This is a genomic window from Comamonas sp. E6, assembly GCF_001010305.1.
Taxonomy (GTDB): Bacteria; Pseudomonadota; Gammaproteobacteria; order Burkholderiales; family Burkholderiaceae_C; genus Comamonas; species Comamonas thiooxydans.
In genome coordinates this window covers 1-57,671 of sequence record NZ_BBXH01000031.1, presented here as the reverse complement: position 1 = coordinate 57,671, position 57,671 = coordinate 1, and the positions used below count along the sequence as shown (strand labels likewise).

Annotated in this window: 47 protein-coding genes (1 of these 47 running past the window's edge); 35 read left to right on the top strand and 12 right to left on the bottom strand. The window is 61.7% G+C overall.

Going from position 1 to position 57,671, the window contains the following annotated elements; all coding sequences use genetic code 11:
• The 16 genes from CSE6_RS22950 to CSE6_RS22875 all read left to right on the top strand — a co-directional run.
• On the top strand, nt 1-24 hold the 3' portion of the coding sequence (locus tag CSE6_RS22950; protein WP_034392693.1) for a phosphatidate cytidylyltransferase. It extends 834 nt beyond the left edge of the window; 24 of the gene's 858 nt are visible here — the last part of the coding sequence; its start codon lies off the left edge, out of view; the stop codon is at nt 22-24.
• Nucleotides 21-1,199, top strand: a complete 1,179-nt coding sequence (gene ispC / locus CSE6_RS22945) for a 1-deoxy-D-xylulose-5-phosphate reductoisomerase (RefSeq protein ID WP_034392692.1) — start codon at nt 21-23, stop codon at nt 1,197-1,199. Before CSE6_RS22950 ends, ispC begins: the two co-directional genes overlap by 4 nt.
• A gap of 91 nt (nt 1,200-1,290) precedes the next feature.
• The gene (gene rseP / locus CSE6_RS22940; RefSeq protein ID WP_059441580.1) at nt 1,291-2,661 is read left to right on the top strand and encodes an RIP metalloprotease RseP; all 1,371 of its coding nucleotides are present in this window, start codon (nt 1,291-1,293) and stop codon (nt 2,659-2,661) included.
• 43 nt (nt 2,662-2,704) lie between these two features.
• Nucleotides 2,705-5,020, top strand: a complete 2,316-nt coding sequence (bamA, locus tag CSE6_RS22935; protein WP_059441574.1) for an outer membrane protein assembly factor BamA — start codon at nt 2,705-2,707, stop codon at nt 5,018-5,020.
• Nucleotides 5,020-5,526, top strand: a complete 507-nt coding sequence (locus CSE6_RS22930; RefSeq protein ID WP_034358744.1) for an OmpH family outer membrane protein — start codon at nt 5,020-5,022, stop codon at nt 5,524-5,526. Before bamA ends, CSE6_RS22930 begins: the two co-directional genes overlap by 1 nt.
• A gap of 15 nt (nt 5,527-5,541) precedes the next feature.
• Nucleotides 5,542-6,543, top strand: coding sequence for a UDP-3-O-(3-hydroxymyristoyl)glucosamine N-acyltransferase (gene lpxD, locus CSE6_RS22925; protein ID WP_034358742.1), 1,002 nt, complete (start codon nt 5,542-5,544; stop codon nt 6,541-6,543).
• Nucleotides 6,543-6,983: a 3-hydroxyacyl-ACP dehydratase FabZ gene (fabZ, locus tag CSE6_RS22920; protein ID WP_003053425.1), complete on the top strand. Its 441-nt coding sequence runs from the start codon at nt 6,543-6,545 to the stop codon at nt 6,981-6,983. Before lpxD ends, fabZ begins: the two co-directional genes overlap by 1 nt.
• A 15-nt stretch (nt 6,984-6,998) precedes the next feature.
• Entirely contained in the window at nt 6,999-7,787 is a 789-nt protein-coding gene (gene lpxA / locus CSE6_RS22915) for an acyl-ACP--UDP-N-acetylglucosamine O-acyltransferase (protein ID WP_171832531.1), read from the top strand.
• A 50-nt stretch (nt 7,788-7,837) separates the two neighbouring features.
• On the top strand, nt 7,838-9,034 hold the full coding sequence (gene lpxB, locus CSE6_RS22910; RefSeq protein ID WP_034358740.1) for a lipid-A-disaccharide synthase: 1,197 nt from the start codon (nt 7,838-7,840) through the stop codon (nt 9,032-9,034).
• Nucleotides 8,997-9,728, top strand: coding sequence for a ribonuclease HII (gene rnhB / locus CSE6_RS22905; protein WP_034358738.1), 732 nt, complete (start codon nt 8,997-8,999; stop codon nt 9,726-9,728). Before lpxB ends, rnhB begins: the two co-directional genes overlap by 38 nt.
• Before the next feature lie 128 nt (nt 9,729-9,856).
• A complete protein-coding gene (locus CSE6_RS22900) occupies nt 9,857-10,648 on the top strand; it encodes an RNA methyltransferase (protein ID WP_059441573.1) in 792 nt (263 codons plus the stop codon).
• A gap of 172 nt (nt 10,649-10,820) precedes the next feature.
• A complete protein-coding gene (gene carA / locus CSE6_RS22895) occupies nt 10,821-11,993 on the top strand; it encodes a glutamine-hydrolyzing carbamoyl-phosphate synthase small subunit (RefSeq protein ID WP_012839119.1) in 1,173 nt (390 codons plus the stop codon).
• Nucleotides 11,986-15,237, top strand: a complete 3,252-nt coding sequence (carB, locus tag CSE6_RS22890; RefSeq protein ID WP_003067353.1) for a carbamoyl-phosphate synthase large subunit — start codon at nt 11,986-11,988, stop codon at nt 15,235-15,237. Before carA ends, carB begins: the two co-directional genes overlap by 8 nt.
• A gap of 220 nt (nt 15,238-15,457) precedes the next feature.
• Complete coding sequence (gene greA / locus CSE6_RS22885) at nt 15,458-15,934, top strand: transcription elongation factor GreA (RefSeq protein WP_003067350.1); 477 nt, start codon at nt 15,458-15,460, stop codon at nt 15,932-15,934.
• 129 nt (nt 15,935-16,063) lie between these two features.
• Entirely contained in the window at nt 16,064-16,483 is a 420-nt protein-coding gene (locus tag CSE6_RS22880; protein ID WP_054075310.1) for a DUF4149 domain-containing protein, read from the top strand.
• 46 nt (nt 16,484-16,529) lie between these two features.
• On the top strand, nt 16,530-17,414 hold the full coding sequence (locus CSE6_RS22875; protein ID WP_059441579.1) for a Kdo hydroxylase family protein: 885 nt from the start codon (nt 16,530-16,532) through the stop codon (nt 17,412-17,414).
• Between the two features lie 84 nt (nt 17,415-17,498).
• On the opposite strand, the gene CSE6_RS22870 is transcribed toward CSE6_RS22875, so the two are convergent.
• Entirely contained in the window at nt 17,499-18,257 is a 759-nt protein-coding gene (locus CSE6_RS22870; protein ID WP_059441572.1) for a hypothetical protein, read from the bottom strand.
• A 62-nt stretch (nt 18,258-18,319) separates the two neighbouring features.
• On the bottom strand, nt 18,320-18,790 hold the full coding sequence (locus CSE6_RS22865; RefSeq protein ID WP_003067342.1) for a YhbY family RNA-binding protein: 471 nt from the start codon (nt 18,788-18,790) through the stop codon (nt 18,320-18,322).
• Between the two features lie 32 nt (nt 18,791-18,822).
• On the opposite strand from CSE6_RS22865, the gene CSE6_RS22860 reads away from it, so the two are divergent.
• From CSE6_RS22860 to ppk1, 5 genes are all read left to right on the top strand, one after another.
• Entirely contained in the window at nt 18,823-19,485 is a 663-nt protein-coding gene (locus CSE6_RS22860; protein WP_003053442.1) for an RlmE family RNA methyltransferase, read from the top strand.
• Nucleotides 19,486-19,731: 246 nt separating this feature from the next.
• Nucleotides 19,732-21,654, top strand: a complete 1,923-nt coding sequence (ftsH, locus tag CSE6_RS22855; protein WP_003067340.1) for an ATP-dependent zinc metalloprotease FtsH — start codon at nt 19,732-19,734, stop codon at nt 21,652-21,654.
• A 71-nt stretch (nt 21,655-21,725) separates the two neighbouring features.
• Nucleotides 21,726-22,574 carry a dihydropteroate synthase gene (folP, locus tag CSE6_RS22850; RefSeq protein WP_059441571.1) on the top strand — a complete coding sequence of 283 codons (849 nt, stop codon included), beginning with the start codon at nt 21,726-21,728 and terminating at the stop codon, nt 22,572-22,574.
• Nucleotides 22,575-22,610: 36 nt separating this feature from the next.
• Complete coding sequence (gene glmM, locus CSE6_RS22845) at nt 22,611-23,945, top strand: phosphoglucosamine mutase (protein WP_003067335.1); 1,335 nt, start codon at nt 22,611-22,613, stop codon at nt 23,943-23,945.
• Between the two features lie 462 nt (nt 23,946-24,407).
• The gene (gene ppk1, locus CSE6_RS22840; protein WP_012839114.1) at nt 24,408-26,474 is read left to right on the top strand and encodes a polyphosphate kinase 1; all 2,067 of its coding nucleotides are present in this window, start codon (nt 24,408-24,410) and stop codon (nt 26,472-26,474) included.
• 180 nt (nt 26,475-26,654) lie between these two features.
• On the opposite strand, the gene CSE6_RS22835 is transcribed toward ppk1, so the two are convergent.
• Nucleotides 26,655-28,136, bottom strand: coding sequence for a Ppx/GppA phosphatase family protein (locus CSE6_RS22835; protein ID WP_059441570.1), 1,482 nt, complete (start codon nt 28,134-28,136; stop codon nt 26,655-26,657).
• 440 nt (nt 28,137-28,576) lie between these two features.
• On the opposite strand from CSE6_RS22835, the gene pstS reads away from it, so the two are divergent.
• The 7 genes from pstS to phoR all read left to right on the top strand — a co-directional run bounded on the left by pstS (nt 28,577) and on the right by phoR (nt 35,291).
• Nucleotides 28,577-29,608, top strand: coding sequence for a phosphate ABC transporter substrate-binding protein PstS (gene pstS, locus CSE6_RS22830; protein ID WP_003067330.1), 1,032 nt, complete (start codon nt 28,577-28,579; stop codon nt 29,606-29,608).
• A gap of 173 nt (nt 29,609-29,781) precedes the next feature.
• A complete protein-coding gene (pstC, locus tag CSE6_RS22825) occupies nt 29,782-30,720 on the top strand; it encodes a phosphate ABC transporter permease PstC (protein WP_034358718.1) in 939 nt (312 codons plus the stop codon).
• Nucleotides 30,717-31,607: a phosphate ABC transporter permease PstA gene (pstA, locus tag CSE6_RS22820; protein WP_034358716.1), complete on the top strand. Its 891-nt coding sequence runs from the start codon at nt 30,717-30,719 to the stop codon at nt 31,605-31,607. Before pstC ends, pstA begins: the two co-directional genes overlap by 4 nt.
• Before the next feature lie 17 nt (nt 31,608-31,624).
• Nucleotides 31,625-32,401, top strand: coding sequence for a phosphate ABC transporter ATP-binding protein PstB (gene pstB / locus CSE6_RS22815; protein ID WP_003067324.1), 777 nt, complete (start codon nt 31,625-31,627; stop codon nt 32,399-32,401).
• A gap of 10 nt (nt 32,402-32,411) precedes the next feature.
• Nucleotides 32,412-33,113: a phosphate signaling complex protein PhoU gene (phoU, locus tag CSE6_RS22810; RefSeq protein ID WP_003067322.1), complete on the top strand. Its 702-nt coding sequence runs from the start codon at nt 32,412-32,414 to the stop codon at nt 33,111-33,113.
• An 18-nt stretch (nt 33,114-33,131) separates the two neighbouring features.
• Nucleotides 33,132-33,827 (top strand): phosphate regulon transcriptional regulator PhoB, encoded by a 696-nt coding sequence (gene phoB, locus CSE6_RS22805; protein WP_003053455.1) that lies wholly within the window; start codon nt 33,132-33,134, stop codon nt 33,825-33,827.
• A gap of 87 nt (nt 33,828-33,914) precedes the next feature.
• Nucleotides 33,915-35,291, top strand: a complete 1,377-nt coding sequence (gene phoR / locus CSE6_RS22800) for a phosphate regulon sensor histidine kinase PhoR (protein ID WP_034358714.1) — start codon at nt 33,915-33,917, stop codon at nt 35,289-35,291.
• Here the strand turns inward: phoR and CSE6_RS22795 are convergent.
• The 3 genes from CSE6_RS22795 to CSE6_RS22785 all read right to left on the bottom strand — a co-directional run bounded on the left by CSE6_RS22795 (nt 35,288) and on the right by CSE6_RS22785 (nt 38,803).
• Nucleotides 35,288-36,661 carry an MATE family efflux transporter gene (locus CSE6_RS22795; protein WP_059441568.1) on the bottom strand — a complete coding sequence of 458 codons (1,374 nt, stop codon included), beginning with the start codon at nt 36,659-36,661 and terminating at the stop codon, nt 35,288-35,290. The two genes, phoR and CSE6_RS22795, sit on opposite strands and share 4 nt — an antisense overlap.
• Nucleotides 36,658-38,382, bottom strand: a complete 1,725-nt coding sequence (locus CSE6_RS22790; protein ID WP_034392662.1) for a hypothetical protein — start codon at nt 38,380-38,382, stop codon at nt 36,658-36,660. Before CSE6_RS22790 ends, CSE6_RS22795 begins: the two co-directional genes overlap by 4 nt.
• Before the next feature lie 175 nt (nt 38,383-38,557).
• Nucleotides 38,558-38,803 (bottom strand): type B 50S ribosomal protein L31, encoded by a 246-nt coding sequence (locus CSE6_RS22785; RefSeq protein ID WP_003053459.1) that lies wholly within the window; start codon nt 38,801-38,803, stop codon nt 38,558-38,560.
• Nucleotides 38,804-39,159: 356 nt separating this feature from the next.
• Between CSE6_RS22785 and CSE6_RS22780 the strand changes: the two genes are divergently transcribed.
• The 5 genes from CSE6_RS22780 to CSE6_RS22760 all read left to right on the top strand — a co-directional run bounded on the left by CSE6_RS22780 (nt 39,160) and on the right by CSE6_RS22760 (nt 46,312).
• Nucleotides 39,160-40,863 carry an alpha/beta hydrolase gene (locus CSE6_RS22780; protein WP_059441567.1) on the top strand — a complete coding sequence of 568 codons (1,704 nt, stop codon included), beginning with the start codon at nt 39,160-39,162 and terminating at the stop codon, nt 40,861-40,863.
• Between the two features lie 87 nt (nt 40,864-40,950).
• Nucleotides 40,951-41,424, top strand: coding sequence for a phasin family protein (locus CSE6_RS22775; RefSeq protein WP_045840068.1), 474 nt, complete (start codon nt 40,951-40,953; stop codon nt 41,422-41,424).
• 183 nt (nt 41,425-41,607) lie between these two features.
• Nucleotides 41,608-43,926, top strand: a complete 2,319-nt coding sequence (locus CSE6_RS22770; protein ID WP_059441566.1) for a DUF3141 domain-containing protein — start codon at nt 41,608-41,610, stop codon at nt 43,924-43,926.
• Nucleotides 43,923-45,044 carry a bifunctional enoyl-CoA hydratase/phosphate acetyltransferase gene (locus CSE6_RS22765; protein WP_083994800.1) on the top strand — a complete coding sequence of 374 codons (1,122 nt, stop codon included), beginning with the start codon at nt 43,923-43,925 and terminating at the stop codon, nt 45,042-45,044. The genes CSE6_RS22770 and CSE6_RS22765 overlap by 4 nt, the downstream gene beginning before the upstream one ends.
• Before the next feature lie 71 nt (nt 45,045-45,115).
• Nucleotides 45,116-46,312, top strand: a complete 1,197-nt coding sequence (locus CSE6_RS22760; RefSeq protein WP_059441578.1) for an acetate/propionate family kinase — start codon at nt 45,116-45,118, stop codon at nt 46,310-46,312.
• Nucleotides 46,313-46,593: 281 nt separating this feature from the next.
• Here the strand turns inward: CSE6_RS22760 and CSE6_RS22755 are convergent, their stop codons facing one another.
• The 6 genes from CSE6_RS22755 to trxA all read right to left on the bottom strand — a co-directional run bounded on the left by CSE6_RS22755 (nt 46,594) and on the right by trxA (nt 55,328).
• Nucleotides 46,594-47,721, bottom strand: a complete 1,128-nt coding sequence (locus CSE6_RS22755) for an ABC transporter permease (protein WP_034358702.1) — start codon at nt 47,719-47,721, stop codon at nt 46,594-46,596.
• 159 nt (nt 47,722-47,880) lie between these two features.
• Nucleotides 47,881-50,667 carry a ribosome-associated ATPase/putative transporter RbbA gene (gene rbbA / locus CSE6_RS22750; RefSeq protein WP_059441565.1) on the bottom strand — a complete coding sequence of 929 codons (2,787 nt, stop codon included), beginning with the start codon at nt 50,665-50,667 and terminating at the stop codon, nt 47,881-47,883.
• A 20-nt stretch (nt 50,668-50,687) separates the two neighbouring features.
• A complete protein-coding gene (locus CSE6_RS22745; RefSeq protein ID WP_034379307.1) occupies nt 50,688-51,767 on the bottom strand; it encodes an HlyD family secretion protein in 1,080 nt (359 codons plus the stop codon).
• A 10-nt stretch (nt 51,768-51,777) separates the two neighbouring features.
• A complete protein-coding gene (locus tag CSE6_RS22740) occupies nt 51,778-53,220 on the bottom strand; it encodes an efflux transporter outer membrane subunit (RefSeq protein ID WP_059441564.1) in 1,443 nt (480 codons plus the stop codon).
• A gap of 230 nt (nt 53,221-53,450) precedes the next feature.
• Nucleotides 53,451-54,713: a transcription termination factor Rho gene (rho, locus tag CSE6_RS22735; RefSeq protein ID WP_012839098.1), complete on the bottom strand. Its 1,263-nt coding sequence runs from the start codon at nt 54,711-54,713 to the stop codon at nt 53,451-53,453.
• A gap of 285 nt (nt 54,714-54,998) precedes the next feature.
• On the bottom strand, nt 54,999-55,328 hold the full coding sequence (trxA, locus tag CSE6_RS22730; RefSeq protein WP_003053480.1) for a thioredoxin TrxA: 330 nt from the start codon (nt 55,326-55,328) through the stop codon (nt 54,999-55,001).
• 213 nt (nt 55,329-55,541) lie between these two features.
• Between trxA and CSE6_RS22725 the strand changes: the two genes are divergently transcribed.
• Nucleotides 55,542-56,828: a TIGR03862 family flavoprotein gene (locus CSE6_RS22725; RefSeq protein WP_083994799.1), complete on the top strand. Its 1,287-nt coding sequence runs from the start codon at nt 55,542-55,544 to the stop codon at nt 56,826-56,828.
• A gap of 482 nt (nt 56,829-57,310) precedes the next feature.
• Nucleotides 57,311-57,625, top strand: coding sequence for a hypothetical protein (locus tag CSE6_RS22720; protein ID WP_003067300.1), 315 nt, complete (start codon nt 57,311-57,313; stop codon nt 57,623-57,625).
• Nucleotides 57,626-57,671 lie beyond the last annotated feature (46 nt).

The following is a 57,671-nucleotide window of genomic DNA, read 5'->3' as shown; positions in this document are numbered from 1 at the left end:
CTCTCATCCTTTGTGCATCCATGAAGCAGAAAATCACGGTTCTGGGTTCTACCGGTTCCATCGGAACCAATACCCTGGATGTGGTGGCGCGCCACCCTGAACAATACGAAATCTTCGCGCTGAGCGCAGCCACGCAGGTGGATCTGATGCTCAGGCAATGTGCGCAGTTCAAGCCACAGTTCGCTGTGATGGCCAGTGCGCCTCATGCTCGTCAACTGGCCGAGGCAATCAAGCAAAACGGGCTTCAGACACAGGTTCTCCAGGAGCGGGATGCTCTTGAAGTGATTGCGTCGCACCCGGATGTGGATGCCGTCATGGGGGCGATTGTCGGAGCGGCCGGTCTGGCGCCCTGTCTGGCGGCCGCCAGGGCCGGCAAGCGTCTGCTGCTGGCCAACAAGGAGGCCCTGGTGGTGGGCGGCGCGCTGTTCATGGACACGGTCAAGCGTCATGGTGCCACCTTGCTGCCCATCGACAGCGAGCACTCGGCCATCTTCCAGTGCCTGCCCGAAGACAGCAGCACCTGGGCTGATCGCGTCGACTCCTTGCTGTTGACGGCATCGGGCGGTCCGTTCCGCCAGCGCGATCCGGCGACATTGTCCGAAATCACGCCCGAGCAGGCTTGCTCGCATCCCAATTTTTCCATGGGACGCAAGATCTCGGTGGACTCGGCCACCATGATGAACAAGGCGCTGGAGGTGATCGAGGCGCGCTGGCTGTTCGATATGGCGCCCGAGAAAATCAAGGTGGTGATCCATCCCCAGCAGATCGTGCATTCCATGGTGCAGTTCAAGGATGCGTCCGTGCTCGCCCAGCTGGGAACGCCCGATATGCGTGTGCCGATTGCCTGTGGCCTGGCCTGGCCCGAGCGCATCGAGAGCGGCGCACCTGTGCTGGATTTCGCCAAGCTGGCGGCGCTGACCTTCGAGGAGGCGGATGCGCATCGCTTTCCGGGCCTGCATCTGTCCTGGCAGGCGCTGCGCGCGCCCGAGGGTACGACCACGGTGCTCAACGCAGCGAACGAAGTGGCTGTCGCTGCATTCCTGGAGCGTCGCCTGTCGTTTGACCGCATTCATGCCGTCAATCTGCAGACGCTGGAATCCGTGCAACCCGGTGTCGTTGGCAGTCTGGATGAGTTGATGGCGCTCGATGAGCGAGCGCGCGAGCGTGCGGCTGACATAGCCAGGCAGTGGGCGCGCTGATCTGGCGTCGAGTTTGGTGGCTTGAGGGCTTGCGGTTGAACTTGCGGCCTGCTACGCACTCCAAGCATTGATTGGCATTAAGGAGTTTCAGGTGTTGCTGACGGTTGTGGCTTTCATCGTGGCGCTCGGCGTTCTGATTGCGGTGCATGAGTGGGGCCACTATCGCGTTGCCGTGGCCTGTGGCGTCAAGGTGCTGCGTTACTCCGTGGGCTTTGGCAAGCCGCTGTTGCGCTGGGTCGGCAAGAAGTCGGGCACCGAATATGTGATCGCGGCGTTGCCTCTGGGCGGCTATGTGCGCATGCTTGACGAACGTGAGGGTGAGGTCAGACCCGAGGAAAAACATCTGGCCTTCAACAATCAGCCCTTGCGCTCACGTGCAGCGATTGTTGCTGCGGGACCGGTGGCTAATCTGGTGCTGGCCGTGGCGCTGCTGGCGGTGGTCAACTGGGTGGGTACCAACGAGCCGGCAGCCCGGCTTGCGGCTCCTCCGGAAGGCACGTTGCTGCATCAGGCCGGTATTCAAAGTGGCGACTGGGTGCAGCGTGCCTCTGTGGGTGGCAAGGAATGGCAGCCTGTGCGTGCCCTGGGTGATTTGCGCTGGCTGGTGACGACAGCTGCCATTGAAGGTGAAACCTTGCAGCTGGAGGTGGCGGCGCAAGAGCACGGCGTGGCGCGTGTCGTGCCACTCGATCTCGCTTCTTTGCAACAAAAGGAACCGGATGCAGCTTTCTTTGACAAGGTCGGGCTGCAGGGGGCCTGGAGTCGTCCGGTCATAGAAGAGGTTGTTGCGGGTGGCCCTGCAGAAAAGGCGGGTCTGCAAAAAGGCGATGTGCTGCTCAGCATCGATGGCCAGGCAGTTCAGGATGGCGCTCAGGCGCGTGCCGCGATTCGTGCCTCGGGTGCATCGGGTCGAGTCGAGCCGCAGGCCTGGGCGGTGGAGCGTGCGGGCCTGCGTCTGAACCTGCGAGTGCAGCCGGAAATAGTGCCTGGCAAGGATGGACAAGCTGCAACTGCACGTGTGAACGCCTTTATTGGCAGCCAGCCCGAGATGGTGCTGGTGCGCCATGGCTTTCTGGATGGCTTGAGCGCCGGTGTGCACAAGACCTGGGAGCTGTCCTCCATGACGCTGCGCATGATGGGGCGCATGCTGATCGGTCAGGCCTCGCTCAAGAATATAAGCGGTCCTTTGACGATCGCAGACTATGCAGGCAAGTCCGCCAGCATGGGGCTGGTGCAATACCTGTCGTTCCTCGCGCTGATCAGCATCAGCCTGGGCGTTCTCAACCTGCTACCATTGCCCGTTCTGGATGGTGGGCACCTGATGTATTATCTTTGGGAAGGTTTGACGGGGCGCAGTGTCTCTGATGTCTGGGCTGAAAGACTGCAGCGTGCAGGCGTCGCAGTCATATTGCTGATGATGTCAGTCGCCTTTTTCAACGATATCAACCGGCTCTGGGGCTAATTTTTACCGCTACGGTAGGCCGCATTCGCGGCGATTTCCACTCATGAAAAAACATTTCAATCGCTTGGGCGTGCGCTCTGCAACTGCCCTGGCTGCTATGGTTTTAGCTGCGCAAGCGGCATGGGCATTGGAGCCCTTCAAAGTTCAAGATATCCGCGTCGAGGGTTTGCAGCGAGTGGAGCCCGGTACGGTGTTCGCCTCCATGCCTTTGCGCGTGGGCGACGACTACAACGACGAAAAGGGCGCGGCTGCCATTCGTTCGTTGTTTGCTCTGGGTCTGTTCAAGGACGTGCGCCTCGAAGCCAATGGCAATGTGCTGGTGGTGGTTGTGGAAGAGCGCCCAACCATTGCCGAGGTGAACTTTGCCGGCACCAAGGAGTTCGACAAGGACACTCTGCTCAAGGCCATGCGTGACGTGGGCCTGGCCGATGGCCGCCCTTTCGACAAGGCACTGGCTGATCGCGCAGAGCAAGAACTCAAGCGCCAGTACATCAACCGCAGTCTGTATGGCGCTGAAGTGGTGACCACGGTGACGCCTATCGAGCGCAACCGAGTGAACCTGACCTTCACCGTCTCCGAAGGCGAGCCGGCCAAGATCAACGAAATCCACATTGTGGGCAACAAGGCCTTCAAAGAATCGACGCTCAAGGACCTGTTTGACCAGGACACTGGCAACTGGATGAGCTGGTACACCAAGTCTGACCGCTACGCTCGCAACAAGCTCAATGCCGACCTGGAGTCTCTGCGCTCCTACTATCTGCAGCGAGGCTACCTGGAGTTCCGTGTGGAGTCCACCCAGGTCGCCATCTCTCCGGACAAGCAAAGCATCGGCCTGACCGTGAATATTCACGAAGGCAATCAGTATGTGGTCTCTGGCGTGAAGCTCGAAGGCAACTACCTGGACCGTGACGACGAGTTCAAATCGCTGGTCAAGATCAAGCCAGGTGAGCCCTATAACGCCGATCAGGTTTCCGAGACCGTCAAGGCTTTTACCGACTATTACAGCAATTTCGGTTTTGCCTTCGCCAAGGTGGAGGCCGTGCCCGAAATCGATCGCGCCAACAATCGTGTGGCCATCGTGTTGCAAGCACAGCCTTCGCGTCGCGCCTACGTCCGTCGCATCAGTGTCAGCGGCAACAACAAGACCCGCGACGAAGTGATTCGTCGCGAGTTCCGTCAGTTCGAAGCCTCCTGGTATGACGGCCAGAAGATCAAGCTGTCGCGCGACCGTGTGGATCGTCTGGGCTTCTTCACCCAGGTCGACATTGAAACCCAGGAAGTGCCCGGCTCTCCCGATCAGGTCGATCTGATGATCAATGTGGTTGAGAAGCCCACAGGCTCGATCCAGCTGGGCGCAGGTTTTTCCAGCGCTGAAAAGGTCTCGCTGTCCTTCGGCATCAAGCAGGAAAACGTGTTCGGCTCGGGCAACTACCTGGGTCTGGATGTCAACACCAGCAAGTACAACCGCACCATGGTGGTGTCGACAACCAATCCGTACTTCACGGATACCGGTATCTCGCGCACCTATGACCTGTACTACCGCACCATTCGCCCCTACTATGACGATGGCGCCTACAAGATCATCACCAAGGGTGCCAGCGTGCGCTTCGGTGTGCCCTTCAGTGAAGTGGACACCATCTTCTTCGGTGCCGGTGTTGAAGGCAATGAGATCAAGCCTGGTACCTATATGCCGGCAGTCTATAACGAGTATTGCGGTGGTCTGTCTGGCCAGAACATAGGCTGCTCCAAGACCGGTATCCCTCTGACTCTGGGATGGTCTCGTGATAACCGCGACAGTGCACTGGCGCCCAATGCCGGTCGCTATCAGCGTGTGAATCTGGAAGCCTCGTTCATGAGCGATATGCGCTATGCGAAGGCCAACTACCAGATTCAGCAATATATTCCGCTGAACAAGAAGTACACGATTGCCCTGAACGGCGAGCTGGGCTGGGGCAAGGGCCTGGGCGGCAATCCCTATCCCATCTTCAAGAATTTTTACTCGGGTGGTCTGGGCTCGGTGCGTGGCTTTGAGCAGGGCTCTCTGGGGCGTCGTGACACGGTGAATACCAATCTGGCCTTGGGCGGTACGCGCAAGCTGACCTTGAATGGCGAATTCATGGTCCCGTTCCCAGGTGCCGGTAATGACAGAACACTGCGTCTGTTCGGCTTTGTGGACGTGGGTAATGTGTGGGCGGAAGGTGAAAGCATGGATCTGGGAACCTTGCGTGCTTCCACCGGTGTCGGTATTAGTTGGATTTCGCCGCTGGGTCCTCTGCGTTTGGCGTATGCTCAGCCAATCCGTAAGGAAACCGGCGATAGAATCCAGAAACTGCAATTCCAAATCGGAACATCTTTCTAATGAAATCTCTCTCTAGCCATCTTTCTTTGGCTGTGCTGCTTGGCGCCATGGCCGTCTCTGCGCATGCACAGGAATTCAAGGCCGGTTTTGTGAACACGGATCGTATCTTCCGTGAGGCATCCGCTGCCAAGGCTGCCCAAGCCAAGCTTGAGCAGGAGTTTTCTAAGCGTGAAAAGGATTTGGTCGATCAGGGCAATTCCTTGAAGAGCGCCTCGGACAAGTTCGAGCGTGAAGCTACCACTATGTCCGAGAGCCAGCGTGCTTCGCGCCAGCGTCAGCTGGTGGATCAGGATCGTGAATTCCAGCGCAAGCGCCGTGAATTTCAGGAAGATCTGAACGCACGCAAGAACGAAGAACTGGCCACCGTGCTGGATCGTGCGAACAAGGTTGTCAAGCAAGTGGCCGAGACTGAAAAGTACGACGTCATCCTGCAAGAGGCCGTGTATATCAACCCCAAGTTCGATATCACCGACAAGGTCATCAAGGCCCTGAACGGCACAAAGTAATCCCAAGGTACTTTTGTGAGCGTTCTATTGGGACAGATTCTCGATGCGCTCGGAGGAGAACTGGTGGGTGGCGAGCGCGAGATGCCTATCTCGCGCATCGCTCCACTGGACTCTGCGGGCCACGGTGATCTGAGCTTTTTAAGCAATCCCCGCTATCGCCAGCAACTGGCCGCCTCACAGGCGGCCTGTGTCATTGTGGCGCCGACGATGCGTGATGAAGCGGCGCAGCGTGGCGCCTGCATTGTCGCGGCCGATCCTTATGCCTATTTCGCGCGTGCCACCCAGTGGTGGAAGGCGCATCAGCAGGGCGGCAGGCCGCGCGGCATCCATGCGAGTGCGGTGGTGGATGCCACGGCCCAGGTGCATGAAAGTGCCTATGTGGGGCCGCAATGCGTGGTGGAGGCAGGCGCGGTCATCGGTGCCGATACGGTGCTGAAATCGCGCGTCACCATCAGCCAGGGCTGTGTGCTGGGCGAGCGCTGCATTCTGCATCCCGGTGTGGTCATCGGCGCCGACGGCTTCGGCTTCGCGCCCTCGGCGGGCCAATGGGAAAAGATAGAGCAGCTGGGGGCCGTGCGCATCGGCAACGACGTGGAAATCGGTGCCAACACCTGCGTGGATCGTGGGGCACTTGATGACACCGTCATTGAAGATGGCGTCAAGATCGATAATCTGGTGCAGATTGCCCACAATGTGCACATTGGTGCGCATACGGTGATTGCCGGCAATACCGGTATTGCCGGCAGTGCGCGCATCGGCAAGCGCTGCCAGATTGGTGGAGCAGCCAATATTCTGGGGCATTTGACGATTGCGGATGGCACGGTGATTTCGCCGACCTCCATGGTCACTCGCTCCTTGCCCAAGGCAGGTTTTTATACAGGCATCTTTCCGTTGCAAGAGAACGAGCAATGGGAAAAGAACGCTGCAACCTTCAGGCAGTTGTACACGCTCCGGGAGCGGGTCAAGAAGCTTGAACAAGCGCTGGCAGAGGGCCGGCAAAGCAACAACGGAAATTGATGATGGATATTCAAGAAATTCTCAAGCAACTGCCTCACCGCTACCCCTTTCTTCTGGTGGACCGTGTGCTGGAGCTTGAGCGCAACACGCGCATCAAGGCGATCAAGAACGTCACCTTCAACGAGCCGTTCTTCACCGGGCATTTTCCCGGTCGTCCGGTCATGCCCGGCGTGCTGATTCTTGAAGCCCTGGCCCAGGCTGCCGGCCTGCTGGCCTTCGACGCCATGGGCCAGGTGCCCGATGAAAACAATATCTACTACTTCGTGGGCATCGACTCGGCTCGCTTCAAGCGCCCCGTGGTGCCGGGAGACCAGCTGGCCCTGGAGATCACCATCGACCGCGTGCGCGGCGGCATCTGGAAGTTCAATGCCGTCGCCAGCGTGGATGGCGAAGTGGCCGCTGAAGCTCAGCTGATGTGCACCATGCGTCACGTGGGATAAGCGTTGATGGCGGCTGTGAGCTTGATTCATCCCACCGCCGTGGTGGACCCTGCGGCCCAGCTTGACACCTCGGTGTCGGTGGGGCCGTATGCCGTCATCGGCCCCAGGGTGCGCATTGGCGCCGGCAGCAAGGTGGGCGCGCATTGCGTGATCGAAGGCGACACCACCATTGGTGAAGGCAACCACATCTTCCAGTTCGCGTCGCTGGGTGCGCAGCCTCAGGACAAGAAGTACGCGGGCGAGCCCACGCGTCTGGTGATCGGCGATCGCAACACGGTGCGCGAGTTCTGTACCTTCAACACGGGCACCACGCAGGATCGCGGCGAGACGACCATCGGCAATGACAACTGGATCATGGCCTATGTGCATATCGCGCATGACTGCATCATTGGCAACCAGACCACGCTGGCCAACAACACCACGCTGGCAGGCCATGTGCATGTCGGCGACTGGGTGACGATTGGCGGCCTGACCGGTGTGCTGCAGCGCATGCGCATAGGTGCACATGCCATGGTGGGCTTTCAGGCCCATGTGAACAAGGATGTGCCGCCCTTCATGACGGTGGATGGCAATCCGCTGGCCGCTCGCAGCGTGAATCTGATCGGTCTCAAGCGTCGTGGCTTCTCGGATGCGCGCATTGCTGCCGTGCGTGAAATGCACAAGCTGCTGTACCGCCAGGGTCTGACGCTGGAGCATGCCATTGCGGCCATGGATGCGATCAAATCGGCAACGCCTGAAGCCGTGCAGGACGTGGACTTCATGCAGTCCTTTCTGGCATCGGCAAGCAACGGCATTACACGTTGATAGCGACTCGCGCTGTCCCTATCTGAGTTTGAGACGTGAATAGCTCTGAAATGACTAATAAGCAAGCGCAAGCCGCTCCAGATTCCATAGCGCCCAGCATTGCCATGGTGGCAGGCGAGGCCTCGGGCGATCTGCTGGCTTCGCTGTTGCTGGACGGTCTTCGTCAGCGCTGGCCCGATGCGAGCTCCATGGGCATAGGCGGCGACAGAATGCAGGAGCGCGGCTTTGACGCCTGGTGGCAGTCAGAGCGCCTGGCCGTGCATGGTTACAGCTGGGAAGTGCTGGCGCGCGTGGCCGAGTTGCTCGGTATTCGCAAAAAGCTGCGCCAGCGCCTGATTGCGCATCCGCCCTCGGTCTTCGTCGGTGTGGATGCCCCCGACTTCAACCTGGGGCTGGAAACCGGCTTGCGTGAAGCCGGCATCAAGACCGTGCACTTTGTCTGTCCGTCGATCTGGGCCTGGCGTGCCGATCGCGTGGAGAAAATCCGTCGCGCGGCCGACCATGTGCTGTGTATCTTCCCGTTCGAGCCCGAACTGCTGGCCCAGCATGGCATCGAAGCTACCTATGTCGGTCATCCGCTGGCGCAGGTGATTCCGTTGCACCCCGATAGAGCGGCCGCGCGTGCGCGCCTGGGCCTGGCCGAAGAGGGTCTGGTGCTGGCCTTGCTGCCCGGCAGCCGCCGCTCCGAGGTGCGCTACATTGCCTCAGGCTTTTTCAAGGCGGCGGCGCTGGTCCAGAAGGCGTTGCCTCAGACCCGGATCGTGGTGCCGGCCGTGCCTTCGCTGTACGAAGAGGTGCAGCGCATTGCTGCCGAGGCCGGCATGCAGGGCAAATGTCTCATCGTCAAGGGCCGGTCCCACGATGTGCTGGCTGCCTGCGACTGCACGCTGATTGCCAGCGGCACCGCCACGCTGGAGGCGGCGCTCTACAAGCGCCCCATGGTCATCAGCTACAGCATGCATCCCTGGAGCTGGCGCCTGATGAAGCGCAAACAGCTTCAGCCCTGGGTGGGGCTGCCCAATATTCTGTGCGGCGATTTTGTCGTGCCCGAGCTGCTGCAGGATGCGGCAACACCCGAGGCGCTGGCCCAGGCCGCACTGGGCTGGCTCAGAGCCAGCCAGGATTCTCCTGTCACCATTGAAGCGCTGGTTGAGCGCTTCACCGCGCTACATCACGAACTGCGCCGCGATACCGCCGAACTGGCTGCCCATGCGATCCAAAAAATCATTGCCACCCCCGCTGCTTGAGCAAGGCTGCCTGCCCTGGCATCCGCCCGGGCTGGTTGCCGGGGTGGATGAGGCAGGGCGCGGCCCGCTGGCCGGTCCGGTGGTGGCTGCCGCCGTCATCCTGGACGATCTGAAGCCCATTGCCGGGCTTAACGACTCCAAGAAGCTCACGGCCAACCGCCGCGAGGTGCTCTACGACGAAATCCGTGCCAAGGCGCTGTGCTTTTGCATAGCTCAGGCTTCGGTGCAGGAGATCGACGAGATCAACATCCTCAAGGCCACGCTGCTGGCCATGCGTCGTGCGGTGATGGGCCTGCGTCTCAAGCCCGTGCTGGTGCTGGTGGATGGCAACCAGTTGCCGCAGATCGATGTGCAGGCCGAGGCCATCGTCAAGGGGGACTCGCTGGTGCAGGCCATTTCTGCAGCGTCCATTTTGGCCAAGGTCACGCGCGACCGCTGGTGCGAACGCCTGGACACCCAGTATCCGCAGTATGGCTTTGCTGGCCACAAGGGCTATGGCACGGCCGCGCATCTGCAGGCCTTGCGTGCCCATGGTGCGACGGCAGAGCACAGGCGCTCCTTTGCACCCGTGGCCCAGGTGCTGCAAGCCGGCCAGGTGTGTGCAGGCGGCACGGCGCAGCCTGTGCTGTGCGAGACCGGGCTGTCGGGTGTGACGTCCAGCCTGCAGATGTCGCAGGCATCGCTCTACGTCTGATGCGCGCCTGATCGACATTGTCTGCATTCCCGAGTGCGGCGCAGGGCCGCCTCGGGGGTTCTATCTTCTTGTTTCAAGCTCGGCCAGGTGCTTGCATGCCGGGTTTTTGTTTTTTCTCAGAGGTCGACATGGCTGCACGCCCCCAGGTCACGGACATTCATTCGCGAGACAACGCTTTCGTCAAGGAGCTGCGTCGTCTGTCCCAGGACAGCACGGCCTATCGCAAACAGGGGCAGGTCTGGCTTGAAGGCGATCATCTTTGCCGTGCGGCCCTGGTGCGGGGTCTGAAGCCAAAGCTTGCCGTTTTTGCGCAGTCTTTCTGGCCTCAGGCGCCCGAAGAGTGGGTGCTGGCTGCCGGCAAGGTCGTGGTGCTGGCAGATGCCTTGTTCGACGAGATCAGCGCTCTGGAATCTCCTGCCCGCATGGGCTATGTGATGGACTGGGATGCGGGTGTGCAGGTGCAGCCGGGCGTTGCCACCGTGGTGCTGGACCGCGTCCAGGATGCCGGCAATGTGGGCAGCATCCTGCGCAGCGCGTCGGCCTTCGGCTTCACCCAGATCGTGGCGCTCAAGGGCACGGCCGCACTGTGGAGTCAGAAGGTGCTGCGTGCCGGCATGGGTGCTCACTTCGGCCTGCATCTGGTCGAGGCGGCCTCGGTCGAGGATGTGCAAGCCCTGCAAGTGCCCCTGGTAGTGACCAGCTCCCATCAGGGGACATTGATCCATGAGGCCGACCTGCCATGGCCCTGTGCCTGGGCCATGGGTCATGAAGGGCAGGGTGTGGGCGATGCGCTGATGGAGATGGCGCGGCACCGCATCAGCATTGCGCAGCCCGGAGGTGAGGAGTCACTCAATGTGGCTGCTGCGGCCGCGATCTGCCTGCATGCGAGCAGCGTAAGCATGCAACGCCGTAGAGGGTAATCCCGGGGCGCTTCAAAGGGGTGAAGCGGACAGAGCCTATAATGGGCGGCTTTCAAGCATTCCTTCATACGCCTAGCGACGCTTCCTCGCCATTCCCTGTAGACACAAATGTCCCAGCGCACACGCCGGGGCTTCGTTGGGCGTAACCGTAATTAAAAAACCGGAGAACCCAGTGCTTTTGTCTCTCAAGGGAAATTTCCCATCCGCCATTCTGGCGCTCGCAGACGGCACGGTCTTTATTGGCAACTCGATTGGTGCGCAAGGCACCACTGTTGGCGAAGTCGTTTTCAACACCTCGCTGACCGGCTACCAGGAAATCCTCACAGACCCCAGCTATTGCCAGCAGATCGTGACGCTCACGTATCCGCACATCGGCAACTACGGTGTCAATCCTGAAGACGTCGAAGCTGACAAGATCCATGCCGCAGGTCTCATCATCAAGAACCTGCCCCTGCTGGCCAGCAACTTCCGAAGCACCCAGACGCTGTCCGAGTACCTGACCGAAGGTAAGACCGTCGCCATCGCCAACATCGACACCCGCAAGCTCACGCGACTGCTGCGTGACCAAGGCGCGCAGAACGGCGCAATCGTGGGTCTGGCCGCTGGTGAAGAAGTCACCCAGGCCAGGATCGACGAGGCCATCGCCGCCGCCAAGGCCGCCCCCAGCATGAAGGGGCTGGATCTGGCCAAGGTCGTGTCCACCGACAAGTCCTACCCATGGACCGAGGCCGAGTGGACGCTGGGCGAAGGCTACGGCAAGCTCGAATCGCCCAAGTTCAAGGTTGTGGCCTATGACTTCGGCGTGAAGAAGAACATTCTGCGCATGCTGGCCGAGCGCGGCTGCGACGTGACCGTCGTGCCCGCCCAGACTCCAGCCAAGGATGTGTTGGCCCTGAACCCCGACGGCGTGTTCCTGTCCAACGGCCCTGGCGACCCCGCGCCTTGCGACTACGCCATTGCCGCTGTGCAAGAGATCATGGCAGCCAAGATGCCGGTGTTCGGTATCTGCCTGGGCCACCAGATCATGGCTCTGGCCTCCGGAGCCAAGACCTTCAAGATGCAGAACAGCCATCACGGTGCCAACCACCCCGTCAAGGACCTGGACACCGGCCACGTCAGCATCACCAGCCAGAACCACGGTTTCGCGGTGGAGCTGGAGTCGCTGCCCGCCAATGCCCGCGCCACGCACATCAGCCTGTTTGACGGCACGCTGCAAGGTCTGGAGCGCACCGATGTGCCTGCCTTCTGCTTCCAGGGTCACCCCGAAGCATCGCCCGGCCCCAACGATATCGGCTATCTGTTTGACCGCTTCACAGCGCTGATGGAGAAACACAAAAATGCCTAAGCGCAACGACCTAAAAAGCATTCTGATCATTGGCGCCGGTCCCATTGTGATCGGTCAGGCCTGCGAGTTTGACTACTCCGGCGTGCAGGCCTGCAAGGCCCTGCGTGAAGAGGGTTACAAGGTCATCCTGATCAACAGCAACCCTGCCACGATCATGACCGACCCGGCCACCGCCGACGTCACCTACATCGAGCCCATCACCTGGCAGACGGTCGAGAAGATCATCGCCAAGGAACGCCCCGATGCCATCCTGCCAACCATGGGCGGCCAGACCGCGCTGAACTGCGCGCTGGACCTGTGGAAGAACGGCGTGCTGGACAAGTACAAGGTCGAGCTGATCGGCGCCAAGCCCGAAGCCATCGACAAGGCCGAAGACCGTCTGAAGTTCAAGGACGCCATGACCAAGATCGGTCTGGGCTCCGCGCGCTCCGGCATCGCCCACTCCATGGACGAAGCCTGGGCCGTGCAAAAGCAGATGGGCTTCCCCACCGTCATCCGCCCCAGCTTCACGCTGGGCGGCACCGGCGGCGGCATTGCCTACAACCCCGAGGAATTCGAAACCATCTGCAAGCGCGGTCTGGAGGCTTCGCCCACCAACGAGCTGCTGATCGAAGAATCCCTGCTGGGCTGGAAAGAGTACGAGATGGAAGTGGTGCGCGACACCGCCGACAACTGCATCATCGTCTGCTCCATCGAAAACCTGGACCCCATGGGCGTGCACACCGGTGACTCCATCACCGTGGCGCCGGCCCAGACACTGACCGACAAGGAATACCAGATCATGCGTAATGCATCTCTGGCCGTTCTGCGCGAAATCGGTGTGGACACGGGCGGCTCCAACGTGCAGTTCTCGGTGAATCCCAAGGACGGTCGCATGATCGTCATCGAGATGAACCCCCGCGTCTCGCGTTCCTCGGCACTGGCTTCCAAGGCCACGGGCTTCCCCATCGCCAAGATCGCGGCCAAGCTGGCCGTGGGCTTCACGCTGGACGAGCTCAAGAACGAAATCACCGGTGGCAAGACCCCCGCTTCGTTCGAGCCCTCGATCGACTACGTAGTCACCAAGATCCCGCGTTTCGCCTTCGAGAAGTTCCCTGCTGCCGACAACCGCCTGACCACGCAGATGAAGTCCGTGGGCGAAGTGATGGCCATCGGCCGTACCTTCCAGGAATCCTTCCAGAAGGCCTTGCGCGGCCTGGAAGTGGGCGTGGACGGTATGAACGAAAAGACCCAGGACCGCGAAATCCTGGAAAAGGAGCTGGGCGAGCCCGGTCCCGACCGCATCTGGTATGTGGGTGACGCCTTCGCAGCCGGCTGGTCGCTGGACGAGGTGCACAACATCACCAAGATCGACAAGTGGTTCCTGGTGCAGATCGAGGAGATCGTCAAGATCGAACTCGACCTGGACAAGCTCTACGAAGCCAAGGGCGAAGGCGCTCTGGCGGCTCTGGATGCCCAGACTCTGCGCACCCTCAAGCAAAAGGGCTTTTCCGACCGCCGTCTGGCCAAGCTGCTGCACACCAGCGACAAGGCCGTGCGCGAAGCGCGCAAGGCGCTGAAGGTGCGTCCCGTGTTCAAGCGCGTGGACACCTGCGCGGCCGAGTTCGCTTCCAACACCGCATACATGTACTCCACGTATGACGAAGAGTGCGAAGCAGCTCCCACGGACAAGAAGAAGATCATGGTGCTGGGCGGTGGCCCGAACCGTATCGGCCAGGGCATCGAGTTCGACTATTGCTGCGTGCATGCCGCCATGGCCATGCGCGAAGATGGTTACGAAACCATCATGGTCAACTGCAACCCCGAGACCGTGTCCACCGACTACGACACTTCCGATCGCCTGTACTTCGAGCCTCTGACGCTGGAAGACGTGCTGGAAATCGTGGACGTGGAGCAGCCCGAAGGCGTGATCGTGCAGTACGGCGGCCAGACGCCTCTGAAGCTGGCCCTGGGCCTGGAGCGCGAAGGCGTGAAGATCATCGGCACCACGCCCGACATGATCGACGCCGCCGAGGACCGCGAGCGCTTCCAGAAGCTGCTCAACGAACTGGGTCTGCGCCAGCCTCCCAACGCCACTGCGCGTACCGAAGCCGAAGCCCTGGAAAAGGCTGCCGGCCTGGGTTACCCCCTGGTGGTGCGTCCTTCCTATGTGCTGGGCGGCCGTGCGATGGAAATCGTGCACGAGCAGCGTGACCTCGAGCGCTACATGCGCGAAGCCGTGAAGGTCTCCAACGACTCTCCCGTGCTGCTGGACCACTTCCTGTCCAACGCCATCGAGTGCGACGTGGACTGCGTGCGCGACAAGACCGGTGCCGTGTACATCGGCGGCGTGATGGAGCACATCGAGCAAGCCGGCGTTCACTCCGGTGACTCCGCCTGCTCGCTGCCCCCTTACTACCTGAAGGCCGAAACCGTCGCTGAGATCAAGCGCCAGACCGCAGCCATGGCCGAAGGCCTGCATGTGGTGGGCCTGATGAACGTGCAGTTCGCCATCAAGGAAGCGGACGGCCAGGACGTGATCTACGTGCTGGAAGTGAACCCTCGTGCCTCGCGCACCGTGCCCTTCGTCTCCAAGGCCACCGGCGTGCAACTGGCCAAGGTGGCTGCACGCTGCATGGCCGGCGACACGCTGGCCGAGCAGGGCATCACCAAGGAAGTCACACCGCCTTACTTCAGCGTCAAGGAAGCCGTGTTCCCGTTCGTGAAGTTCCCTGGTGTGGACACCATTCTCGGCCCCGAGATGAAGTCCACCGGTGAAGTCATGGGCGTGGGCAAGACCTTTGGCGAAGCCTTTGTGAAGAGCCAGATGGGTGCCGGCGTGCACCTGCCTGCCGAAGGCAAGGTCTTCCTGTCGGTGAAGAACAACGACAAGACCCGTGCCGTGGCCGTGGCCAAGGAACTGGTTGCCATGGGCTACAGCCTGTGCGCTACACGCGGTACAGCTGCAGCGATTGCTGAGGCTGGCCTGGAAGTGCAAGCGGTCAACAAGGTGACTGAAGGCCGTCCTCACATCGTGGACATGATCAAGAACGGCGAAATTGCCCTGGTCATCAACACCGTGGAAGAGCGTCGCAACGCCATCGCCGACTCGCGCCAGATCCGTACCAGCGCGCTGCTGGCACGTGTGACCACCTTCACCACCATCTTCGGCGCGGAAGCGGCCGTGGAAGGCATGAAGGCCATGCGCGGCAATCTGGACGTGCACTCGGTGCAAGAGCTGCATGCCATGCTGACCAAGGCCTGAAAAGCCTGACGCCCGAAGCAGCCCGCAAGGGCTGCCGGGTTTTTACCGCACTTGTGCCGCGGCAAACACGGCATAATCTGCGGTAATGTATTTGAACCGCCGCGCGGCAACGTGCGGCGGTTTGCTTTTGGGGCACAGGCCCCTGTTTGACGTTGTCACTCAGGACTGTGCGAGAGGTGCCGCGCTTGGCGCGGCGTTTGCTGAATTTGGAGACTCGATCATGGCCACCATCCCAATCACCAAGCGCGGAGCAGAAAAGCTCAAAGTGGAACTGCAACGCCTGAAGACTGTGGATCGTCCCGCGGTCATTCAAGCCATTGCAGAGGCCCGTGCTCAGGGTGACCTGAGCGAAAACGCCGAATATGAATCCGCGAAGGAGCAGCAGGGCTTCATCGAAGGCCGCATCCTCGAGGTCGAGGGCAAGCTTTCTGCCGCGCAGGTCATCGATCCGACCGAGCTGGATGCCGGCGGTCGCGTGGTGTTCGGCGCGACCGTGGACCTGGAAGATGAAGACAGCGGCTCGCCCGTGACCTACCAGATCGTGGGCGAGGACGAGGCCGATCTCAAGCACGGCCTGATCAATGTGTCCAGCCCCATTGCCCGTGCCCTGATCGGCAAGGAAGAGGGCGATACCGCCGTGGTGCAGGCACCGGGCGGCGAGCGTCGCTATGAAATCGTGGGCGTAAAGTACGTGTAAGCACCCCCTGAGGCGCTGCGCGCCTTCCCCCTCTCTGCTTCGCGGAGGGGGACAACATCTTCGCTGCGGGGCTGCCCTTGCTTGATGTTTCTGGCCTGGGCGCTGCGCCGCGTTCAAGGATTCGTGACTATGTACGAGCGTTTGCCTGTTTTCCTGGCCGCTTTATGGTGGGGCAGCCTGAGCGCCATCGGCTTTGTGGCCGTGCCGATGCTGTTTGCCCATCTGCCCACGCCGGCTCTGGCGGGCTTTATGGCTGCCAAGCTGTTCGCCGCGCAGACCTGGATTTCCATAGCATGTTGCGCTCTTCTGCTGGTGTTTTCAAAGCGAAAACATGCAGAAAAGATTGAGCAATGGGCGCAAGCAGCTATCGGTTTTGTTATCGCCGGCATGTTGCTGGCGCTGCTGGTGCAGTACGGCGTGTCGCCCAAGATCGTGGCGCGCGAGAACCTCAGGCTCTGGCACAGCGTAGGCACCGGCATGTATGCGCTGCAGTGGCTGTGCGCCGCCATCGTGCTGTGGCGTGTGGCGGGCGCGCGCAAGCCGGCTTGATCCAGTGCAAGCCCGCGCCAGCTGCGGGGAGTACACTGCCGAAGCCATGGAATCTCAAATCGTAAAAATCGACGCGACCGACTGGAGCCAGGTCCAGGGGCGCGATGAATGGACTGCTGCCGTCGAAGCCGGCAAGGTGCTGTATTTTCCGCAGCTGAGCTTTCAGCTGACCGAGCAGGAAAAAGCGCTGCTGCGCCCCGATGTGCGCGATCCCAAGACGCGCAATATCAGCCTCAATGTGGATGGCTCGATCAAGGGTGTGGCAGGCGACGAGGCCACGCAGGCCCAGGTGGCGGGCATGGTCGGACGCTTTCGCGAGCAGGCCACGGCGCTGATCGCAGGCCTGTTTCCCGCCTATATGCCGGTGGTGCGCATGGCACCCACCAGCTACCGACCTTCGCAGGTGGAAACGCGGGCGCAGTCCTGGCGTGCCGACGACAAGCGCATGCATGTGGATGCCTTTCCTTCGCGGCCCAACTATGGCGAGCGCATTCTGCGCGTCTTCACCAATGTCAATCCGGATGGCCAGCCCCGGGTCTGGCGTGTGGGCGAGCCTTTCACCGATGTGGCCAAGCGTTTTGTGCCGCGTGCCAAGCCCTACAGCGCCTGGCAGGCCAAGGCGCTGGAGCTGCTGCATGTGACCAAGTCCTATCGCAGCGAATACGACCATTTGATGCTGCAGCTGCATGACGGCATGAAGGGCGATCCCGACTATCAGAAAAATGCTCCCCAGGAAACCGTGCCTTTCGCGGCAGGTTCCACCTGGGTGTGTTTCTCCGATCAGGCAGTGCATGCCGTCATGTCGGGGCAGTACATGCTGGAGCAGACCTTGTTCCTGCCGCCAGGCAGCGAATACAACCCGGCGGCCAGCCCGCTGTCCATTCTCTCGCGCATGAAGGGGCATTCGCTGGTCGATGCCAAATATCGCTGATCCATCGGTCAGGCGAGCACAAAAAAGGCGTTGAACCTCGCGGTCAACGCCTTTTGTTTTTGAGGCTGCAACTGCAGCCGTCCTTCAGCCCCAGGCCTTCTCGATCCATCTGGCTGGCTCGATATGGCGAAAGCGCTTGTTGCGGCGGCCTTCCAGCGCGTCGGGCGGGTTCACTTCGCCGTGGAAGATCACGATGCGCGCATCGACCGGCGGCACCGGCTCCTTCCAGTAGTTGCTGGGCCAGGTCGGAATGCAGTAGTACTTGAAGCTGGGGCACCAGGCGGCAGGCCAGTAGTCCAGCTTGCCCTGCTTGTGCAGAAAGTGCGACAGATACTCCTGCTCGTTGCGGTACTTGCCGCGCATCTCTTCGGTGTGCGCGCGGAAATGCTCCAGCACATCGGCATGGGCACCCAGCTCGAAGCGGTAGACCGATGAGTTGCCGACAATGCGTTCGCCAAAGCGCCAGAAACGCGGGTAGTCGTGAATGATGCGGAAGTCGCCGGGCAGCGTGAAGAACTCGTCGAGGCTGCCCACAATCACCACGTCCAGGTCCAGGAACAGCGCCTGACCCTTGAGGCCATGCAGGTCGCGCTCGAAGGTGGTGAGCTTCTTCCAGGCGCCGTCACGCTGGCCGGGCGCCAGATGGATGTTCAGGTCGGGGATGGGAAAGCACTCCACTTCGGAGCGAATCCCCTCTGTGCTGTCGGTCAGGCAGACAAAGCGAAAATCTCCGCTGAGATGGCGGCGCACCATGGCATAGAGTCGGTTGACGTACTCCGGGCCGTATTTGGTGCCCCATTTCATGCAAAGAATGTGGCGTTGCTGCTGTGTGGTCTGAACCATGGGTTGGCGGTCTCGGCGAGGAAATAAGGCAATGGGGCGGGCAGACAGGGCGGATCGGCAGATCAGTCCTGACGGCCTTTCTTGACCGACTTCTGCTTGGGCTTGGCGCGCTTGATGGTGCCGCCGGCGGTCAGGCGCTGGTTGCCGAGCACGCGCAGCTGCTTGACTTCGGGCTTCTGGCCGGCGCGGCCGAACTTGAGCACCTTGACGTCGCGAGGACCGGGCATGCGGTCTTCGTCAAAGGCCTTTTCCTTTTCGGGAATAGGGCGCCACAGCACCAGCAGCTTGCCGATGTGCTGGATGGGAGCCGCGTTCAGCTCGTCGCAGAGTTGTTGATAGATCTGCTCGCGGGCTGCACGGTCGTCGCCGAAAACGCGGACCTTGATCAGACCATGGGCATTGAGTGCGGCGTCCACTTCCTTTTGAACGGCAGTGGTCAGACCATCGCCACCGATGAGGACGACGGGGTCCAGATGGTGGGCTTCGGCGCGGTGTTCCCGGCGCTGCGCGGGAGTTAATTCAATTTGGGGCATACCCGTATTATCAAGGCTGCGAGAATTCAGGCATGAAAACGAAAACCAAAAGCAAGAAGGTCAATAAGAATTGGCTGCACGATCACATCAATGACCCCTATGTGAAAGCTGCCCAAAAGGACGGCTATCGTGCGCGCGCGGCCTACAAGCTCAAGGAAATTGACGAGTCGCTCAAGCTGATTCAGCCCGGCCACACCGTGGTGGACCTGGGTTGCGCGCCCGGCGCCTGGAGCCAGTATGTGCGCCGTCGTCTCTCGCCCAGCGGTGCGGCCGTGGGCGAGCTCAACGGCCGCATCATCTCGCTGGACCTGCTGCCCATGGAGCCCATCGAGGGCGTGCATTACATCCAGGGCGACTTTCGTGAAGAGGCGGTGCTGGCGCAGCTTGAAGAGGCCATGGGCGGCGGCAAGGCCGACGTGGTGGTCTCGGACATGGCGCCCAATCTGTCGGGGCATGGTGCCACGGACGGGGCGCGGGTTGCGGTGCTCATCGAGATGGCCGTCGATTTTGCGATCAACAACATGAAGCCCGAGGGCGCGCTGGTGGTCAAGCTTTTCCACGGTAGCGGCTATAACGAGCTGGTGGATCTGTTCAAGCAGACCTTCAAGGTGGTCAAGCCCATCAAGCCCAAGGCATCGCGCGACCGGTCTGCCGAGATTTTCCTGGTGGGGATGGGTCTCAAGCAGGGCTCTTGACGGAGTTGCCGGCTTGCATAGGGGCATTTGACCTCATGCCTTGCTGCAGCAAACCAGTGAAACTGATAGCGCAAAGCCTTGATAAAACACAGGCTTAGGGCCGATTGCCTGCTGGGCCGTACCTTGCCTATGGCCGCTATAGGGGGAAATAGGCGTCTTTGGCGCTTGAAACACCTAAAATGAACCTCAACTAGGTCTGGAGTCCCCTCCGGGCCTTTACGTCTGAATATTCCATTGGAGCCCCGCTTGAACAATCAGTGGTTTTCAAAAGTCGCCGTCTGGCTGGTCATCGCCATGGTGCTGTTTACGGTGTTCAAACAGTTTGACACCCGAGGTGCTGGCGGTGCCTCTCATGTTGGCTACTCGGAATTCCTGGAGCAAGTGCGCAACAACCGTATCAAGAGCGCCACCATTCAGGAAGGTGCTGGCGGTACCGAGGTCGTAGCCACCACCACCGATGACCGCAAGATCCGCACTACGGCCACCTACCTCGATCGCGGCCTGGTGGGCGACCTGATCAACAACAACGTCAAGTTCGACGTCAAGCCACGTGAAGAAGGCTCGCTGCTCATGACGCTGCTCGTGAGCTGGGGCCCCATGCTGCTGTTGATCGGCGTATGGGTGTACTTCATGCGCCAGATGCAGGGTGGCGGCAAGGGCGGCGCCTTCAGCTTCGGCAAGTCCAAGGCGCGCATGCTCGACGAGAACAGCAATACCGTCACCTTTGCCGACGTGGCTGGTGCCGATGAGGCCAAGGAAGAGGTCAAGGAAGTCGTGGACTTCCTCAAGGACCCCAACAAGTTCCAGAAGCTCGGCGGCCGCATTCCCCGCGGTCTGCTGCTGGTCGGCCCTCCCGGTACCGGCAAGACGCTGCTGGCCAAGTCCATCGCGGGCGAAGCCAAGGTGCCTTTCTTCTCGATCTCGGGTTCCGATTTCGTTGAAATGTTCGTCGGCGTGGGTGCGGCCCGCGTGCGCGACATGTTCGAGAACGCCAAGAAGAATGCGCCTTGCATCATCTTCATCGACGAAATCGACGCCGTCGGTCGCCAGCGCGGTGCCGGCATGGGCGGCGGCAACGACGAGCGCGAGCAGACACTGAACCAGATGCTGGTCGAGATGGACGGTTTCGAGACCAACCTCGGCGTGATCGTGGTGGCTGCAACCAATCGTCCCGACATTCTTGACGCAGCTTTGCTGCGCCCCGGTCGCTTCGACCGTCAGGTCTATGTGACGCTGCCCGATATCCGCGGCCGCGAGCAGATCCTGAACGTGCACATGCGCAAGATTCCCGTGGGCCAGGACGTGAACCCCGCCATCATCGCGCGCGGCACGCCCGGCATGTCGGGCGCCGATCTGGCCAACCTCTGCAACGAAGCTGCGCTGATGGCGGCACGCCGCAATGCGCGCACCGTGGAGATGCAGGACTTCGAAAAGGCCAAGGACAAGATCATCATGGGCCCCGAGCGCAAGACCATGGTCATGCCCGAGGAAGAGCGCCGTAACACGGCCTACCATGAAGCCGGCCATGCCTTGATCGGCAAGCTGCTGCCCAAGTGCGATCCCGTGCACAAGGTCACCATCATCCCGCGCGGCCGTGCGCTGGGCGTGACCATGAGCCTGCCCGAGAAGGACCGCTACTCCTATGACAAGGAGTACATGCTCAACCAGATCGCCATGCTGTTTGGTGGCCGTATCGCCGAAGAAGTGTTCATGAACCAGATGACGACTGGTGCCTCGAACGACTTCGAGCGTGCGACCCAGATCGCCCGCGACATGGTGACGCGCTACGGCATGAGCGATGCGCTGGGCACCATGGTCTACTCCGAGCAGGAAGGCGAGCCTTTCCTGGGCCGTACCTTCAGCCGAGGCTCCAATCTGTCCGAATCCACCATGCAGAAGGTGGACGATGAAGTGCGTCGCATCATCGACGAGCAATATGCTTTGGCGCGCAAGCTGATCGAAGACAACAGCGACAAGATGCATGCCATGGCCAAGGCCATGCTGGACTGGGAGACGATCGACGCCGAGCAGCTCAACGACATCATGGCAGGCAAGGAGCCTCGTCCTCCCAAGGACTGGACACCTCGCAACCCCCCCTCATCGGATGGTGGCAATTCCTCGGGAGGCAATCCCGCATCGAATGCCGAGCCTTCGCCTACTACGGCTTGAGCGCCAAGCCTCATATACAAAAGGTCCCTCAGGGGCCTTTTGTTTTTGCACTCTCAGATATCGGAAGATTTATGTCGCAACAGTGGCAAACCTCGCGTTTTCTCTTGCAGCTCGACAAGCCTCAGGTCATGGGCATCGTGAATGTGACGCCGGATTCCTTTTCGGATGGAGGCAGGCATGCCGGTGTGTCCCAGGCCATGGCCCATGCCGAGCTGCTGCTCCAGCAGGGCGCGCATATTCTCGATATAGGTGGCGAGTCGACCCGGCCTGGCTCGCCAGCGGTCAGCCTCGAAGACGAGCTGGCTCGCGTTCTGCCCGTGCTGCGCGAAGCCGTCAAGCTCAACGTGCCTATCTCCATCGATACCTACAAGCCCGAAGTCATGGCTGCGTCTCTGGATCTGGGGGCAGACATCATCAACGACATCTGGGCGCTGCGCCAGCCTGGTGCCTTCGAGGTGGTGAGCAGGCACGCCAGCTGTGGCGTGTGCCTGATGCATATGCACAAGACCCCGCAAGACATGCACCTGGAGCATATGCAGGGCGATGCCGTGGTTCAAGTTCGGGACTTTCTGCTGCAGGTGACTCAGCCTTTGCTCGATGCAGGCGTTGCTCGCTCCCGCATCGCCTGGGATTACGGTATTGGTTTCGGCAAGAGCGTGGTACAAAATTTTGCCTTGCTTGCACATCAGCGTGAGCTGCTGGGCCTAGACTTCCCCTTGCTGGCGGGTTGGTCGCGCAAGGGCTCGCTGGGGCAGGTGACCGGCCTGCCTGTGGATCAGCGCATGGTGCCCAGCGTCGCGGCGGCATTGCTGGCGGTCGAACGTGGGGCCAAAATTGTGCGTGTCCACGATGTGAAGGATACGGTGGCTGCGCTGGCAGTCTGGCAAGCCATGCATGATGCGCAAGCGCTGCAGGCCTGATGACAGAGTATTGAATCTAAAAAGGACAACGAGAATATGGCACGACAGTATTTCGGCACCGACGGGATTCGCGGCACGGTGGGCAAGTCGCCCATCACGCCTGACTTTGCCCTGCGCCTGGCGCATGCCGTGGGGCGCGTGTTGCGTCGCACGCAAGAGCGCCCTCTGGTGCTGATCGGCAAGGACACCCGCATCTCTGGCTACATGCTGGAGAGCGCGCTCGAGTCGGGCTTCAACTCTGCCGGTGTCGATGTCATGTTGCTTGGCCCCTTGCCGACGCCGGGCGTGGCCTATCTGACGCGTGCCCAGCGCGCCAGCCTGGGGGTGGTGATCAGTGCCAGCCACAACCCGTTTTATGACAACGGCATCAAGTTCTTCAGTGCCGAGGGCACCAAGCTGCCTGATTCCTGGGAAGAGGATGTGGAGGCCGCTCTCAAGGAAGACCCCGTCTGGGTGGATTCAGCCTCTTTGGGCAAGGCACGACGTCTGGCCGATGCAGCCGGCCGTTATATCGAGTTCTGCAAAAGCACTTTCGATCACAGCCTGTCGTTGCGGGGCCTGAAGATCGTAGTGGATGCGGCCCATGGCGCGGCCTATCAGATTGCTCCCAAGGTCTTTCACGAGCTGGGTGCCAATGTGGTGGAAATCGGCTGCTCCCCGGACGGCCTGAACATCAACGAGGGAGTTGGCGCGACCCATCCCGAAGCGCTGGTGAGGGCGGTGCGTGCCAACAATGCCGACTATGGCGTGGCGCTGGACGGCGATGCCGACCGTCTGCAGCTGGTCGATGCGCAAGGCCGTCTCTACAACGGCGACGAGCTGCTCTATCTCATGGCGGCCGATCGTCTGGCTCGCGGCGACGTAGTCAGCGGCGTGGCGGGAACCCTGATGACCAATATGGCGGTGGAGCAGGCGCTCAAGGAGCAGGGCGTGGGTTTTGTCCGTGCCAAGGTGGGAGACCGCTATGTTCTGGAGGCGCTCAATGCCAAGGGTTGGCAGCTGGGCGGCGAAAGCTCGGGCCACCTGCTGGCGCTGGACAAGCACACGACCGGTGACGGCCTGGTCAGTGCACTGCAGGTGCTGCAAGCCTGCGTGCGCTCGAAGAAGACCATTGCCCAGTGGCTGGAGTCCGTGAAGCTGTTCCCCCAGGTCATGATCAATGTGCGCTTGCAGCCTGGCCAGGACTGGAAGAGCAACGCCAAGCTGCCAGGTGAGCAGGCAGCGGTTGAAAAGCTGCTGGGCAGCGACGGCCGTGTGCTGATCCGTCCCAGCGGTACCGAGCCCCTGGTGCGAGTCATGGTCGAGGCCAGGAGTGCGGACATGGCCAGCAACTGTGCCGAGCGTCTGGCCGAGGTGGTCAGGGCCAGCTGAAGCTGCGCAAACCCTGATGACTGTCATGAACAACGATGACAGTCATCTTTTGGTCATCTAATTGTCATAAACCATGGGCAGACTGCGGACATGCCCTCAGGGGCGCTTCAAGCTTTCGCAGGCTGCTGCCACATGTCCCAATCCGTATCTGGTTCCGACTCTTTTTTTTCCACTTCCATCACTTCATCTTCAGGGCAGGATCCGGTTGCAGTTTCCCCAGTGACCTCGCAGACCGATAGTCAGGCGCATGAGGCGGGACCCGCATCCCTGGGTCTGGCGCATATCTCGCTTGTGCCTCCCGTCACGACGGCGGTCGTCAACTCCGCGAGCGAACCGGCTGCAGTTGCGCAAGCCGGGGCGGCCGGGCACCATGGTGTGCCCGGTGCCGTTTCTGACGCTGCGACACTGGCCCCTGCAAAAGCGCCGCGCCGACGCCGAGCGGCGTCCAAGAACGAGGTAGCCATGCCGCCTGTGATCGAGCCGACTCTGGAGCTGCTGGACCGCGATCAAAGCATTCTGGTCTTCAATGAGCGCGTGCTGAACTGGGCCGAGCGCGAGGATGTGCCGCTGCTCGAGCGCCTGCGCTATCTGTGCATCGTGTCTTCCAATCTCGACGAGTGGTTCGAGGTGCGCTGTGCACCTCATGTCTCTGCCGCCAAGGTCGGTGATGAACAGGGGCCGTACTCGCGCGCCAGCTTCGAGCGACTGATGACCACGGCCCACGGCCTGGTGGCCAAGCAGTACCAGCTCTATAACCAGTCCATCATTCCCGCGTTCGACAAGCATGCGATTCGCCTGGTTTCTCACGGCGAGCGCAGCGTGGCGCAGCGCAAATGGGTGCGCGAGTACTTCATGCGTGAGGTGCAGCCCCTGCTGATGCCGGTGGGGCTGGATCCGTCGCATCCCTTCCCGCAGGTCGCCAACAAGGCCTTGAATTTCATCGTGCGCCTCAATGGCGTGGATGCCTTCGGGAGGGCCAATGAAGTGGCCATCGTCAAGGTGCCGCGTGCCTTGCCGCGCCTGATCCGTCTGCCCGAGAAGATCTCGGGCAAGCAAAAGCTGTTTGTCAGCATCTCCAGCGTGGTGCGTGCCCATCTGGCCGAGCTGTTCCCGGGGCGCGAAGTGTCGGAGTTCTCGCAGTTCCGTGTCACCCGCCACTCCGATCTGGCCGTGGACGAGGACGATGTGGTGGATCTGCGCATGGCCCTGCGTCAGGGCCTGCACCACCGCCATTACGGCCAGGCCGTGCGTCTGGAGGTGTCCTCGTCCTGCTCTGTGGTGCTCTCTGACCTGCTGCTGGAGCAATACGGCCTGCCGGCCGAGGCGCTGTTCCGCGTCAAGGGGCCGGTGAATCTGGTGCGCCAGATGCAGCTGATCGATCTGGTCGACGACCCGGCCCTGCTGTTTCCCAAGTGGAAGCCGGCCTGGCCCACGCAGCTCGTGCCAGGCCGATCCATCCTGGCGCAGATGCGCAAGAGCGACATCATCATCCATCAGCCCTTCGAGAGTTTCGATGGCGTGCTGGAGTTGCTGCGCGAGGCCGTGAACGATCCGCAGGTGCTGGCCATCAAGCAGACCATCTACCGCACGGGCACCGACTCCGAGATCATGAGCCTGCTGGCCGAGGCCGTGAGCCGCGGCAAGGAGGTGCTGGCCGTGCTGGAGCTCAAGGCGCGCTTTGATGAAGAGGCCAATATCAACTGGGCGGAAAAGCTGGAGTCGCTGGGCGTGCAGGTGGTGTATGGCGTGGTCGGCCTCAAGACCCATGCCAAGATGCTGCTCATCACGCGCCGTGAAAAGCGCAACAACCAGCTCAAGCGCTATGCCCATCTGTCCACGGGCAACTACAACGCCCGCAGCGCGCGCCTTTACACCGACATCAGCCAGCTGACCTGCGATGACGAGATCACGGCCGATATGGATGCGGTATTTCGCCACCTGTCCAGCCATAACACCATGCCCAAGCTGCAAAAGCTGGTCATGGCGCCGTTCCATCTGCAAAACCGCATGCTGGAGCTGATCGGCCTGGTGGCCGCCGCAGCGGCGCGGGGCGAGAAGGCTCGCATGGTGCTCAAGATGAATGCGCTGACCGACGAGCCCCTGATTCGCGCCCTGGTCGAGGCCGGCCGCAAGGGCGCACAGATCGATCTCATCGTGCGCGGCTCATGCATGCTGCCGGCGCAGCGCCCGGGCGTGACGGACAATATCCGCGTGCGCTCCATCATCGGCCGTTTTCTGGAGCATTCACGCGTCTTCTACTTTGCCTGGGGCCAGGAAGAAGAGTTGCTGCTGTCCAGTGCCGACTGGATGAATCGCAATATGCTCAGCCGCGTGGAGCTGGCCTGGCCGGTGCTTGACAAGAAGCTGCGCCAGCGCGTGATCGACGAGTGCCTGGTGGCCTATCTGGGCGACGACCGCGATGCCTGGACGCTGGATGCCTCGGGCGTTTACCAAAAGCCCGCGCGTCCGCTGGAGGGCAAGGGCGCCCAACAGGCCCTGATGGTGCGCTATGGTGGCAAGAGCGTTTGAATACTCTGAAAAGAGGAGCGCCTTGCGCCTGATATGCAATGTTTTCAGATATTTTTAGTATTGAAATCAATGTTTGACAGGTGCTTGCAGCTATCTTTTTGAAAGGCTCTGCAGAGCAAAAAAGGGACTGCCTCGCAGTCCCTTTGCCTTTTGCAGGCCGTGGCGGCCTGGCAGTTGATATCAGCGCAGCTGCAGCTTGAGGCTCCAGGGCGTCTTGCTCCAGGCCATGGCTTCCTCTTCGAGCAGGCGGGCGGATTGCGGGTAGGTCAGCATCCAGCCCGAAGGTGTGGAGAGCTTGCATTCCGAACCCGAACGCTTGATTTGCATGCCCTGCATGTCAGGGTCGCGGCGGGTATGGCTCAACTGCACGGCAATGCGCAGTGCCATCAGCGGCAGGGCCAGCTGCGGCTCCTCGATGGCGTCCTCCAGCTTGCGCAGCTTGCCCTGGTGACCCAGCACCAGCTGGCAGATGCGCTGGCGCAGCTCGGGCTCCCAGGTGGCCAGGCCGCAATGCTCGACAATGTAGGCGCCGTGGCGGTGATAGTCGCTCAGAGCCACGCGCATGCCCACCTCGTGCAGTTGCGCGGCAATGGCCAGGGCCTGAGTGCTCAGCGGCGCGGCTTCTGCGGGCAGGATTTGCTGGCACAGCTGGGTGGCAATGCGCTGAACGCGCTGGGCATGGGGTACGTCCACGCCGAAGTCCAGTTGCAGTGCGCCGACTTCCGCGGCCTCCTTGTCGGCAGGGGGCTCATGGTCGAGCAGGTCGTGCAAAGCTCCCTGGCGCAGTGCGCCCTGTGCAACTTCCAGCTCGGTAATGCCCAACAGGTCGACCACGGCCATCATCACGCTGATGCCGCCGGCGACCACCGGGCGGCGATCTTCCTTGAGGCCCGGCATGCGCAGGCGCTCCACATGACCGATGTCCAGCAGCAGCTCGTAGAGGTAGCGCAGCTTGGCGGGCGTGATCACCTGCCCGTCCAGGCCCTGGGCCGTGAGAGCGTCCGCCACGGCGTTGGCCGTGCCGGAGGAGGCATAGGCGCAGTCCCAGGCCGTGCCCGGGTAGGCGAACTGGGCCTGGGTCAGGCATTGCTTGGCGGCGGCAACGGCGGCCTGGAAGTTGGCCTTGTTCAGTGCGCCGTCGCTGAAGAAGCGGCTGCTCCAGGAGACGCTGCCCAGTGCGAACGATGCCACTTGCAGTGGCTGGCTGTGCTGGCCGATGATGATTTCGGTGGAGCGTCCGCCAATGTCGATGACCAGGCGTTTTTGCTGGCTGGGCGGCAGCGAACTGGCCACGCCGCGATAGATCAGCCGGGCTTCCTCCTCGCCGGCAATGACTTCGATGGGAAAGCCCAGCAACTGGCTTCCACGTGTCACGAATTCGTCGGCATTCAGTGCCTCGCGCAGGGTCTGGGTGGCTACAGCGCGGACATGCGAGGCATCAAAGCCCCTGAGGCGTTCGCCAAAGCGAGCCAGGCACTCCCAGCCGCGCTCCATGGCTTCGCGGGAGAGTTCCTGGCGCGAGTTCAGGCCATTGCCCTGGCGCACGGTTTCCTTGAGGTATTCCACACGCTCGATGCGTTGATGCGAGCCGATGCGGCCTATTTCAAGGCGAAAGCTATTGGAACCAAGGTCTACGGCGGCAAGCAGCGATTCAGGAGCCATTTCTGAGCCAATCAATGCGTTGTTGTTATGCGGGTTGGGGCACGGGCAGAGCATGAGCGTGATGGAACAGGCGACACATGCACCGGGCAGTGGAATATGCAATACGGGCCGTCATCGAGCTTGCGGGGCGAGGGGTTCAACCTCTGCCAAGTCAGGTATTTGCAGGTATTTGCCGAGTTGGGCCGCCAGAGTGCGCTCACGCTGTGTGACAGACTATGTCATACATTGCCGACGATCAGACTCCAGCCTTGCGACAAGCTGTTACCCGGGCCGGGTCTGCGGGCCGAGGCTCAGCAGTTTGCGAATGAAATATGACACTCGCATGACCGCTTTGGAGCTCTTTCACTCGGTTGCGCCTTGAAATTTTCATGTCACGACCTTGTCATAAAAGGTTTTTAAAGTTCACTCCATCGAATCTTTCAACCCTAAGAGGTAGTTTCATGAAGTTGTCCTTGATTCACGTTCTGGTGGCTGGTGCTCTGTCTGCAGCGGGTATTGCCAACGCCAGCCAGGAAGCCACAGGTGCCGGTGCGAGCTTCCCGGCTCCTCTGTATTCCAAGTGGGCTGCCGACTATCACAAGGCCACTGGCGTCAAGATTAACTATCAGTCCGTGGGTTCCAGTGCCGGTGTCAAGCAGATCGAAGCCAAGACCGTGGACTTTGGTGCTTCCGATGAACCCCTGAAGGATGACGAACTGGCCAAGAAGGGCCTGGTTCAGTTCCCCACCGTGATCGGCGGCATTGTTCCCGTGGTCAACATCAAGGGCGTGGCTCCCGGCCAGCTGAAGCTGTCGGGCCAGGTGCTGGGCGATATCTACCTGGGCAAGATCTCCAAGTGGAATGACCCCGCCATCACGGCACTGAACCCCGGTGTGGCGCTGCCTGACGCCGCTATCGCTCCCGTGCGCCGCGCTGACGGCTCCGGCACCACCTTCGGCTTCACCAACTACCTCTCCAAGGTCAATGCCGAGTGGAAGGAAAAAGTGGGCGAGGGCAAGGCCGTGAACTGGCCCACCGGTGCCGGCGGCAAGGGTAATGAAGGCGTTGCCGCCTTTGTGGGTCGCCTGCCCAACTCCATCGGTTATGTCGAGTACGCTTATGTGAAGCAGAACAAGCTGACCTACACACAGCTGCAGAACAAGGAAGGCGCTTTTGTCTCTCCTGACGACGAGACCTTCAAGGCGGCTGCTGCTGGCGCTGACTGGGCCAAGAGCTTCTACCAGATCCTGACCAACCAGCCCGGCAAGAACGCCTGGCCCATCACCTCGGCAACCTTCATCCTGATGCACAAGACTCAGGAGAAGCCTGCTCAGGCCGCCACCTCGCTGAAGTTCTTCGACTGGGCTTACAAGCAGGGTGACAAGACTGCCGCAGACCTGGACTATGTGCCCATGCCCGACGCTGTCAAGAACGTGATCTACAAGTCCTGGAACGACATCAAGGACGCTTCGGGCAAGGTTGTTTCCAAGTAATTTCGTGTCATCAGTGAGCAGCGGGCTGCCGTGCCGGACGGTATGTTCGCTGCTTGTTTCAACCCTTTGCGAATAAAGGCGCTCACGTGTCCACTACGTCGCCCTCCAGTTCGCTGGCTGCAGCCCCCACCGATGCCGCCAAGCGACGCTCTCCCTCTCCGCCACGTGCTCCGATGATCTCGGGACGTATGGCGGATCGTTTGTTTGGTGGCCTGGCACGCAGCGCAGCAATTTTGACGCTGGTGCTGCTGCTGGCCATCATGGTTTCGCTGATCTTCGGTGCCTGGCCCGCCATCTCCGAATATGGTCTGAGCTTTCTGACCAGCAGTGTCTGGGACCCCGTGCAGGATCAATACGGCGGTCTGGTCATGATTTACGGCACGCTGGCCACTTCGGCCATCGCGCTCATCATTGCAGTGCCCGTGAGCTTCGGCATTGCCCTGTTTCTGACGGAACTCTCGCCTGCCTGGCTCAAGCGCCCTCTGGGCACTGCCATCGAGTTGCTGGCCGCAGTTCCCTCCATTGTTTACGGCATGTGGGGCCTGATGGTGTTCGGCCCCGTGCTGGCCACCTATGTGCAGCAGCCTCTGCAGAACCTGCTGACCGGTGTGCCCTATCTGGGCGCTTTTGTCTCCGGCCCTCCCGTGGGTATCGGTATTTTGTCGGCCGGCATCATTCTGGCCATCATGATCATCCCCTTCATCGCCTCCGTGATGCGCGATGTGTTCGAAGTCACGCCGGCGCTGCTCAAGGAGTCGGCCTACGGTCTGGGCTCCACGACCTGGGAAGTGGTCTGGAAAGTGGTGCTGCCCTATACCAAGACTGGCGTGCTGGGCGGCGTCATGCTGGGCCTGGGCCGCGCACTGGGCGAGACCATGGCCGTGACCTTTGTGATCGGCAACATGAACCAGCTCAATTCCCTGTCCGTGTTCGAGGCCGCGAACAGCATCACCTCGGCGCTGGCCAATGAGTTTGCCGAAGCGGGCGAGGGCCTGCATCAGGCGTCGCTGATCTATCTGGGTCTGGTGCTGTTCTTCATCACCTTCGTGGTGCTGGCCTGCTCCAAGCTGCTGCTCAACCGTCTGCAGAAGAACGAAGGAGCCCGCTCATGAGCCCGACCTCCACCTCCACCAAAATGCTCGACGCAGCCGATCTGGCTGCGGTGCGTCAGGCCAAGTACAACAAGCGCAAGCGCCTCAATCAGGTCGCGCTGACCCTGTCCATGGCAGCTATGCTGTTTGGCGTGTTCTGGCTGGTCTGGATTCTCTGGGAAACCATTCGCCAGGGCCTGGGTGGTCTGAACTTCGCCCTGTTCTCGCAGATGACGCCTCCCCCCAACGAGGAGGGCGGTATTGCCAATGCCATCTGGGGTTCGCTGATGATGGTGGCGCTGGCCACTTTCGTGGGCACGCCGATCGGCGTGATGGCCGGGGTCTATCTGGCCGAGTACGACAAAAAAGGCTGGCTGGCTTCCACCACCCGCTTCGTCAACGACATTCTGCTGTCGGCCCCCTCCATCGTCATCGGTCTGTTTGTCTATACCGTGGTGGTGGTGCGCTTCAAGAGCTTCTCCGGCATGGCCGGCGTGATCGCGCTGGCGCTGATCGTGATTCCCGTGGTCATCCGCACCACGGAAAACATGCTGGTGCTGGTTCCATCCAGCCTGCGTGAAGCGGCTTATGCGCTGGGTACGCCCAAGTGGAAGGTCATCATCATGGTGACCTTGCGCGCAGCCCGCGCCGGCGTGATCACCGGTGTGCTGCTGGCAGTGGCCCGCATTGCTGGCGAGACCGCTCCGCTGCTGTTCACGGCGCTGAACAACCAGTTCTGGAATGCCGACATGAGCAAGCCCATGGCCAGCCTGCCGGTCACCATCTTCAAATTTGCCATGAGCCCGTATGAGAACTGGCAGCAACTGGCCTGGGCCGGTGTCTTCCTCATCACTGTGGCTGTGCTGGGTCTGAATATCCTGGCGCGTTTCATCACCCGCCAGAAATAATTCGAAAGTTCAAGATCATGACTGCAATCACTGCTCCCGCCAACATCAAGCTGGCCGTGCGCGACCTGAACTTCTACTACGGCAAGTTTCACGCGCTGAAGAACATCAACCTCGATATTCCTGAGAAGAAGGTCACGGCCTTCATCGGCCCCTCGGGCTGCGGCAAGTCCACGCTGCTGCGCACCTTCAACCGCATGTTCGAGCTCTATCCCGAGCAGCGCGCCGAAGGTCAGATCATGCTGGACGGCGACAATCTGCTGACCAGCAAGCAGGATGTGGCACTGATTCGTGCCAAGGTCGGCATGGTGTTCCAGAAGCCCACGCCGTTTCCCATGTCCATCTATGACAACATCGCTTTCGGTGTGAAGCTGTTCGAGAATCTCAACGCCTCGGACATGGACGACCGCGTGGAGTGGGCACTGCGCAAGGCAGCGCTGTGGAATGAAGTCAAGGACAAGCTGCAGCAAAGCGGCTCGGGCCTGTCGGGCGGTCAGCAGCAGCGTCTGTGCATCGCGCGCGGCATTGCCATCAAGCCCGAAGTGCTGCTGCTGGACGAGCCCTGCTCGGCGCTGGACCCCATCTCCACGGCCAAGATCGAGGAGCTGATCGCGGAGCTGAAGAACGACTACACCGTGGTCATCGTGACACACAACATGCAGCAGGCCGCCCGTTGCAGCGACTACACGGCCTATATGTATCTGGGGGATCTGGTGGAGTTTGGCGACACCGAAAAAATGTTCTTCAAGCCCCAGCGCAAGGAAACGGAAGACTACATCACAGGCCGCTTCGGCTAAGGACTTAAAAATGACAGAAAAACATTTGTCCACGCAGTTCGACTCCGAACTCAATCGTGTCTCGGCACGCGTCATGGAGCTGGGCGGTCTGGTCGAGTCGCAGATCAGCAATGCCGTCTACGCACTGACCAGCTTCAGCACCGAAGCGGTTGAGCAGGTCATCAGCACCGAGCAGCGCGTCAACGCCATGGAGGTCGAGATCGACCATGAGCTGTCGTCCATCATTGCGCGCCGCCAACCCACGGCCCGCGACCTGCGCCTGCTGATCGCCTTCTCCAAGGCCACGGCCAATCTGGAGCGCATGGGCGACGAAGCCTGCAAGATGGCCCGCATGGTCAAGTCCATCATCGAAAGCGGCGCTGCCCGTTCGCTGCCCAGCGGCGAGTTGCGCATGGCTGCACAGATGGCCTCCGAGCTGCTGCGCAAGACCCTGGATGCCTTCGCACGACTGGACACCAAGGCGGCGGTTGCCATCTTGCGTGAAGACGACCTGATCGACGAAGAGTTCGACGGCTTTGTGCGCAAGCTCATCACCTACATGATGGAAGATCCGCGCACCATCTCCGCCAGCCTGGACCTGCTGTTCCTGGCCAAGGCCATCGAGCGTATCGGCGACCACTCCAAGAACGTGGCCGAGCTGATCATCTACCTGGTCGAGGGCAAGGATGTGCGCCATCAGACCATGGCTGAAATCGAATCTGCGGTGTTGTAAGACGGAGGCTACTCAGGGATGAAGAAGATGCCCATGGTCCTCATCGTGGAGGACGAACCTGCGATTGCAGAGTTGATCGCGGTCAATTTGAGGCATAACGGCTTCCAGCCCGTCTGGGCGGAAGACGGTGTTTCGGCGCAGCGCGAGCTTGATGCCGTGCTGCCCGACGTGATTTTGCTCGACTGGATGCTGCCCGGGGCCAGCGGCCTGTCTCTGGCCCGCAAATGGCGTGCCGACAGCCGCACCAAGGCCGTGCCCATTCTCATGCTGACGGCGCGTGGCGACGAGCCCGACAAGGTGGCGGGCCTGGATGCCGGTGCGGATGACTACATCACCAAGCCTTTCTCCACCCAGGAGCTGCTGGCCCGTATCCGTGCCGTGCTGCGCCGCCGTGCGCCTGAGCAGGTGCAGGACAAGGTCAGCATTGGCGAGCTGGTGCTGGATGCCGCAGCCCACCGCGTGAGCTGGCAGGGCGATCTGCTCAAGATCGGACCTACCGAGTTCAAGCTGCTCAACTATCTGATGAAGCACCCCGAGCGCGTGCACAGTCGTGCGCAGTTGCTCGACAAGGTCTGGGGCGATCATGTCTTCATTGAAGAGCGTACCGTGGACGTGCACGTCAAGCGCTTGCGAGAATCGCTGGGCGTGGCGGGTGTTCTGATTGAGACCGTGCGCGGTGCGGGCTACCGTTTCAGCGCCCAGGCCATGGCCTGACAGCATTTCCCCCCGAACCTCGGCCCGGCCTGGCTGGGTCGTCAAAAATCACAACTGAAAGCAAATATGGGGTGGCGTGGTTTTCGATTGTTGGCTTCTCAGGTCGCGGCAGCCGTGGTGGTATGGCTGCTGTGGGCCTATCTGGTTGCACCCGGTGCGACGGTGCTGCAGCAATGCGTGGCGGCCATGACGGGCGCCTTGATCGGCGGCTGGATATGGTGGCTGGTGGACAGCTGGAATGGCGCGCGGCTGCTGCACTGGCTGCGCCAGTCGGAGCTGGGCGCGGTGCCCAATCTGGCAGGGATCTGGGGCGAGGCCAGCGTGCGCATGCGCCGCTGGATTCGCCAGAGCGTGCAGCAGGTGCAGCAGGGCGACCAGCGGCTCAATGACATTCTGTCTGCCTTGCAGGCCAGTCCCAATGGTGTGGTGCTGCTCGATGCACAGGGCCGCATCGAATGGTGCAATCAAATTTCCGCCAAGCAGTTCGGCTTTGATGCCGAGCGCGATGTGCTGCAAAGCATCGGTAATCTGGTGCGAGATCCTCAGTTCAGTGCCTATTTTGCGGCGCAGGACTTCAGCCATGATCTGGTCATGCAGGGGCGCGAAAGCACACCTTCGCGGCCGGTCAAGCTGTCGGTGCAGCTCTACGGCTACGGTGAAGGGCGCAAGCTGCTGCTGGCGCGCGATGTGACGGCGCTGGAGCAGGCCGAGGCCATGCGCCGCGACTTCGTGGCCAATGTCTCGCACGAAATCCGCACGCCTCTGACCGTGCTGGCCGGTTTTGTCGAGACCCTGCAGAACCTGCCGCTCGAGGAAGACGAGCGCAGGCGCTATCTGGAGCTGATGGCCCAGCAGGCCGAGCGCATGCAGCATCTGGTGGAAGACCTGCTGACCTTGTCGCGCCTGGAGGGCAGCCCGCTGCCCAGCAACAATGACTGGGTGTCGGTGGCGCAGCTGCTCAATCGCTGTGAGAACGAGGCTCGCGGCCTGTCCAATGCCTTGACGCGCAAGCAGGCCAAACCCCATGTGCTGAACTTTCCTGATGAGCAGGCACTGCGGCAGGCCGGAGATCTGGCAGGCGCAAGCGCAGAACTGCACAGTGCGTTTTCCAATCTGCTGGCCAATGCCATGCGCTATACGCCGGCCGGCGGGCAGATCGATGTGCGCTGGCAACTGCTGCCCGATGGATCGGCCCGCTTTGCCGTCAAGGACTCCGGCCCAGGCATCGACGAAAAGCATGTGTCGCGCCTGACGGAGCGCTTTTATCGCGTGGATCGCAGCCGCTCACGCGATACGGGCGGCACCGGCCTGGGGCTGGCCATCGTCAAGCATGTGCTGCAGCGGCATGGCGCCAGGCTCAGTATTGAGAGTGAGCTGGGCAAGGGTTCGGAATTCGCCGTCACCTTCCCGCCCAGCCGAGTGCGGGCGGCTGCAGAAGTGCCCGCCAAGGCACTTTCTCATTAGGAGGCCCTGGGCTGGGCCTGCGGCTTTGGTGGTCGTATGGCTCTGTGCAAAATGCTGCTGAAGGCCATGGCCGTGACAAACAGGGCTGCCGCGCTGCAAACCCAGAAGGGCATGGGCGTGGCTTGCCAGTCCAGCCAGCCTTCGGCTGCTTGCCATCGGTAGGTCAGCCAGTAGCCAAGGCCCAGGCCGCCGCCCCATAGCAGCAGGCAATAGATCACCAGAGGCGCCACGGTCACGCGATAGCAGCGCAGCACGAAAATGCAATAGGTCTGCACGCAGTCCGCCACGTGGTAGGCCGCCACGCAGATCAGCAGCCAGGATGTCATTGCCAGCACCCGCGGGGAGTCGGTGTAGATGTCTGCAATCCAGGTGCGAGTGATCAAGAGCGTAGCTGCTGTCGCAATACCGATGAGCAGGGCAAGTTTGAAACACTGTTGAATCAGCGTCCTGGCCTGGGCTTCATCATCGGCGCCGCGCCAGTAGCTGACGCGGGCGCTGGTGGCGATGGCCAGAGACAGCGGCACCATATAGCAGATGGCGGCCAGATTGGCGGCGATCTGGTGGCTGGCGGACGAGAGCGAGCCCTGCCTTGCCACATACAGGGCCATGAGGGTGAAGGAGGTGACTTCCACCAGAATGGCCAGGCCTGCAGGAATGCCCAGGCGGCAGAAATGGCCAAGTTGCCGCCAGTCAGGGCGCTCCAGCTTCTGCCAAAGCGCCAGCGGAGCATAGAAATCCTGAGTGCGCATCAGCCACAGAGCCACGGCAAACATGGTGTAGTTGACCAGCAGCGTGGCCAGTGCGCAGCCCACTGCTCCGAGGGGCGCAAGACCCAGCCCGCCAAAGGTGAACCAGATGGACAAGGGGATCTTGATCAGCAGCGAGATGAGTTGCAGCCAGGTGACCAGCTTGGGGTGGCCTAGCGCCTGGTTGAGCGCGCTGTAGATGCGAAACAGCAGCGCCGGAGGCAAGCCCCAGGCCAGTACGGCGAGATAGCGCTTGACCTCCAGTTGCAGCGCATCGGGCACGCCCGTCCAGTGCAGCAGTGCACCGGGCATGAGCAGCACCGCCATGCCGAGCACGCAGGCCATGGCGCACAGATACATGGACTGGCGCAGCGATTGACCTATGGCCAGGGGCTGACCGGCGCCGCGCTGCTCGGACCACAAGGGCAGAAGAGCCTGAAAAATGCCCATCAGCGAGGCATAGACGCTGATGAAAATGGCCGACCCTACGGAGAGGGCGGCCACGGCATCGTTGGAATAGCGGCTGGCCACGATGGTGTCGGTGGTGCCAAAGGCCATGACGGCCAGCTGCCCGGCCAGCACGGTGCCCGCATGCCGTCCTATGTACTGCAATTCGCCCTTCATGGGGCTTTGGGGTCGGTGTACTTGAGCAGTACCAGGACTTCCTTTTGGCCTGCCAGACGGGTGATGCGGCTGACCTCGCTCCAGCCCTGGCGCAGCTTGCGATTGTGATCGCCCGCCCAGCGGTCTGCGTCGACCAGCGCCCAGCCGCAGTCGCCTGGATTGCTGCGACGCAATAGCGCCGTATCCACATGGGTGTAGTAGCGCACGGCTGCAATCTGCGAACGGCCCAGGCCGTAGGTCAGCACGCAGCTTGTGGCGCCGTTCTGCCTGAGTTCGCCGCCCAGCTGTGTCATCTGGAATTCATAGCTGCGAGCATGATCCAGCGGCTCCATCCAGAGTGTGGACAGCAAAACCCAGCTCAGTGTGGCGCCGCCGGCCGGGAGCACCAGGCTCTTCCAGATGGCTGCACGATTGCGCGAGGTGCGCCAGACCACCAGTACAAACCAGCCGGCCGTGGCGATCAGCGCCACGATGACGGTGAGCCAGGAGATGCTGGCCTCGAACTGCGGAGCCAGACGCGCAATATTGGCGGCGATCTTGGGCGGGAATCCGGTCTGAAACGCCAGCCAGACCACCCAGATGGCAATCGCGGATGCCGTAAAGAACAGCAGCGTGAACCAGTCGATCAGCGCGCTGATGCTGCGGCGGAATGTGGGCAGGGCGAAGGCTGCCAGGGTGGCAATGGCGGGAAGTCCTAGCAGCAGCGCACGATCGGCCGGGGTGCTGCTCAGGCAGGCAGCCACAGGGACTGTGGCAAACAGCAGGGCGATGGACAGATGCGGGTTGTGACCGGGGCGTGCAATCTGGCGGCGCCAGACCCACAGTGTCCACAAAGCCAGGGGCCAGGCGGGCCAGCAGAACCACAGCAGCAGTTGCAGCAGGGCATCCCAGTCCTTGAACGAGTCCACCAGATGCCAGACCCATTGATGCAAGGCCGTGGTCAGGCTGGCAGCGAGCACCGTGGCGGCCAGCCAGGCTGCGGCCCAGGTGCGGGCCTGACGATGGGCGCGGCCGGGATTGTCGCCCCAGCTGCGCTGTGTGAAGGCGATCACGCTGCCGCCCAGTCCGAACAGTACGGAAAGAGTGGGTGCGCCGCTCAGGGCCAATCCCAGCAGGCCGAATAGCAGTGCCGCGGCTGACTTCCTGGGGTGATAGGCCATGGCCGCTGCTGCAAAAAACAGCAGCGCCGTGCAGCCCAGCTGCGTGACATAGCTGGTGGTTTCATGCGAGAGCTGGGCCAGGCCCAGGCAGGCAACCAGGGCCAGCAAAGCCGCATCGGCCATGGCGCGGGCATAGTCGATCAGCTGGGCTTCCCCGCCAAAGGCAAAGGCCACGGGCTGCGCCCCGGGGGTGCGTGCAAGGTAATAGGCTCCCCACCAGGTGGCGCCCAGGGTCACGATCAGCAAGGCGATGAAGGGCAGGCGCGCCGCCATCTCGGCGCCAAGCAGCCACTCGAAACCCTGCAAGGACAAGGCACCCAGCCAGTAGGGCAGCAGACCGTCCATGCTGGGAGCCAGGCCCGAGAGCTTGGGGGCCAGCCAGTCGGTCTTGCCCAGCGCCAGCTCGCGCATATAGCCAAAGGCCTCCATATCGTTGGAGCGCCAGGGGCCACGCATGACAAAGCCGGGAATCACATAGGCCAGGCACAGCAAAAGCAGGGCCCAGCGCGGCAGGCGGCGTACAGCGCTTTGGGCAACGATGGCAGGTGTGGGCTGGTTCACGCAGTCAATCCGGTAGCGGCTGTGCGAATTTGCACGGCCAGATCAGGCGAAAGCGCTTGAAGTCAAAGCGCTTGGTGCTCCGATGATAGGAGCATTGGGGTTCCGTGGGGCGGCACCCAAAAAAGAAAAAGGCAGCACGGTTGCCCGGGCTGCCTTTTCAGCAAAAAAGTAAGAATTACTTCTTGCCGAAGCGGTTGCGGAACTTCTCCACGCGACCACCCATGTTGTCCACCGACTTTTGTGTGCCAGTGTAGAAGGGGTGCGATTCAGAAGTGGTATCCAGCTTGAACAGAGGGTACTCTTTACCTTCGAAGTTTTCGGTTTCCTTGGTGGAAACGCAAGAACGTGTCACGAACTTGAAGCCGTTGGACATGTCAACGAACAGAACTTCGCGGTAATTGGGGTGAATGCCTTCTTTCATGATCTTTCCTTTGGTCAAGTGCGGGAGCCGCACCAGCCTGTCCGGTGTACTTTCCGCATAAAAGCTCTCCATTATTGCACACAATGAGAAAACAGTACCGCATGCGTCAGCAGGCGGTGGTGTGCGTTCAGCTTGCAAACCATGGCCGATAGCTTCGGCGGAAGGCCTGATCCAGGCAAGGCTGCAGAGTTCTTCTAGCTGCAGCAGCCTGGTGCTTGGAGCCGGCTTGCGCATGCCGGAGCGCTTCCGGCTGCGGGAGCTTGATGTGGCTCAACTCCCGGCAGGGCGTGACTATGCAACAACTTCTGCAGCGCATAAGATGTTGCGTTATTGCCATGCAGCAAAAAGGGGCCGCTATGGTTGACCGCGAGGCCGAAGCTCAGTTCAGTTCCAGCCAGCAGCTTGATCAAGCTGTGCGTGCGATGTGGGCGCAGCAGTGGCTGTCGGTTTCCCCCGAGTCTCAATGGCAGGCCTGGATGGATTGGGCCGGCAATCTTGCCATCAGCCCGGGAAAGCGTCTGGATCTGGCAAGGCTGGCGCTGGAGGAATGGGCCAGGCTTTGCTATGGCGGGCCACAGACGCAGGAGGCGGAGCGTCTCTTTCAGGCTCCTGAATGGGGGCAATGGCCGTTCAATGTCATCAGTGCGGGCTTTGCTGCTCAGCAGCGCTGGTGGCAGGCCGCCACCCAAGGTGTTCCGGGTGTTGAAAGACATCACGAGCGTCTGGTCGGGTTCTGGAGCAGGCAGTGGCTGGATATGCTTTCGCCCGCGAATTTTTTTGCCACCAATCCGATAGTTCTGGAACGTACCCTCAAAGAGGGCGGGGCGAATCTGGTGCGTGGCTTCCAGTACCTGATGGAAGATGTGCATGCGCAGCTCGCAAACAAGCCGCCTGCAGGTTGCGAGGGGTTTCAGGTGGGGCGCGATGTGGCCGTCACCGCTGGCAAGGTGGTGCTGCGCAACCAGCTGATGGAGCTGATCCAGTACGCGCCGACAACCGACAAGGTCCATCCCGAGCCGGTATTGATCATGCCGGCCTGGATCATGAAGTACTACATCCTGGATCTTTCGCCACACAATTCGCTGATCAAGTATCTGGTCGATCAGGGACATACGGTGTTCTGCGTCTCCTGGAGGAACCCCGATGCCGGAGATCGAGATCTGGGCATGGACGACTATGTCGAGCTGGGCTGGCGTGCTGCGCTGGATGCCGTCACGGCCATCGTCCCGGGGCAGAAGGTGCATGCCGCAGGCTATTGTCTGGGCGGAACCTTGCTGGCCATTGCGGCAGCCGCGATGGCGCGCGATGGAGACGAGCGTCTGGCATCGATGACCTTGCTGGCCGCGCAGACCGATTTCACCGAACCCGGCGAGCTGGCGCTGTTCATCGACGAAGCGCAGGTCAGCCTGCTTGAGGCCCAGATGGCCCAGCAAGGCTATCTGCGCGCCGATCAGATGGCGGGCGCGTTCCTGATGCTGCGCTCCCATGATCTGCTGTGGTCGCGCATGGTCAATCAATACCTGCTGGGCGAGCGGGCACCGATGAGCGATCTCATGGCCTGGAATGCCGACGCCACGCGCATGCCAGCCAGGATGCACTCGCAATACCTGCGCCGTCTGTTTCTGAATAACGATCTCAGCGAAAGCCGCTATCCGGTCGATGGCAAGCCGGTCTCGCTCCTCAATCTGCAAGTGCCCATCTTCTGTGTGGGAACGCTCACCGATCATGTGGCGCCTTGGCAATCGGTATTCAAGCTGCACCACCACACTGCGGCTGAAATCACCTTTGTGCTGACGAGTGGCGGCCACAACGCCGGCATCGTCAGCGAGCCCGGCCATCCGCGACGCCGCTACCAGTTGCTCACGCGGTCTGTCGGCGCGCAGGACGTTGTCGCCCAGCAGTGGCAGCAAGAGGCCGAGCAGCGCCAGGGCTCCTGGTGGCCGGCATGGGACGAGTGGCTCAAAAACAGATCCGGCACACCGATAGCTCCGCCGCGCATGGGCGGCACGAGCGGCGGGCCCTTGTATGACGCTCCGGGCCAGTACGTGCTCGGATATTGAGTTTTCAAAAGCCGTCTGGTCACGGTGATATGCCGGACGGTCCGCCAGCCTCTCGATAGGCACCACCATCACCATAGGGAGAACGATATGAGCATTCAAGCGACCCCCCTGAATCTGTTCAAGGCCAATGCCGAGCTGCAATTGCGCATCGCTCAGCTTATGCGTGAAAGTGGCCATCGCTGGCTGGCAGCCGCGCAGCAGACCAGTGCTGCAGGCATCAGTGAAACCACGGCGGAGCTGCAAAGCCTGCTGCGTGCCGAAGACTGGCAATCACTGGCCAGCCTGCCCGCCGAGGCTTTCATGCGCAGGCTCGAAGACCGCATGAGCGATGCCAAGAGCGCCAGCGATATCGCGATCAAGAACCAGCAGGCTTTTGCCAGCGGTCTGCAGCAGGCCCTGGAGACCTGGCAAAAATCTGTGGCCGAGGCCCTGCGTGCCGACGGCGCGCCCAATCTGCCCGCTTTGCCACTGCAGGACATCTTCAAGCAATGGCTGTCTGCCTGGACGCCGGCCACTCAGGACCCCGCTCAGGCCAAGAGCGGCAAAGCAGCGCAGAAGTAGGCAATCGGCTGGCGCAGCTTCAGCCCAAGATGGCGACGCTGCCGCCTGCGGGCCGGCTGGTCAGCTGGCTCTCCATTGCAAAAAATCCGATGTTTTCGGCGTTTTGTGGCGATCCATAAAACGCTGGATGCTATTGTTTTTGAATCTTTTTGAGACAGAAGATTGTGACTTCGGGAGCACGACATGAGCAAACCCAGCGGGACCAGTCCGTCGACCAACGGGTCTGTTGATCCTTTTGCATGGTGGCGGGCCGCCGGGGCCTATGCGGTGGATGCCGCTCAACGTGCTGTGCTGTATGCCGACATCGAGCGGCAGGTGGGCGACCAGTACCGGACCCAGCGTGAGGCCAGGATGCCGAACGTGCTGCATTTCCCCGCGGAACTCGTGATGTCGGGGCTGGACCTCCCAAGACCTGTCAACTATGGCCTGGTGCGCATTCAGGCGTCCGAAGACCGGCCTGCCGACCCCGCCAAGCGTCCATTCGTCGTGATAGATCCACGCGCCGGGCATGGCCCGGGCATAGGTGGCTTCAAGCCCCACAGCGAGATCGGTGCTGCGCTGGAGGCTGGCCACCCTTGCTACTTCGTCGGTTTTCTGCCTGATCCCGTACCTGGTCAGACGGTGGAAGATGTGATGCGTGCCGAGGCAGCGTTCATGCGTCGCGTGGCCGAGCTTCACCCCGAGAGTGAGGGCAAGCCGGCGGTCATCGGCAACTGCCAGGCGGGCTGGCAGATCCTGATGACGGCCGCTGTCTGGCCCGAGCTGTTCGGGCCCATCATTGTTGCCGGAGCGCCCCTGTCGTACTGGGCTGGCGACAATCCCATGCGTTATTCGGGCGGGCTCCTCGGGGGCAGCTGGATGACGGCTCTTGCCAGCGATCTGGGTAACGGCCGCTTCGACGGCGCCCATCTGGTGCAGAACTTCGAGCAGCTCGATCCGGCCAACACGCTGTGGAGCAAGCAGTACAAGGTCTATGCGAATGCCGACACCGAAGCCGAGCGCTATATAGACTTCGAGAAATACTGGGGCGGCTATGTCTTCCTCAACGATGTGGAGATGCAGTACATCGTCGACAATCTGTTCATAGGCAACAGGCTGTCGACGGCCCAGTTGCTGACATCGGACGGGGTGCGCATCGATCTGCGCAATATCCGCTCGCCCATCCTGGTGTTCTGCTCCTATGGCGACAACATCACGCCGCCGGCCCAGGCTCTGGGCTGGATCACCGATTTGTACGCCAGCGACGACGACGTGCGCGCTCATGACCAGACCATCATCTTCAGCACGCACGACAGCATCGGTCATCTGGGCATCTTTGTTTCGGGCGCCGTCGGCAGCAAGCAGCACCGCAAGTTCGCCAGTGCCATCGAGCAGATCAATCTGCTGCCGGCAGGCATCTATCGAGCCAGCGTTGACGATGCCACGAAGCAGGAGCAAAAGCTGCTCCATGATCCCTATCTGCTGAGCATCCGTGCCAGCGGCATCGATGAAGTGCGCGATATCGTCAAGCCCGATCCGGAGTCCGATCGCCGTTTCGACGCAGCGGCCCGCGTATCCGACATCAACCTGGCTCTGTATCGCAGCATATGGCAACCCTGGGTGCGTGCGCTGAGCACTTCCCAATCGGCACACTGGTTGCAGACCTTGCATCCCATGCGCCTGCAATTCGAGGCCTGGAGCAGCCAGCACCCGCTGGCTTGTCTGATACGCAGCAGTGCCGAATACATACGCGAACATCGCCAGCCCGTGGATGAGGCCAATCCCTGGCTGCACATGCAGCAGCGGTGCTCGGCCGCACTGGATCGCGCTCTCGATGATTTCCGCGACCGGCGCGACCACATCTACGCCCTGTGGTTCGACATGCTCTATGGCTTGCCGCTCATGCAGGCGCTGGCTGGGCATGCCTATGGCGAGAGCGCACCAGTGCGCCAGCATCCTGGCTCCACCCCCGAGCATCTGGCGCTGATGGCGGCCAGGCCGCAACAGATCGAGAGCAGCGTGGATCAAGGGGGCGTGCTCGAAGCCACGCTGCGCGGCTTGCTGAGCGTGCTGTCCCGGCGTCGCGCGGTGGACGAGCGCTACTACCACCTGGCTGCGCAATTGCTGGAGCAGCAAGCACCTGGGCGCTGGAGTCTGGCCGAGCTGCGAGCCGCCATCCGCGAGCAGACCCTGGTGATGAGGCAATGCGGCAGCGCCGCCATCGAAGCCATTCCAGGCCTGCTGAAGAACACGCCTGCCGACACCATCCGCAGGGCCGGCGAAGCCATCACCCAGATGGCAGCCATCGATAAGGAGCCCGGCGCCGAGGAGGATGCCGTGAGACATGCCTTGCATCAGGTGCAGGCCTTGTTCGAGCAGGCCGCACTGGCGCAGCAGCCCCGGATCCAGGAGCCTCTGGAGCTGGCGCCGGCTCCAGTGCAGACTCCTGCAGCTCCCCGGCGGGCTGCGGCTGCTGTGCGACGTAAACCGGCCGCACCACGCGGCAAGAAAGGAGTGCGATGAGTCAACCGAGCCCAGACATGACGCTGCAGCCGTTTGAGGGCATAAACGTCGGCGACAGCCTGCGCGTTACCGTTGCCTCCCGTGACGCGAGCACGCTGACGCTGCTCTGCGCCCACGATGCGCAGCCCCGGCAGCCATCCTCGCAGCAAGCGGTTTCCATGTCATCAGGCGGCGCAGCGCAGCCGCTTGACGTTGCCTCGCATCATGGCCTGACCCGGCTGCTGGCGGCTGTCAAGGAACTGCCGCCGGTTCGCGTGGGGGTCGTCCATCCCTGCGATGCCACCAGCCTGTCCGCCGCGCTTGATGCGCATCGGCTGGGGCTGATCGAGCCGGTCCTGATCGCTCCGCGCGCCAAGCTGGAGGCGGTTGCTCTTGCGCAGGGGGTCGAGCTGCAGGGCCTGCGCATCGAGGACGTGCCGCACAGTCATGCAGCAGCCGAGCGTGGAGCCAGACTTGCCGCCAGCGGCGAAGTCGAGGCACTGATGAAAGGCAGTCTGCACACCGACGAGCTGATGGCGGCTGTCGTTGCTGGTATTGCCGGGTTGCGCACCAAGAGGCGTGTAAGCCATTGCTTTGTGTTGCAGACGGCCAGCTACCCACGCCCCTTCATCGTCACCGACGCGGCCATCAACCTGGCCCCCGATTTGTTGCAGAAGGCCGATATCGCGCGCAATGCCATCGAGCTGGCACAGGTTCTGGGTGTGGCAAGGCCCAGGCTCGCCATCCTCGCCGCCGTCGAGACGGTCAACCCCAACATGCCCGCGACACTGGATGCTGCTGCATTGTGCAAGATGGCCGACCGGGGCCAGATCACCGGAGGCGTGCTGGACGGACCGCTGGCTTTCGACAATGCAGTCTCCATCGAGGCCGCGCGTACCAAGGGCATCACCTCTCCAGTGGCAGGTCAGGCCGACATCCTGCTGGTGCCCGATCTGGAAAGCGGCAATATGCTGGCCAAGCAGCTCATGTACCTGGGCGGCGCTGCCAGCGCAGGCATCGTGCTTGGCGCCAAGGTGCCCATCGTGCTGACCAGCCGCGCGGACTCGCGCGAATCCCGCATTGCATCCTGTGCGATTGCGCTGCTGCTCGCACATCACTACCGGCAGACGCCGCCCTGAAATACATGGCCGATGGCGCCGGACTGGCAAGTGCTGCAGTCTCTGTCCCATCGGCAGACAAAGGCCCTGGCATGAGCAATTCCGTCATCATCGTCCTGAACTGCGGCTCGTCCAGCATCAAGTTCGCCGTATTCGAGGCCGCTCACCCGCTGCCGCGCAAGCCTCTGTGGAACGGCAAGGTGCAGGGGATTGGCGGGCCCGCTCCCGACTTCGGCGAAACCGGCGTCCAGCCCTTTGCCATCGAACTGGGCGCAGAGCATCCGTATCGCGATGCGCTGCGCATCATCCGCGAACGCATCACGGCGCGGCTCGAGGACCGGCCCGTGGCGGCGATTGCCCATCGGGTGGTGCATGGCGGCAGCAAGTATTTCGAGTCCACCCGCATCGATGCAGGCGTGCTGCGAGACTTGCGCAGCTATGTGCCGCTGGCACCGCTGCATCAGCCGTTTGCGCTGGAGGCCATCGAGATCCTGTTGCGCGAGCGGCCCGACATCGTGCAGATAGCCTGCTTTGATACCGGCTTTCATCACAGCCTGCCCAAGGTGGAGCAGATCCTGCCACTGCCCTACGAATGGTGGCAGCGCGGCGTGCGCCGCTATGGCTTTCACGGACTTTCGTATGCCTATATGGCGACCGCGCTGGCCGAGCGTCATGGCGACAGGGCCAGGGGCCGCACCATCGTCGCCCATCTGGGCAGCGGCGCCAGTCTGTGCGGCATGCAGCAGCTGCAAAGCGTGGCGACCACCATGGGCTTCTCGGCCCTGGACGGATTGATGATGGGCACCCGCACCGGGGCGTTGGACCCGGGGGCCGTGCTCTATCTGATGGAGATCGAAAAGCTGACGCTTCAAGAAGTGGGGCGTCTGCTCTATCACGACTCGGGGCTGCTGGGCGTGTCGGGCATCTCGTCCGAGCCGCGCGTGATCCTGCGCCATGTCCGGGATTCAGGTGAGGCTGGCGAGCGGGCGCGCATCGCGCTGGACCTCTTTGTACGCCGCATCGTGCGCGAGATCGGTTCTCTGGTCGCTGCGCTGGGCGGGCTGGACATGCTGGTGTTCACGGCGGGCATTGGCGAGCACAGCGAGGAGATTCGCGCCCGCGTCTGCGCCGATCTGGCATGGCTGGGCCTTGGGCTGGATGAGCAGGCCAATGTAGCCCATGCACCGCTCATTTCATCTGCAGACAGCCGGGTACTGGTGGGAGTTGAGCCCACGAATGAGGAGTGGGTGGCCGCCCGCGATACGGTGCGAGTTCTCGCGGATTCATAGTCTTTTTGACGCGCATCGAGTGGCGGCAGGGCTTGAAGGCGCCATGCCGATATTCATGGCGGCACAGTGCTGAGGCTGGACGGTTGTGCGCCGGCTTCGCTCTCTTGCGCCGGACACTGCCTGGCCGCATCGATGCTCGCCTGGATGGCCGAGCGTGCCTGAGGGCTGTTCTTCCAGCAGCTGGAGCCGGTGAGGGCCGAGGCCTTGAGGTTGGAAGGAAAAAACTTTCAGCAGAAACCGGCAATACGCCCTTCATGGTTGCTGCGGCGCCCGGCCAGAACTCAGGCCATGCTCGACAAGGTTTTTCTGAACCGCATCAGCGACAGCCAGAACAGCACTGCGCCGATTCCCGCCAGCCACACAAAGGGCTTCCATACGGTTTCTATGCCGGCGCCGCGATACAGAATCGCCTGACCCAGCTCCACAAAGTGCGTGGTGGGTGCGAACAGCATCACATCCTGCACCAGCTGGGGCATGGATTCGCGGGGTGTCATGCCGCCAGACAGCAATTGCAGCGGCAGCAGCGTCAACACCATCAGCAGGCCGAACTGCGGCATGCTGCGCGCAACAGTGGCCAGAAAGATGCCCATGGCCGTGGTTGCGAACAGGCACAGGGCCGAGCCTGCCATGAACAGCAGCAGACTGCCTTCGATGGGCACCTTGAGCGCGCCGCGCACGACCAGATTGAGCGAGACACCTGCCGCCAGCAGCACCACGGCTCCCATGGACCAGACCTTGGCCAGCATGATCTCGGTAGGCGTCACGGGCATGACCAGCAGATGCTCGATGGTGCCGTGCTCGCGCTCGCGGATCAGCGCCGCGCCCGTGAGGATGATGGAGAGCATGGTGACGTTGTTGATGATCTGCATCAGTCCGCCGAACCAGATCTTGTTCAGCCCGGGGTTGAAGCGGGCGCGCAGCTCCAGGTCCACGGGCAGTGCGCTGGCTCCCCGGTGGCGCTGCACGAACTCGTTGACTTCGGCCAGCACGATCTGCTGCACGTATCCGCTGCCGGAGAACGCCTGGCTCATGCGCGTGGCATCCACGTTCAGCTGCAGCTCGGCCTTTCTGCCGGCCAGCACATCGCGCTGGAAGTTGGGAGGAATGGTCAGCGAGAAAGTGAAGTCGCCTGCATCCAGCCCAGGATCCACATGGCTGAAATCCACCATCTGCGGCGGCATGAACTGAGGCGGGTAGAACGCCGAGCTGATGCGTGCGGACAGCGGCGACTGGTCTTCGTCGACGATGGCAATCGGCGCCTTGTGCAGCGTATCGGGCATGGCCGTGGCCGCGGTGTACACCGAGGCCGTGAAGGTGTAGACGATGAGCACCAGCATCACCGGGTCGCGCCACAGGCTCCACAGTTCCTTGACGCCCAGGCGCCAGATATTCTTGAGGCTATGCAACATCGTAAAAGTCCAAGGTGTGCCGTGAAGCAGAAGACGCTCTGAACAAGCGCAGGCCCAACGCAGGGACACCGAGCCAGGGCCGCCCCGCAGCGAAGGTGTCGTCCCCCTCCCGCGCAGCGAGAGAGGGGGAAGGCGCGCAGCGACTCAGGGGGAGCTTCATTACTTCTCCTGCTTGGGCAGAGCCCAGATGGCCACGCCCATGATCACGGGAATGGCGATCAGCAGCGGCAGCAAGGTAGGCGCCAGATCGTGCAGGCCCAGCGCCTTGTTGAAGACGCCGCGGCTGATGGCGAACATATAGGTGGCCGGGTAGATCTCGCCAATCCAGCGGCCGGCGCCTTCGAGCGAGGACACCGGATCGGTCAGCCCCGAGAACTGCGTGGCCGGAATCAAGGTGCCCAGCATGGCAAAGAACATGGCGGCAATCTGGCTGCTGGTGACGGCAGAGGCCAGCAGCCCCATGCCTGTGGCAATGACGCTGAAGAGCAGGGCGGCCATGACGAGCAGGGGAAAGCTGCCGGTCATGGGCACGCCGAACACGAATACCGCCATGGCGCACATCAGAAAGAAGTTCAGCATGGCCAGCACCACATAAGGCAGCTGCTTGCCCAGTAGAAACTCGATGCGGGTCACGGGAGTGACGTAGAGGTTGACGATGGAGCCCAGCTCTTTTTCGCGCACCACGGCCAGGGCTGTGAGCATGGCGGGCAGCATCATCAGCAGCAGCGGAATCACGGCCGGCACCATGGCGGGCAGGCTTTTCACATCGGGGTTGTAGCGAAAGCGGGTTTCCAGGCTGACCTGGCTGCCCAGCTGCACGCCCAGTCGCTCGCGCGCCTGCTGCACCAGCCACAGCTGGTGCATGGCCTGGACATAGCCTTTGACGGTCTCGCCGCGCTGGGGCATGGCGCCGTCAAACCAGGCGCCCACGGCAACCTTCGAGCCGCGCAGTACATCACGGCCAAAACCGGGTGGAATCTCGATGGCCAGCGCCAGCTCGCCGCTCTTCATGCGCCGGTCCAGGTCCGCGTAGTCCTGGATGGGAGGCATTTCAATGAAATAGCGCGAGCCTGCGAGATTGTTCACATAGTTCTGGCTGATGGTGCTCTGGTCGCGGTCGAGCACGGCAAACTTCAGGTCTTCGACGTCCATGCTGATGCCGAAGCCGATCACCACCATCAGCACCAGCGAGCCCACCAGAGCCAGGGTGGCGCGCACGGGATCGCGCTGCAGCTCCAGCGACTCGCGCCACAGATAGCTCCACAAGCGTTGCAGGCTGAAGCCAGGGCCTTTGTGCGCGTCGGAAACAGGAGCTTGCTGCGCTTTATCTGTATTGGTATCAGATACTTTTGATGCTGAAGATAAGGCTGAGTCAGCGGTGGCAGCTTCTTTTTTGATATCAAGCACGGGCGCTGCCTCGCCCGAGGCCTCCACCAGATAGCCGATGAAGGCCTCCTCCAGGGTGGCCGCGCCGCGCTTGGCGGTCAGTGCTGCCGGCCTGTCGCTGTCCAGCACCTTGCCCGCATGCATCATGGACATGCGGTCGCAGCGCTCGGCTTCGTTCATGAAGTGCGTGGAGATGAAGATCGTCACCCGGTCGCGGCGCGAGAGCTCGATCAGCAAGCGCCAGAACTGATCGCGAGCCACGGGGTCCACGCCCGAAGTGGGCTCGTCGAGAATCAGCAGCTCCGGCTTGTGCACCATGGCCACGGCCAGAGACAAGCGCTGGCGCATACCCAGCGGAATATTGCCGGGCAGCGTCTCGCGCACTTCGGTGAGGCCGAAGCGGGTGAGCATTTCCTCGACCCGCGCGGGGATCTCGGTCGGCTCCACGTGGAAGAGTTCGGCGTGCAGCACCAGGTTCTGCAGCACGGTCAGCTCGCCGTAGAGCGAGAAGGCCTGCGACATATAGCCCACGCGCCGGCGCGTGGCCACATCATGCGGATCAATCTTCTTGCCAAACAGCCAGGCATCGCCCTCGCTGGCAGGCAGCAGCCCGGTCAGCATCTTCATGGTGGTCGATTTGCCGCATCCGTTGGAGCCCAGAAAACCGAAGATCTCGCCACGACGAATGCGGAAATTCACGTGGTCCACGGCCACGAAATCGCCAAAGCGCATGGTGAGATCACGCGCCTCGATGGCGATGTCGTCATCGCTGGTCTGCAGCGGCGGGATCACCACGGCGGCATGGCCGCGCTTTTTTTCCTCGGGCAGCAGGGCGATGAAGGCGGCCTCCAGCGCCGGCATGCCGGTGCGCTGCAGCAACTCGGCGGGGGTGCCGGTGGCCAGAATCAGGCCGTCATCCATGGCAGCCAGCCAATCGAATCGCTGGGCCTCGTCCATATAGGCCGTGGCCACGATCACGCTCATCTGCGGGCGCTGGCCGCGAATGCGGTTGATCAGATCCCAGAACTGCGCGCGCGCCAGCGGATCCACGCCGGTCGTGGGCTCGTCGAGAATCAGCAGGTCGGGGTCGTGGATGAGGGCGCAGCACAGCGCCAGCTTCTGCTTCATGCCGCCCGAGAGCTTGCCGGCAGGGCGGGAGAGGAATTTCTGCAGTCCGGTGCTCTGGGTCAGATCGTCGATGCGCGCCCGGCGCTCGGCCGCGTCATGACCGAAAAGGCGGCCGAAGAACTGCAGATTTTCTTCCACCGATAGTGTGGGGTAGAGGTTCTTGCCCAGGCCTTGAGGCATGTAGGCAATGCGGGGGCAGACGGCATCGCGGTGCTTTTTGCTGCGCATGTCGCCGCCAAGCACCTGTATCTCGCCGCCCTGCAGGGCGCGCGCGCCGGCAATCAAAGACAACAGGCTTGACTTGCCCACGCCGTCAGGGCCGATCAGGCCGACCATGATGCCTGCAGGAATCTCCAGGCTCAGTCCGCGCAGCGCCTGCGTCTTGCCGTAGGCGAGCGTCACATTGCGCAAAGTGGCTACATGCTGGGTCATGGCAAATGGGGACGCAACGTTCAAGAGGCAGAAGCGTCGTCGGTGCGCAGTTCCAGCTTGGCCGGCCATTCGCGCTCTTTATCGAGCTTGATCCAGGCCACGCCGGGCAGGCCTGTCTTGACTTGAGTCAGGTGCTTTTGCAGCAGGTCCGGTGCAATACGTGCCTTGACGCGGAACATCAGCTTCTGTCTTTCGCTGGCCGTCTCCACAGTCTTGGGCGTGAATTGGGCGGTGCTGGCGACAAAGGACACCTGAGCCGGAATCACATATTGCGGAGCCGCATCCAGCACGATGCGCACCTCGGTGCCAAGGGCCACTCGGCCTGCCACGGTCTCGGGCAGGAAGAAGCTGATGTAGACGTCCGAGACATCCACCATGTTCAGCACCTTGCCGCCTGCGCCGATCACCTCGCCGGGCTGGGCCAGCCGGTATTGCACGCGGCCATCGCGCGGGGCGGTGAGTTCGCTGTCCTTCACATCGGCATCGATGCGCTGGACGGTGGCGGCAGCGGCCGTCACCGCCGATTCCGCACCTATGGTCTGGGCCTTGGCTGCGTCGATGGCCGCCTTGGCGGCCGTGGCCTGGGCCTGGGCGGCCTTGAGCGCGGCCTGGGCGCCACGCACGCGGGCCCGGTCGTCGTCCAGCTCCTGCTCCGATGAAGCACCTTCGCGCGCCAGGGTCTCGGAGCGCTTGACGCGGCGCAGTGCTGCATCCAGTTCGGCCTCGCGCTGGGCCACCGTGGCCATGGTGGCCGCGTACTGGCTTTCGCGCAGCGCGATTTCGGCGCGTGCCGAGGTCACCGCATGAGAGGCGCGCTCACGACCGGCTATGGCTTCGCGCTGCTGAGCCTGCAGGCTTTCGATCTGCATGCGCGCCAGTGGCTGACCGGCTTTCACGAACTCGCCTTCCTGCACCAGGATTTCAGCGATGCGGCCGGCGTATTTGGTGGCGACGTCGATTTCGGTGGCTTCGATGCGGCCGTTGCCGCTGACGAGGCCTTCGGATGCCTGTGCGCTGCGCCATTGCTGCCAGCCATAGGCGCCCAGGGCGGCGGCGGCAACGATGAGCGCGGCGATGGTCAATTTCTTGTTCATGGGCATGGATTCGCAGTCAAGGTTGGAGGGCTGCAGGGCTGGGGGCTCTGTTCTGGCCTTGAGCCAAGTAGCCTCCACCCAAAGCGGCATAGAGAGCGACCTGGGTGGACAGCAGGGCTTCACGGCCCTGAACCAGTTGCTGCTCGGCACTCAGCAGGTCGCGTTCGGCATCCAGCACATCGAGATAGGGCGAGGCTCCCTGGTCATAGCGCAGCCGGGCCAGTCGGGCACGTTCCTTGAGTGCAGCGCGCTGATCGGTCAGCACCACGAGCTGCTGCTCGAGCATGGTGCGGCTGGACAGCGCGTCCAGCACTTCGCGCATTGCTGTCTCTATGGTTTTTTCGTACTGGACGACCGCCATGTTCTGTCGCACGGCCTGCAGATTCAGGTTGGCCTGGCGCTGGCCGCCGTCAAAGATCGGCAGCGAAATCGTGGGAGCAAACTGCCAGGCACGGCTGCCGCTTCTGAACAGGCCGTCGAGTTCGGCGCTGGCCGTGCCCCAGCTGCCGGTCAGCGCGATACGGGGCAGAAACGCGGCGCGTGCGGCGGCCACGTTGGCCTTGGCCGCCTGCAGCCCGTACTCGGCGGCAATGATGTCGGGGCGCTGTATCAGCAGATCGGACGGCAGGCCTTCGGGAATCGGTTTCAGGATCCCGGCGGTGGAGCTGCTCTTTGGCAAGCGGTCTGCATCCATTCCCGTGAGCTGCTGCAGTGCATTGGCCTGCAGCGCGCGTTGCTGTGCCAGCTGGGTGCCTATGGCCTTGGCCTGGTGAACCAGAGTCTGTACCTGCGTGAGCGCATAGCGAGAGGTGGAGCCCACCTCGGTGCGGCGCTTGAAGATGCGCAGCGATTCCTCTCGGCTGGCAATCGTGCGCTGGGTCAGGGCCAGGCGCTCATCGAGGCTGCGCAGGGCTAGGTAGTTCAGTGCCACCTGCTTGACGAGAGTGGATTGAACTGCATGCTGCGTGGCATCCAGCGCCAGATAGTTGCCTAAAGCAGCCTCGCTGAGGCTTTTGACACGGCCCCAAAGATCGAGTTCCCAGCTGTTGAGGCCGACAAAGACTTGCTGATCGCCGGCGACGACGGAGCGGCCGCTGGCGTTGAGGTCGGCGGGAACACGTGCTCTGCCATGGCTGCTGCCCAGGCCAACGCTCGGCAGTCGAGCAGCACTCTGTATGTCATAGGCAGCCTGGGCCTCCTGCACACGCAGCAATGCAAGGCGCTGGTCCTGATTGTGGGCAAGAGCTGCGCGAATCAGCTCCTGCAGGTTTTGGTCAAGGTAGAAGTCTTGCCAGGCAATCGATGCCGTATTTGCTGGCGCAGCGTTCTCTTGTTTTTTTGTCCACTCCTGAGGCCACTTGTCCGGCAGCTTGGCCTGGGCCTGTGGCTGCAGCATCGGCACCGTCGGGCTGCAGGCTGCCAGTGCTGTCAGCAATGTGGCTGCTGCCAGCAGGCGCATCGGTGTGGTGTTGTAGGGGGGTGTGCGATTTGCTGAAGGGGCCATGAATGCAGAACCTGCGACTTGAAAGCTTTTGGCTTCCGGTTATCGCAAGATTTGTATAGATGTGTATCCCTAGTATTGGGGGGTGGCTCGCAATTCAGTTTGAGCTAGGTCAAGCAATGGAGTCAAGCGCCAGAAACAACAAAGCCCCGCGAGGCGGGGCTTTGTTGTTTCGGTGCACGAAGGGCTTAGCCGCCGCGACGCATCATGTCGAAGAACTCCACATTGTTCTTGGTGGCCTTCATGTTCTTGATCATGAGTTCCATGGACTCGATCTCGTCCATGTTGTACATGAACTGACGCAGGATGCGGGTCTTCTGCAGGATCTCGGGAGGCAGCAGCAACTCTTCACGGCGGGTGCCGCTCTTGTTGAGCTCGATGGCCGGGAAGACGCGCTTCTCGTAGAGGCGACGATTCAGGTGCAGTTCGCTGTTGCCCGTGCCCTTGAATTCTTCAAAGATCACTTCGTCCATGCGGCTGCCGGTGTCGACCAGTGCAGTGGCGATGATGGTCAGGGAGCCACCTTCTTCCACATTGCGGGCGGCGCCGAAGAAGCGCTTGGGGCGCTGCAGGGCGTTGGAGTCCACACCGCCGGACAGCACCTTGCCCGACGAGGGCACGACGTTGTTGTAGGCGCGGGCCAGACGGGTGATGGAGTCCAGCAGGATGACCACATCCTTGCCCAGTTCCACCAGGCGCTTGGCGCGCTCGATCACCATTTCGGCGACATGCACGTGGCGGGTGGCAGGCTCGTCGAAGGTGGAGGCGATGATTTCGCCCTTGACCGAGCGCTGCATTTCCGTCACTTCTTCGGGGCGCTCGTCCACCAGCAGCACCATCAGGTGCACATCGGGGTGATTGGCGGTGATGGCGTGCGCAATGCTCTGCATCATCATGGTCTTGCCGCTCTTGGGCGGTGCCACGATCAGCGCGCGCTGGCCGCGGCCGATGGGGGCGATGATGTCGATGATGCGGCCGGTGATGTTCTCTTCGCCCTTGATGTCGCGCTCCAGGCGCATCTGTTCCTTGGGGAACAGAGGGGTCAGGTTTTCAAACAGCACCTTGTGCTTGTTTTGCTCGGGCGAATTGCCATTGACCTTGTCGAGCTTGGTCAGTGCGAAGTAGCGCTCGCCATCCTTGGGGATGCGCACTTCGCCTTCGATCATGTCGCCGGTGTGCAGGTTGAAGCGGCGCACCTGGCTGGGCGAGATGTAGATATCGTCGGTGCTGGCGGTGTAGCTGGTATCAGGGCTACGCAGAAAGCCGAAGCCATCGGGCAGGATTTCCAGCACGCCGTCGGCGAAGACCTGTTCACCGGCCTTGGCGCGCTTTTTGATGATGGCGAACATCAGTTCCTGCTTGCGCATGCGACCGACGTTTTCGATCTCAAGCGCTTCGGCCTGCTTCAAGACTTCAGACACGTGCAGTGCCTTGAGTTCATTAAGGTGCATGAAATGACTCCAAGCGTGGAGTGAGAATAACCAGGGGGGGAGGCGTAGAGCCTAACGAGACACTGTGAAAGTGGGCAGGCTTGCCTGAAGAAAATCCAGCGCGGCCCCATGCGGTGGCCGGCGGTTCATACATTATGACAGGAAAACTGGCGCAGCTTGCAAGCAATTTATCGAGGATTTGTCATCTGCAGCCTGTGCCGGGTCTATAGCAGATGCAAATGGGGGTGGGCAGCGGGTGCCCAGAAGCAAACAGAGCTCCATTGGGAGCTCTGTTTGTTGAATGCATTAGATATGCTGGTCGAGGAAGGCGGACAGTTGCGTCTTGTTCAGCGCGCCAACCTTGGTGGCGGCCAGTTGGCCGTCCTTGAACAACATCAGTGTGGGAATGCCGCGAATGCCGAACTTGGCTGGGATCTCACGGTTTTCGTCCACATTCATCTTGGCGATCTGCACCTTGCCTTTGTAGCCTTCGGCCACATCGTCCAAGATGGGGGCGATCATCTTGCAAGGGCCGCACCATTCAGCCCAGTAATCCACCAGCACGGTCGTGCCGGGTTGCAGTACGTCAGACTCAAAGCTTGCATCCGTGATGTGCTTGATCAATTCGCTGGCCATTTGTAGTCCTGGATTTTCTTGAATCAAAAAGGTAGGCGGTCTATTCGCCTAGTGAGTTGATTGTGACAGAAACTCATCTCCCGCCACGGTGTGTGGCTGGTTGTTTGCAGCTATCGCGCTAATAGTGCCCGCAATATTGCAGAAATGCCGTCGGTGGTATTCTGCGCACCCTTTGGCGGCCGGTGGCTGCCGGCAGATTGAGGTGGTAGAAGTATGAGTGTCTCGGAGCCCTTGATGGCCGATTCCGAATGGGTCTGTGATGTGGCAGTGATCGGTGCCGGGCCTGCAGGCTTGATGGCGGCCGAGCAATTGGCAAAGGCCGGCTTGTCGGTCAGAGTGTTCGAGGCGAAAGCCTCGGCGGCTCGCAAATTCCTCATGGCCGGCAAAGGCGGTCTCAATCTTACGCACTCCGAGGAGTTTTCGAGCTTTGTCACTCGCTATGGCTGCCGCTCTGCAGATTTGACTCCCTGGCTCGAAAAGTGGGGTGCGAGCGAGCTTCAGGCCTGGGTCAAGGAGCTGGGTTTTGATACCTTTGTGGGGACATCCGGAAGAGTGTTCCCTGCGGATATGAAGGCAGCGCCGCTGTTGCGTGCCTGGCTGGTGCGTATGAAGTCGCAGGGCGTCCAGTTTCATATGCGTCACCGCTGGGTCGGCTGGGCAGAGGATGGCAAGCCCGTTCTTCAGACAGAAAGTGCCAGGGTCAAGATTGGCTGCAAAGCTTTGGTGCTGGCGACGGGCGGCGGCAGCTGGGCGCGTCTTGGCTCGGATGGCGCTTGGGTTTCGCTGCTGCAGGACAGGGGGGTGGGCATTGCCCCGCTGCAGGCGGCCAACTGTGGCTTTGATGTGGGCTGGCCGCAAGGGCGTGAAGCCGGCTGGAGCGAGGTCTTTGCTCAGCGCTTTGCCGGGCAGCCGTTCAAGTCGGTGGTTTTGAAGTTTGCGGACGAGCAAGGTGCCGGCTTTGAGCGTCAGGGTGAATTTGTTGCGACGCAGACCGGGGTGGAGGGGAGCCTGATCTATGCTGTCTCCTCCCTGTTGCGGGACTGCATTGCCCGCCAGGGCGCTGCGTGCTTCGAGCTGGATCTGTTGCCGCAGTGGAGTGCGGAGCGTGTGCAGCAGGAGGTGATGCGGCCGCGCGGCTCGCGCAGTCTCAGCAGTCATCTCAAAGGGCGTCTGGGGCTTGATGGCATCAAGGCGGGTTTGCTGTATGAGGTGCTCGGCAAGGATGGCATGGCGGACATGAAGCGCCTGGCATCCACGATCAAGGCAGTGCCTTTGACGGTGATCGCACCGCGTCCCATCGATGAGGCCATCAGCACTGCAGGCGGAGTTCGTCTGGAGGCTCTGGATGCGCGGGGTATGTGTGCCGCTCTGCCTGGCGTCTTCTGTGCGGGAGAAATGCTGGACTGGGAGGCCCCCACGGGCGGTTATCTGCTCACGGCCTGTATGTCCTCTGGTGTTCATGTGGCCGAAGGGGTGCAGAACTTCCTGCAGGGCAACTGACTCGCGAGCTTGTGCTTGTCTGTGCGGCGGGGGGCGCAGCATTGAACTCTGGGGCGATCCTGTCCTGATGGCGGGTGCTCTTGCCTGCCGCAGCGCATAGGCAGGCTAGGGTTGGCGGCAACTCGGCATTGCTGTTGCTATTTGGGCAGGCATCGAGCTGGGCCCCGGAGCATGGCTGCCATGAAGATCTTCAATCCGAGGGGAAGGTCCTTGTCCACCGGGCGATGCAGGAGCTCCCGGAAATACCCGGACATGTGTCTGATTGACTCTTGAGTTGGGCTTTGTGACAGGATGGCAGTGTCTCAAGCCCTGCCTGGGGCCGGCTTTGGGTGGGCGGCCGCAAGTGGCGGGCGCCCCTCCTACGAGGCGAACTCTTGCTGTGGGACAGATGTCTTGAACCGGAGACATTACGCTGGCAACATTGCTCCATCGGTTGAGGAGTCGTGACGGATTTGCGTTGTTACCGGAAAAGGAGGTTGGACATGTTTTTCGGCAAGATCTTCGGTTTTGGACGTTCCGAACCGCGCTATATCCGCCGTACGCGTGCCTATCTGCAAGAGGCGCGCATGGCTGTTCTGGAGCACACTATCGCGGCGGAGTACTACCAGTCCTCCGCTCAGATGTACGCCGAACGTGCTGCGCGACTGGAAGATGAATTGCGAGCCTGGGAGCAGGGCGAGCAGCATATTCCCGTGGTGCCGCATCACTATCCCTATGTCCCTCACTCTGCACACAAGGCCGTCGCCGTAGATGCGCCGCCCGTGGGTGCTTCGGTGGGCGTGGTGAGAGCTGCCTGAGCGGAGAAAAGAAAAAGCCTGTATGAATGCATACAGGCTTTTGAAT

What these genes read in the sequence shown, in the direction of transcription:
- ispC (WP_034392692.1), top strand. Translation starts at nt 21, where the DNA reads ATGAAGCAGAAAATCACGGTTCTGGGTTCTACCGGTTCCATCGGAACC.
- bamA (WP_059441574.1), top strand. Translation starts at nt 2,705, where the DNA reads ATGAAAAAACATTTCAATCGCTTGGGCGTGCGCTCTGCAACTGCCCTG.
- CSE6_RS22930 (WP_034358744.1), top strand. Translation starts at nt 5,020, where the DNA reads ATGAAATCTCTCTCTAGCCATCTTTCTTTGGCTGTGCTGCTTGGCGCC.
- fabZ (WP_003053425.1), top strand. Translation starts at nt 6,543, where the DNA reads ATGATGGATATTCAAGAAATTCTCAAGCAACTGCCTCACCGCTACCCC.
- lpxB (WP_034358740.1), top strand. Translation starts at nt 7,838, where the DNA reads ATGACTAATAAGCAAGCGCAAGCCGCTCCAGATTCCATAGCGCCCAGC.
- rnhB (WP_034358738.1), top strand. Translation starts at nt 8,997, where the DNA reads ATGCGATCCAAAAAATCATTGCCACCCCCGCTGCTTGAGCAAGGCTGC.
- CSE6_RS22900 (WP_059441573.1), top strand. Translation starts at nt 9,857, where the DNA reads ATGGCTGCACGCCCCCAGGTCACGGACATTCATTCGCGAGACAACGCT.
- carB (WP_003067353.1), top strand. Translation starts at nt 11,986, where the DNA reads ATGCCTAAGCGCAACGACCTAAAAAGCATTCTGATCATTGGCGCCGGT.
- greA (WP_003067350.1), top strand. Translation starts at nt 15,458, where the DNA reads ATGGCCACCATCCCAATCACCAAGCGCGGAGCAGAAAAGCTCAAAGTG.
- CSE6_RS22880 (WP_054075310.1), top strand. Translation starts at nt 16,064, where the DNA reads ATGTACGAGCGTTTGCCTGTTTTCCTGGCCGCTTTATGGTGGGGCAGC.
- CSE6_RS22875 (WP_059441579.1), top strand. Translation starts at nt 16,530, where the DNA reads ATGGAATCTCAAATCGTAAAAATCGACGCGACCGACTGGAGCCAGGTC.
- CSE6_RS22870 (WP_059441572.1), bottom strand. Translation starts at nt 18,257, where the DNA reads ATGGTTCAGACCACACAGCAGCAACGCCACATTCTTTGCATGAAATGG.
- CSE6_RS22865 (WP_003067342.1), bottom strand. Translation starts at nt 18,790, where the DNA reads ATGCCCCAAATTGAATTAACTCCCGCGCAGCGCCGGGAACACCGCGCC.
- CSE6_RS22860 (WP_003053442.1), top strand. Translation starts at nt 18,823, where the DNA reads ATGAAAACGAAAACCAAAAGCAAGAAGGTCAATAAGAATTGGCTGCAC.
- folP (WP_059441571.1), top strand. Translation starts at nt 21,726, where the DNA reads ATGTCGCAACAGTGGCAAACCTCGCGTTTTCTCTTGCAGCTCGACAAG.
- glmM (WP_003067335.1), top strand. Translation starts at nt 22,611, where the DNA reads ATGGCACGACAGTATTTCGGCACCGACGGGATTCGCGGCACGGTGGGC.
- ppk1 (WP_012839114.1), top strand. Translation starts at nt 24,408, where the DNA reads ATGCCGCCTGTGATCGAGCCGACTCTGGAGCTGCTGGACCGCGATCAA.
- CSE6_RS22835 (WP_059441570.1), bottom strand. Translation starts at nt 28,136, where the DNA reads ATGGCTCCTGAATCGCTGCTTGCCGCCGTAGACCTTGGTTCCAATAGC.
- pstS (WP_003067330.1), top strand. Translation starts at nt 28,577, where the DNA reads ATGAAGTTGTCCTTGATTCACGTTCTGGTGGCTGGTGCTCTGTCTGCA.
- pstC (WP_034358718.1), top strand. Translation starts at nt 29,782, where the DNA reads ATGATCTCGGGACGTATGGCGGATCGTTTGTTTGGTGGCCTGGCACGC.
- pstA (WP_034358716.1), top strand. Translation starts at nt 30,717, where the DNA reads ATGAGCCCGACCTCCACCTCCACCAAAATGCTCGACGCAGCCGATCTG.
- pstB (WP_003067324.1), top strand. Translation starts at nt 31,625, where the DNA reads ATGACTGCAATCACTGCTCCCGCCAACATCAAGCTGGCCGTGCGCGAC.
- phoU (WP_003067322.1), top strand. Translation starts at nt 32,412, where the DNA reads ATGACAGAAAAACATTTGTCCACGCAGTTCGACTCCGAACTCAATCGT.
- phoB (WP_003053455.1), top strand. Translation starts at nt 33,132, where the DNA reads ATGAAGAAGATGCCCATGGTCCTCATCGTGGAGGACGAACCTGCGATT.
- CSE6_RS22795 (WP_059441568.1), bottom strand. Translation starts at nt 36,661, where the DNA reads ATGAAGGGCGAATTGCAGTACATAGGACGGCATGCGGGCACCGTGCTG.
- CSE6_RS22785 (WP_003053459.1), bottom strand. Translation starts at nt 38,803, where the DNA reads ATGAAAGAAGGCATTCACCCCAATTACCGCGAAGTTCTGTTCGTTGAC.
- CSE6_RS22780 (WP_059441567.1), top strand. Translation starts at nt 39,160, where the DNA reads ATGGTTGACCGCGAGGCCGAAGCTCAGTTCAGTTCCAGCCAGCAGCTT.
- CSE6_RS22775 (WP_045840068.1), top strand. Translation starts at nt 40,951, where the DNA reads ATGAGCATTCAAGCGACCCCCCTGAATCTGTTCAAGGCCAATGCCGAG.
- CSE6_RS22770 (WP_059441566.1), top strand. Translation starts at nt 41,608, where the DNA reads ATGAGCAAACCCAGCGGGACCAGTCCGTCGACCAACGGGTCTGTTGAT.
- CSE6_RS22765 (WP_083994800.1), top strand. Translation starts at nt 43,923, where the DNA reads ATGAGTCAACCGAGCCCAGACATGACGCTGCAGCCGTTTGAGGGCATA.
- CSE6_RS22760 (WP_059441578.1), top strand. Translation starts at nt 45,116, where the DNA reads ATGAGCAATTCCGTCATCATCGTCCTGAACTGCGGCTCGTCCAGCATC.
- CSE6_RS22755 (WP_034358702.1), bottom strand. Translation starts at nt 47,721, where the DNA reads ATGTTGCATAGCCTCAAGAATATCTGGCGCCTGGGCGTCAAGGAACTG.
- rbbA (WP_059441565.1), bottom strand. Translation starts at nt 50,667, where the DNA reads ATGACCCAGCATGTAGCCACTTTGCGCAATGTGACGCTCGCCTACGGC.
- CSE6_RS22745 (WP_034379307.1), bottom strand. Translation starts at nt 51,767, where the DNA reads ATGCCCATGAACAAGAAATTGACCATCGCCGCGCTCATCGTTGCCGCC.
- CSE6_RS22740 (WP_059441564.1), bottom strand. Translation starts at nt 53,220, where the DNA reads ATGCGCCTGCTGGCAGCAGCCACATTGCTGACAGCACTGGCAGCCTGC.
- rho (WP_012839098.1), bottom strand. Translation starts at nt 54,713, where the DNA reads ATGCACCTTAATGAACTCAAGGCACTGCACGTGTCTGAAGTCTTGAAG.
- trxA (WP_003053480.1), bottom strand. Translation starts at nt 55,328, where the DNA reads ATGGCCAGCGAATTGATCAAGCACATCACGGATGCAAGCTTTGAGTCT.
- CSE6_RS22725 (WP_083994799.1), top strand. Translation starts at nt 55,542, where the DNA reads ATGAGTGTCTCGGAGCCCTTGATGGCCGATTCCGAATGGGTCTGTGAT.
- CSE6_RS22720 (WP_003067300.1), top strand. Translation starts at nt 57,311, where the DNA reads ATGTTTTTCGGCAAGATCTTCGGTTTTGGACGTTCCGAACCGCGCTAT.